The following is a 53,618-nucleotide window of genomic DNA, read 5'->3' on the forward strand; positions in this document are numbered from 1 at the left end:
ATGAAGCTGACGAACAGCACCACGCCGATGATCGGATGCAGCCACCGTGCGCTTTGCCCCCCGCCGAAAAGGCCGGTCAGGAAGTAGAGCGACGGGTGGAAGAACGCGAGGCCCGACAGCAAGAGCAGGATCAGCGAGATCGCCGTGACCCAGTGATTGGCCCGGATGAAGCCCCGGTAACGGCTGACCGTCACCGGGCGGGTCGATTCGATCCGGTCGCCCGGTTCGGAATAAACGGGACGCGCCATTCAGACAGCCCCCCTGTCATCCGAACCGCCGGAGCTGACCAGCTTCTCGGCCTCTTTCTCCTCGTGCTCGTCCACCTTGTTGGCGCGGGCGAAGATGCCGTGGATCGCGGCGCCGACGGCTGCCACGCCCATGACGGCCAGACCGGCGGTCTTGGTCACGCCCTTCCAGCCTTCGACCACCGGCGAGATGCGGGGATCGTCCGGCAGCTTTTCATAGATCGACGGCTTGTCGGCGTGATGCAGCACATAGAAGACATGCGTGCCGCCGACCCCCGCCGGATCATAGATCCCGGCGTTTTCATAGCCGCGCGACTTCAGATCCTCGACCCGTTCGTTGGCGTGCGCGATCATGTCTTCCTTGGTGCCGAAGACGATGGCCTGCGTGGGGCAAGCCTTGGCGCAGGCCGGACCCTGGCCCACGGCCACGCGGTCGGAACACAGGGTGCATTTATAGCTCTTGTGATCGACCTTGCTGATGCGCGGGATGTCGAAGGGGCAGCCGGTCACGCAGTATCCGCAACCGATGCAGTTCTCGTGGATGAAATCGACGATGCCGTTGGAATACTGCACGATGGCGCCGGGCGCCGGGCAGGCCTTGAGGCAGCCCGGATCCTCGCAATGCATGCAGCCGTCCTTGCGGATCAGCCATTCCAGGTTGTCGGTTTCCGGGTTCACCCATTCCGTGAAGCGCATCAGGGTGAACATGTTCGGCGTCAGGTCGTGGGGGTTTTCGTAAACCCCCACGTTGGTCTCGACCTCGGGCTTGGTGTCGTTCCACTCGATGCAGGCGGACTGGCAGGCCTTGCAGCCGATGCACTTGCTGACGTCGATCAGCTTGGCGACCTTTTCCAGTTGCCGCGTGGGCTGCGGCACGTTCGGCGTGGCCGAAATTCGGACCACGTCGGACGGCAGCAGGTTCGACGCGATCGGCTGAACCGGGGGGTTCGAGGCCGCGGTCTTGGGTTGGGGCGCGGTTTCGCTCATGCCACCGGCTCCTCTGCCGAAGGTTCGATATTGACCATGAAGGCCTTGAATTCAGGCGTTTCCACGTTGGCGTCGCCCACCTGGGACGTCAGGCTGTTCGGCCCGAAACCCTTCTTGGCGGCCCCCACGAAGCCCCAGTGCAGCGGAATGCCGATCACATGGACGGTCTTGCCGTCGATCTGCATCGGCCGCAGCCGCTTGGTCACCACAGCCTTGGCCCAGACCTCACCCCGCTTGGACCAGACGCGCACCCGTCCGCCGCGCGCGATGCCGCGCTCGGCCGCCAGTTCCTCGCTGATCTCCACGAAGAACTCGGGCTGCAACGCGGCGTTCACCGGGTTGTGCTTGGTCCAATAGTGGAAATGCTCGGTCAGGCGATAGGAGGTCGCCACGAAGGGGAATTCGGGATCCCCGATCTCGGCAAACTGGTCGGCGGTGCTTTCGAAGACCCGCGCCACCGGGTTGCCCCGCATCTTGGGGTTGAACACGTTGGCGATGGGGGCCTCGAACGGCTCCATATGGGTGGGGAAGGGACCGTCCCGCATCATGCCCCGGGTGAACAGGCGCGACGCACCTTCCGGGTTCATGATGAAGGGGCGGACCTCGCCCGGCTTGGCCGTGATCGGCATGTCGGGCACGTCATAGCCTTCCCATTTCTCGCCGGTCCATTCGATGATCTTGCGCGACGGATCCCACGGCTTGCCCTGCGGATCGCAAGAGGCCGCGTTGTACAGGATCCGGCGGTTCGCAGGCCATGCGAAGGCCCAGTTCAGGAAGGCGCCGGTGTCGTCGGGATCGGTGTTGTCCCGCCGCGCCATCATGTTCCCGGCCTCGGTCCAGCTGCCGGCATAGATCCAGCAGCCGCCCATGGTCGAGCCGTCGTCGCGGTAATGCCCGAAGCTGGACAGTTGCTGCCCGGCCTCGGCCACGACCTTGGTGGGATCGGCGGCGTCATAGACGGTTGCAAGGGCGCGGCCGTTCATCTCGCGCGCAAGCTCGTCTGCCTTGGGATCGTTCGGGTCGCGATAATCCCAGGTCAGGTTCAGGATCGGGTCGGGGAAGACCCCGCCTTCGTCCTGATAAAGCTTCTTCACGCGCAGGAAGATCTGCGCCATGATCCAGGTGTCGTGCTTGGCCTCGCCCGGCGGGGTCGCCCCCGGCCAGTGCCATTGCAGCCACCGCCCCGAGTTCACCAGGGCGCCTTCATCCTCGGCGAAGCAGGTGGTGGGCAGTTCCAGCACCTCGGTCTGGATCGCCGCGCTGTCCACGTCGTTGTGGATCCCGTGGTTCTGCCAGAAATGCGAGGTTTCCGTCGTCAGCGGGTCCATGACCACCAGCATCTTCAGCTTGGAAAACGCCTCGGTCATCTTGCCGCGGTTCGGGAAGGACAGGATCGGGTTGAAGCCCTGGCAGAAATACAGGTTCACCTTGCCGTTGTTCATCAGCTCGAACATGCGCATGCCGTCATAGGCTGGCACGTCGAGCTTCGGCAGATAGTGATAGGCCCAGTCGTTTTCCTGCGTGGCGGCATCGCCCCACATGGCCTTCATGAAGCTGACCATGAACTTGGGATAGTTCTGCCAATAGCTGATCTGGTTCGGCACGATCGGCTTGAAGCCGCGGGTGGACATGTAGGTCGCCCAGTCCGCTTCCTTTTCCGTCGGGATGTTGAGGTATCCCGGGATCAGGTTCGACATCAGACCGATATCGGTCAGGCCCTGGATGTTGGAATGGCCGCGCAGCGCGTTCATGCCCCCACCCCGGACGCCGATATTGCCCAGGATCAGCTGCAGCATCGCCATGCCGCGGATGTTCTGCGCACCCTTGGAATGCTGCGTCCAGCCAAGCGCATACATCGAGGTCATGGTCTTGGTCGGGGACGAGCATTCGCCGATCATCTCGGCGATGTGCAGGAACTTGTCCTTGGGCGTGCCGCAGACGCGTTCCACCATCTCGGGCGTGTAGGCGTCCACATGGGCTTTCAGCAGGTTCCAGACGCAGCGCGGGTCCTGCAGCGTGGGATCGGTCTGGACAAAGCCGTCCTCGCCCATCTTGTAGTCCCAGGACGACTTGTCATAGTCGCGCTTTTCCTCGTCATAGCCGGTGAAAAGCCCGTCGGACCAGCCGAACTCGTCCTTCACCAGGAAGGAGGCGTTGGTGTAGTTGCGGACGTAATCCCACTGAACCTTGTCGTTCTCGATCATCCAGCGGATCATGCCCATCAGGAACACGATGTCGCTGCCCGGACGGATCGGCGCATAATAATCCGACACGGAGGCCGTGCGGTTATAGCGCGGATCGACCACGATCAGCTTGGCGCCGCGATGGTGCTTGGCCTCGGTCACCCATTTGAAGCCGCAGGGATGCGCTTCGGCGGCATTGCCGCCCATGACAATGACGAGGTCGGTATTCTTGATGTCGGTCCAGGAGTTGGTCATCGCTCCACGGCCAAATGTCGGGCCCAAACTGGACACCGTGGGGCCGTGTCAGACGCGCGCCTGGTTATCGAATCCGACGATCCCCATGGACCGGACCGTCTTGTAGGTCAGCCATGCGGTTTCGTTTGTGGTTGCCGATGCCGCCAGGAAGCCGGTCGTCGTCCAGCGGTTGACCGGCACGCCGGCCTCGTTCGTCTGGATGAAGTTGGCGTCGCGGTCGTCCTTCATCGCGCGGGCGATCTTGTCCAGGGCCTCGTCCCAGGTGATGTCCTGGAATTCGCTGGCGCCGGCGGCGCGATAGCGCGGCTTGGTCAGGCGCGTCGGCGCCTTGACGAAATCCTTCAGCGCGGCGCCCTTGGGGCACAGCGTGCCGCGGTTCGTCGGGTGGTCCGCGTCGCCTTCGATATGCAGAAGCTCGGCGGTTTCGCCGGCTTTCACATCGCCCTTGGAATACATGATGATCCCGCAGGCGACCGAGCAATAGGGACAGGTGTTGCGTGTTTCCGTGGTCGTGGCCAGCTTGAAGGCGCGCACATGCGCCTGTTCCGCCGCCTCGGCCTCGCCGAAGCCCATTGCCCCGAGCGATGTCGCCGCAACCCCCGCACCCGCAAGCCGTAGGAAGCCGCGGCGCGAAAGGTCGATATTCATGAGACCCCTCCTGCTGCCTGTCATGAAATGAGATAGGTACATGACCACCTTTGCTTTTCAGGCAGGCAAAAGTCAAGGAGGGCAGGGTTGTGGACGCAGGATCGTGACCCCGCGGCAGGGTGCGGCAAGGTGCCGCATCCGCTGGTGCGCGGCGAGGGACTCGAACCCCCACGCCGAAGCGGTTGGACCTAAACCAACTGCGTCTACCAATTCCGCCAGCCGCGCACTGACGCACCCATAAGGCAGGACGGGCGACGCGGTCAACGGGTCATCGCGATGGCGATCTGCGCCGCAAGGCGGGCGTTGTTCAGGACCAGTTCGATGTTGGAGGCCAGCGAACGGCCATCGGTCAGTTCGAAGATGCGCTGCAGCAGGAAGGGCGTGACCTCCTTTGCGGCGATGTGCCGGTCCTGGGCTTCGGACAGGGCCTGTTCGATGAAGGGGCCGATCACGTCGGCGGTGATCTCGGATTCGCGGGGGATCGGGTTGGCGACAAGCTGGCCGCCCTTCAGGCCCAGGCGTGCGCGCATGGCGGCCGCGGCGGCGATCTGGTCCGCGCTGTCCATGCGCAGGGGCGCCTTGATGCCGCTGGACCGCGACCAGAAGGCGGGCAGTTCGTCCTGGCCAAAGGCGATCACGGGAACGCCCAGGGTTTCCAGCACCTCCCATGTCTTGGACAGGTCCAGGATCGCCTTGGCCCCGGCGGCCACGACCGTCACCGGGGTCTGCGCCAGTTCCTGCAGGTCGGCCGAGATGTCGAAGCTGCTTTCCGCCCCGCGATGCACGCCGCCGATGCCGCCGGTGGCAAAGACCCGGATGCCCGCCAGATGCGCGCAGATCATGGTGGCCGCGACCGTGGTGGCCCCCGTGCGGCCATTTGCCAGGCAGACGGCCAGGTCGGCGCGCGACAGCTTCATGGCCTGGTCCGAGGGCGTCTGTGCCAGGGCTTCCAGCGCATCGTCGGTCAGCCCGACATGGATTTGCCCGCCCATCACGGCGATGGTGGCGGGGGTCGCGCCGTTGTCGCGGATCACCTGTTCGACCTGTCGCGCCATTTCCAGGTTCTGGGGATAGGGCATCCCGTGGGTGATGATCGTCGATTCAAGCGCGACGACCGGGCGGCCCGCCGCAAGCGCGTCTTCGACTTCGGGCGAAAAGGTCAGGGGGGCACTCATGGAACGTCCTTTCCGGAAACATGCGCGGCGGCGGCATCCACCGCCTGGCGCAGGGCCGCGTCGCGCGGCTGGTGGTTCAGTTCGGCGGCAAGATGTGCCGCCAGGAAGCAGTCGCCCGCGCCGGTGACGCGGGCCACGGTGACAGGTGGCGGGGCGAAGGTCAGGGTGGGCGCGCCCGCCATGGCCTCGGCCACCGGGCGGGGTCCGTCCGTGACCAGCACGCGGGCCGCGCCGCGCGCCACCACGCCCTGCGCGGCGGTCGCGGCATCGGGGCAGGCACGCCCGGCCAGGATCTCGGCTTCCAGGCGGTTCAGGTAGAAGCAGCCGCGCCGGGCGGCGATCAGCGGTTCCAGCCGTTCGGCCTTGCCGGGGCTGGCGGGCACCACGCGCAGGTCGGCGGCGGCCAGGCGGGGGTCGCGGGCGATGGCGGCCAGCAGATCCTCGGTCAGGTTCCCGTCCAGGACGACCGGCGCGGTCCAGCCGGACAGCGCGCCGTCCAGGGCCGCCAGGATCGCGGTGCCCGCATCTTCAAGGCTGTGGACATCGGCGATGGCGGCGATCAGCCCCTCGCTGTCCTCGATGCCCATATAGGTGTCGGTGGGCAGGCCGGTGTCGCGGGCCAGATGATCGGTGACGACGCCCAGCCGCCGGGCTTCGGTCACCAGGACCTCGCCTTCCGGGTCGCGGCCGACGGCGGACAGCACGGCGGGGCGCAGGCCCCAGCGGGCCAGCGCGACCGCCACGTTCAGCGCCACCCCGCCGGGGATGTGGCGGATGCGGCCCGGCACATCGGCGCCCGGCGCCATGCGGCGCGGCGCGCGGCCGATCACGTCCCACAGCATCGCGCCGATGCACAGGATGTCGGGGCGCGCCGGATACTGGACCCGATCCTGGGCCTGATCCTGGGGGTCGGTCATTCGCGGGTCCAGCTTTGCATCTCGGCTTCCAGAAAGCGTTCGAAATCGTCCAGGTCAACAGGATCGAACTGCCCGAAGCCGCCCATCCAGACGGATGCCGCGCGCATCCCCTCGGGGTCCAGCTTGCACCAGGTGATCCGGCCCCGCCGCTCCTGCCGGATCAGGCCCGCCGCCGCAAGGACCGACAGGTGCTTGGAAATCGCGGCCAGACTCATGTCGAAGGGCGCCGCGACGTCGCTGACGGCCATGTCGTCCTCCAGCAGCATCGACAGCACCCGCCGCCGCGTGGGATCGGCCAGGGCCGCGAAGATCAGGTCCAGCGGGTCGGGCGAGGGGGTGTCCATGCCCATCTCATGGCGCGGAATGGCGGGAATGGTCAACTGCGCGGTTGAACGTTCTGCGGCCGGGGCAGGGGCCAAGGGCCGGTCCTTCGGCAGGCCGATCAAGCAAAACCTTTGTTTGCCAGATACTTGCATGATCAAGTCACTTGCTTGACTCGGGCGGCGATCCCCCCTAGACAGCGCCGCAACGAAGAACGGGGCATGACAGATGGCCGAAGACCCCCGGAGCGATGTGGACAGGGAAGCGGATGCCGCCCGTCTGCGCGACCTGGAAGACCGGCTGTCCCGCCTGACCCGGAAGCCAGAGGCGAACATGCCGATGGCGGGCTATGACAAGGCGCATGTCGCCTGGCGCATGGTCACCGAAATCGTCGCGGGCATCATGCTGGGCGCCGGGATCGGATACGGGTTGGATTACGTGTTCGGCACTTTGCCGGTCATGCTGATCCTGTTCATACTTCTCGGCTTCGTGGCCGGCATCAAGGTGATGATGCGCACGGCGGCCGAGCTTGGCAGCAATTCCGGCAAGCCGCCGGGGACCGACGAGAGGGATTGATCGTGGCGACCGAAGCGCATGGCGAGGCAACCGGCCTGTCTTTCCACCCGATGGACCAGTTCATCGTCCGCCCGCTGTTCGGCGACGGCCCGGTCCACTGGTACACGCCCAGCAACGTGACGCTGTGGCTGTTCGCCATCATCCTGGCCACGCTGGCGCTGCTGGTGCTGGGCACGCGCGGCCGCGGCATCGTGCCGACCCGCACCCAGTCGATCGCGGAACTGTCCTATGGCCTCGTGCACAAGATGGTCGGCGACATCGCGGGCAAGGACGGGCTGAAGTACTTTCCCTATATCATGACGCTGTTCATGTTCGTGTTGTTCGCGAACTTCCTGGGCCTGCTGCCCCTGGCCTTCACGGTCACCTCGCATATCGCGGTGACGGGCGTGCTGGCGCTGGCGGTGTTCCTGTCGGTGACGGCTATCGGCTTCATCAAGAACGGCGCGCATTTCCTGGACCTGTTCTGGGTCCGCTCGGCCCCCTTGGCGATCCGCCCGGTTCTGGCCGTGATCGAGGTGATCAGCTATTTCGTGCGCCCCGTCAGCCATTCCATCCGACTTGCAGGCAACATGATCGCCGGCCATGCCGTGATCAAGGTCTTTGCCGGTTTCGCAGCCATCGCAGCCGTGGCCCCGATTTCCATCATCGCGGTCGTGGGCATGTATGCCTTCGAAATCCTGGTGGCCTTCATCCAGGCCTATGTCTTCACCATCCTGACCTGCGTCTATCTGAAGGACGCGCTGCATCCGTCGCACTGACGCCGGACGCACAGGTCATCAACCCAATCCACCACTTCCAACCGCAAGGAGCATCATCATGGAAGGCAATATCGGAGAACTGGGCCAGTACATCGGCGTCGGCCTGACCGCCATCGGCATGGGCGGGGCCGCCATCGGTGTGGGCAACGTCGCCGGCAACTTCCTGTCGGGCGCGCTCCGCAACCCGTCGGCCGCCGCCGGCCAGACCGCCACGCTGTTCATCGGCATGGCCTTTGCCGAAGCCCTGGGGATCTTCTCGTTCCTCGTCGCGCTTCTGCTGATGTTCGCGGTCTGATCCTGCGCCATCCTTGCGGCGGGGTGGGGCTTCGGCTCCGCCCCTTCGTGACTGTCAGGGCCAAGGGGTAGGACATGATCAGCCTGTTGCAAGAGGCCGCCACCACCGCGGCCGAACATACCGAAAGCGTGGCGTCCTCCGTCGCGCATGGAGAGACCGAGACGACAACGGGCCTGCCCCAGTTGGATCTCTCGACCTTTGCGAACCAGATCTTCTGGCTGGTCGTCGCCATGGTCGTTCTTTACTGGGTCGTCGCCAAGATCGCGCTGCCGCGCATCGGCGCCGTCCTGTCGGACCGCCAGGGCGCCATGACCGGCGACCTGATGGCCGCCGAGGAATTCAAGCTGAAGGCCAAGGAAGCCGAGGCCGCCTATGATAAGGCGCTTGCCGATGCCCGGGCCGAGGCGAACAAGATCGTCGCCGCGAACCGTGCGGAAATCCAGAAGGAACTGGATGCCGCCATCGCCCATGCCGATGCCGAGATTTCGGCGCGCGGCGCGGAGTCGGAAAAGCGCATCCGCGAGATCCGCGATTCCGCCGATGTCGATGCGCGAGAGGTCGCCCGCGACGTTGCCGCCGAACTGGTGCGCAGCTTTGGCGGGACGGTCGATCAGGCCGCTGTCGATCAGGCTGTGGACAGCCGCATGAAAGGGGCCCTGCAATGAAGAAACTTGCCGTCATTGCCGCCACCGGGCTGAGCGCCGGACCGGCCTTTGCCGCGACGGGTCCGTTCTTCTCGCTGCGGAACACGGACTTCATCGTCCTGGTCTCATTCCTGGCCTTTGTCGGGGTGCTGCTTTACTTCAAGGTTCCCTCGCGGATCGGGGCGCTGCTGGACAGCCGCGCCGCCGGCATCCGCCGCGACCTGGACGAGGCCAAGCGCCTTCGCGAGGAAGCGCAGGAAATCTATGCCAGCTATGAACGCCGGCAGCGCGAAGTGGCGGGTCAGGCCGACCAGATCGTCGCCAATGCCAAGCGCGAGGCCGAGGCCCAGGCCGCCAAGGCCAAGGCCGACCTGAAATCCTCGATCGAACGGCGCCTGAAGGCGGCCGAGGATCAGATCGCCAGTGCCGAGGCCGATGCTGTGCGTGCCGTGCGCGACCGCGCGGTGCAGGCGGCGATCGCCGCGGCGTCCAGCCTGCTGGCGCAGCAGGTCGGCGCAGGACAGCGGTCCGCAGGGATCGACGAAGCCATCGACGACGTGGCGCGCCGGTTGAACTGAGATCGCAGGAACAGCAATTGCGAAAAACCCCCGGTCGAAAGACCGGGGGTTTTGCTTTGCCTGCGCGTTTCGTGCGGCTGACGGTCAGCGGGTCGGGCGGATCAGGATCTCGACCCGGCGGTTCTGCGCGCGGCCGGCGGCGGTGTCGTTGGAGGCGATGGGCTGGCTGAAGCCTGCCCCGCTGGCGATCAGGCGCTGCGGCGACACGCCCGCTGCGGACAGGATGCCCGCGACGGACTGGGCGCGGCGCTGCGACAGGTCGGCATTCAGCGCCGCGCTGCCGGTGTTGTCGGTGTGGCCCACGACCTCGACCCGGCTGTTGGGATACTGGTTCAGGTTGCGCGCGACGGCATAAAGGTCGTTCTGCGCGGCGCCCGACACGGCGGCCGAGCCGGTGGCGAACAGGATCCCTTCGGGCATTACGACCTGCAGGTAGGAGCCGCGGTTGATGACCTGGATGTTCGGGTTCGACAGCGACTGCTGCAGCGCCTGCGCCTGGCGGTCGAGGATGTTGCCCGCGACGGCCCCGGCGATGCCGCCGACGATCGCGCCGCGCGCCGCGTCGCGGCCTTCGTTGTTGCTGTCGTCGTCGCGGGTCGCGCCCAGGACGGCCCCCACGGCGGCGCCGGCAAGTGCGCCTTGCTGCGTGCGGCTCATGCCGCTGGTGCCCGTGCCGGTGCCGTCCATGGGGGCGCAGGCGCCAAGTGCCACAAGGCCCCCGGCGGCGAGGAGAGAGGTGACGCGAAGGTTCATGGGAGTTCCTTTCATGGTCTTGCGACGTGAACATGCGGCAAATTCGCATCTGCCGTCAAACGTGCGCGAAGCTGGCCCAGTTCCGGGCGAAAGGGAAGTCACGGCTGCGTGGAAGGCGTTGGAGTGGCGGAAAAACCCGCCCTTGCAGGCCGGGCTTGCATTGCTGTCCCGGGCCGGTCAAAAGCGTCGGGCCATGGTCCAGCCCCGCCGCCTTGCCCCTCCCTTGCCCTTTGCCCAGCAGGTCGCGATCTTTTCGCGCCTGGCAAGCGCCAATCCGCAGCCGGTGACCGAGCTGGAGTTTTCCAACCCCTTCACGCTGGTCGTGGCCGTCGCCTTGTCGGCCCAGGCGACCGATGTGGGCGTGAACAAGGCTACGCGCGGGCTGTTCGCCATCGCCGACACGCCGCAGAAGATGCTGGACCTGGGCCTTGAGGGCGTGACCGAGCATATCAAGACGATCGGCCTGTTCCGCCAGAAGGCCAAGAACGTCATCGCCCTGTCCCGCATCCTGGTCGAGGAATTCGGCGGCGAGGTTCCCGACAGCCGTGCCGCCCTGATGCGCCTGCCCGGCGTGGGGCGCAAGACCGCGAACGTGGTCCTGAACAGCGCCTTCGGCCATCCTGCGCAGGCGGTCGATACGCATATCTTCCGGGTGGGCAACCGCACCCGCATCGCCCCCGGCCGCGACGTGGACGAGGTCGAGCGCGCCATCGAGGACAACGTGCCCGCCCGCTTCCAGGACAATGCCCATCACTGGCTGATCCTGCATGGCCGATACATCTGCCAGGCCCGGCGCCCGCGTTGCGCGGTCTGCCCCATCTACGACCTGTGCCCATACGAGGAGAAGACCGCATGACCACCCCCTATGTGATCGGCATCGGCAATGCGGTGATGGACGTGATCTCGCCCGTGGCCGAGGACCGGCTGGCGGCGCTGGGGGTGCGGAAGGGCATCATGCAGCTGATCGAGCGCGAGCGGTCGGAATACCTGATGGCCGCGCAGGCGGACGATCACGGGCCGGGGCGCGCGCAGTCGAAGCTGGTGCCGGGCGGGTCGGTCGCCAACACGCTGGCGGGGATCGGGATGCTGGGGCTGCGGACGGCCTTTATCGGGCGGGTGGCGGACGATCCGCTGGGCCTGTCCTATGCCGAGCAGACCGAGGCGGCGGGGACGGTCTTCGTCAACCCGCCGGTCGCGGGCGAGCAGTTGCCGACATCGCGGAGCATCATCCTGGTCACGCCGGATGGCGAACGGTCGATGAACACCTATCTGGGGATTTCCGCCGAACTGGGGCCGGACGACGTGAATCCATCCGTTTTTCAAGGGGCTGGATGGCTGTTCCTTGAAGGATACCTGTTCGACAAGCCCAAGGGGAAGGAGGCGTTCCTGAAGGCCGCGAAGTCCTGCCACGAGGCGGGCGGGCAGGCGGGGATCGCGCTGTCGGACCCGTTCTGCGTGGACCGCCATCGCGAGGATTTCCGCCGCCTGGTGGCGGGGCCGATGGATTACGTCATCGGCAATGTCCATGAATGGACCTCGCTTTACCAGGTCACGGATCTGGAGGAGGCCCTGCGGCTGGCCCAGGCCGATTGCGGGACGGTGATCTGCACGCGGTCGGGCGAAGATGCGATCCTGATCCGCGACGGGGAACGGGTGAGCGCGCCGGTCCACCGCGTCGTGCCGGTGGATGCGACCGGGGCGGGGGACCAGTTCGCGGCGGGGCTGATCTATGGGCTGGCAACGGGTGCGCCGCTGGCGGTGGCGGGGCGGATGGGCTGCATCGCCGCGGCCGAGGCGATCGGGCATGTGGGGCCGCGGCCCGAGCGCGATCTGCGGGCGGATTTCAGGGCCGAGGGTCTGATCTGAGTTTGCGTCCCGCGAAAGCCGGGGGCGCTTCGCCCCCCGGACCCCCCGAGGATATTTGAGGTCCAATGCAAAGTGCCGCTGGTCGGCAGCCCCGGCGTTGCGCGGTTCTGCCGGCGCGTGTATCAGGTCTGCGACAGATTTGCAGTTTGAAGGACATTGCGGATGCGCAGGGTTGTTGTCACCGGATTGGGCATGGTCACGCCGCTGGCCTGCGGCGTCGAGGCGACATGGGAACGGCTGCTGGCCGGGCAGTCCGGCGCGGGGCCGATCACGCGCTTTGATTCCAAGGACGTGGTGACGAAATACGCCTGCGAGATCCCCTTCGGCGACGGCAGCGACGGCAGCTTCAACCCCGACGACTGGATGGAGCCGAAGGACCGGCGCAAGGTCGATGACTTCATCCTGTACGGCATGGCCGCGGCCGAGCAGGCGGTGAAGGATTCGGGCTGGGAGCCGCAGACCGAGGAGGACCGCGAGCGGACCGGCGTGATGATCGGATCGGGGATCGGCGGGCTGACCTCAATCGCGGAAACGGCGGTGCTGATCAAGGAACGCGGGCCGAAGCGGGTGTCGCCCTTCTTCATTCCCGGCGCGCTGATCAACCTGGTGTCGGGGCAGGTGTCGATCCGCTTCGGCTTCAAGGGGCCGAACCATGCGGTCGTGACCGCCTGTTCCACCGGGGCGCACGCCATCGGGGACGCGGCGCGGCTGATCATGCTGGGCGATGCCGACGTGATGGTCGCGGGCGGCGCCGAAAGCCCCATCAGCGAGATCGGCATCGCGGGCTTCAACGCCTGCAAGGCGCTGTCCACCAAGCGCGACAACGATCCGCAGTCGGCCAGCCGCCCCTATGACGTGGACCGGGACGGCTTTGTCATGGGCGAGGGCGCCGGCTGCCTGGTGCTGGAGGAATACGAACACGCCAAGGCGCGCGGGGCGAAGATTTACGCTGAAATTCTGGGCTATGGCCTGTCGGGCGATGCCTATCACATCACCGCGCCCAGCGAGGATGGCGATGGCGGCTTCCGCGCGATGCGCAACGCGCTGAAGAATGCGGGGCTGGAGCCTTCGGCGGTTGACTACATCAACGCGCATGGCACCAGCACCATGGCCGACACGATCGAGCTTGGCGCGGTGGAGCGCCTGCTGGGCGATCACGCGCCGAACGTGGTGATGTCGTCCACGAAGTCGAGCATCGGCCACCTGCTGGGCGCGGCGGGCGCTGTCGAGGCGATCTTCTGCGTGCTGGCGATCCGCGACGGGATTTGCCCGCCGACGATCAACCTGGACAACCCCGCGGTCGAGCCGAAGCTGGATCTGGCGGCCAATGCGGCCGTGCGGCGCAAGGTCGATGTGGCGCTGTCCAACAGCTTCGGCTTTGGCGGCACGAACGCCTCGCTGGTCCTGGGGGCGGTCCGGGGATGATCTGGCGCAACATCGCCTCGAACTTCCTGACGCTGCTGATCGTGCTGCTGATCGCCGCGGCCGCGGCGGTGGCCTGGGGCAAGCACCAGTTCAGCGGGCCGGGGCCAAGTGCTGTCGCGCAATGCGTGCAGGTGGCGCCGGGGGCAAGCCTGAACGCGGTCAGCCAGCAGCTTGTGGAACAGGGCGCGATCAGCAATTCCTATGTCTTCCGGGCCGGGACGGATTATCTGGACCGCGCGCGCGATCTGAAATTCGGCAGCTATCTGGTGCCGCCCCATGCCAGCATGGCGCAGATCGTCGATGTGATCACCACGGGCGGGCCCTCGACCTGCGGGACCGAGGTCGTGGTGCGGGTGGGCGTTCGGGAAAACACCGTGCTGTTGCGCGACATGAACCCGGACACCGGCGCCTTCGAGGAGATGGCGCGTTACAACCCCGCGACCGAGGAAGCCCCGCAGGCGATCCTGGCGGCTGCGGACAGGCCCGGGGCGCGGCTGCGCGTGACCATGGCCGAGGGCGTGACCAGCTGGCAGGTGGTCGAGGCGCTGAAGGCCGCGGCTTTCCTGACCGGCGAGGTCGAGGACATCCCGGCCGAGGGAAGCCTTGCCCCCGATACCTATGAGGTCGAGAAGGGCAGCGATCGGTCTGCCCTGCTGGCCGAAATGGCCCGGCGGCAGTCGGCCATCCTGGCGGCGGAATGGGAGGCGCGGCCCTTTGGCCTGCCCTATCGGACGCCCGAGGAGGCGCTGATCATGGCATCCATCGTGGAGAAGGAGACGGGGGTGCCCGAGGAACGACCCCAGGTGGCCAGCGTCTTCGTCAACCGGCTGGAGCAGGGGATGCGGCTGGAGACCGACCCCACGGTGATCTATGGCATCACGGGCGGGGAAGGGATTCTGGACCGAGGCCTGAGGCGGTCCGAACTGGCGGCAACGACGCCATACAACACCTATCGCGTGGATGGCCTGCCGCCCACCCCGATCGCCAATCCGGGCCGCGAGGCGATCCGGGCGGCGTTGAACCCCGACAGCACGGACTATCTGTTCTTCGTGGCGGACGGATCGGGCGGGCACGCGTTTTCGCGCACGCTTGAGGAACACAATGCCGCCGTGGCGCGCTGGCGCGAGATCGAGCGGCAGCGTGGCGCGGATGCGACCAGTCCCGTCCAGGGCGACGGCTGACACGGCCCAAGCCGTTCAAAGGGTTTGACAAAGCCCGCCCTGCGCCGCAGCATTGCGGTCAAGGGGCGGGCTTTTCCAATGGCGCGAACCGCGCCGGGCGCCGCCCTGGCAGGAGGATGCGCCATGAAACTGTCCGACATGTTCTCGACCCTGGCCGAAAATGCCCGCACCTATGAAAAGCGCGTGGCCGAATGGCAGGACGAGATGAACAGCCGCAACGACGAGATGATGGCCAGCGCCCGCAAGTGGCAGGAAACGGCCATGCAGCGCCAGGACGAGATGAACCGGCAGTTCCGGGGCTATTTCGAGGAAGCCGGCGAAAACGTCCGCAACCAGTGGCAGACGATGCAGACCGCCTGGGAGGAGCAGTTCCAGAAGATGCGCGAAAAGGGCGAGGAAATGCGTGCTGCCGCGATGAAGTCCGGGCATTTCCCCGAATGGGCCGAAGCCTACGCCGCGCAGATGGTGGGCTTTGCCCAGAAGATGCAGGACGAGGCCGCCAATGCCATCGCCGCCGCGACCGAGGCGAAGGGCAGCACGTCCAAGGGGACCAAGGACGTCTGACAGGCGAATCCCGCGCCCTGTCGGAGTGGTTTCCGGCAGGCGTTGCCCGGCAACATCCAAGGGTGTTGCGCAGGGTGTTGCAGGGGGTCAACCCTTTGTTCGGTTTTGCTAATTCCTGGTTGACCGTGCGCGCACCGGTTTAGCGATTGACTTACCGAACGCCCTGGGGTAGAACATTTACATGCTGGGAAAAGTGGGCAAGCGGCCGGGGGGCGACCTCTAGGGCCGCTTTTTCAGTTTTCGGCTCGTGCGGACAGGACACGAGGCGGGACAGTTTGCATGAACGATATGAAATGGCGCGGGGTCGTTGATCCCGAAGGACCGTTTGCGGCCGGGGCAAGCCCTGCCCGGACGGACGTGAAGCCTGGTGCGAGTGCTGCGCCGGAGGTGGACCCGAACGAGGCCATCGCCGTCGCAGAAGGGTTGTTCTGGTCGTATGTCAAGGATTTGAAACGTCACGAGGCCGCGTTGGAGGCCCGGCAAAGCGGGGCCGTCGATCCCGCCGAGCTGAAGGAAGCCATGCAAACCGCGAAGGTCGTCCGCGAGGCGGTCGGTCTTCTGATGGCGGAAAGGAACAGGGTTGACAAGCTACGCAAGGATATCGCCGGAGGGGTCGGGGGCGGAAGCCTTGACCTTGACCAGGCACGAGATGAGATCGGGCGCCGCCTGGCTTGCCTCCGCCGCGCCGGAGGACGTTGACGAATTCCTGGGCGGGCTGTCGGAAAACGCGCTGATGGCGCTGCCCTGGATGTTCGAGTTCTGGGCCCTGGATCATCAGTTGCCCCCCGAGGGCGACTGGAAGACCTGGGTGATCATGGGCGGGCGGGGCGCGGGCAAGACCCGCGCCGGGTCCGAATGGGTGCGGCGGATGGTCGAGGGTCCGACCGCCGCCGCACCGGGGCGCTGTCACCGCGTGGCGTTGGTGGGCGAAACCTTCGACCAGGTGCGCGAGGTGATGGTGTTCGGCGAAAGCGGGATCCTGGCCTGTTCGCCCCCCGACCGCCGCCCCGTCTGGGAAGCCGGGCGCAGGCGGCTGGTCTGGGCCAATGGCGCCACTGCCACGGTTTATTCCGCGCATGAGCCCGAGGCGCTGCGCGGGCCGCAATTCGACGCGGCCTGGGCGGATGAGCTTGCCAAGTGGAAGAAGTCCGAGGATGTCTGGGACATGCTGCAATTCGCGCTGCGCCTGGGGGATCATCCGCAACAGGTGGTCACCACGACGCCGCGCAACGTGGGGGTGCTGAAGCGGATCCTGGGCAATGCGTCCACGGTCACAACCCATGCGCCGACGGATGCGAACCGTGCCTATCTGGCGGAAAGCTTCCTGGCCGAGGTCGCGTCGCGCTATGGCGGGACGCGGCTGGGGCGGCAGGAACTGGATGGCGTGCTGCTGGACGATGTGGAAGGCGCGCTGTGGACCACGGCGATGCTGGAAGGCGCGCGGGTGGAACGCGCGCCGAAGCTGTCGCGTGTCGTCGTCGCCGTCGATCCGGCGGTGACGGCGGGCAAGGCCAGCGACGAATGCGGCATCGTGGTCGCGGGCGTCGTGGCCGAGGGCGAGCCGGGCAGCTGGACCGCCTATGTGCTGGAGGACGCGACGGTGAAGGGCGGGCCGCTGGATTGGGCGCGCGCCGCCATCGCCGCGATGGACCGCCATGGCGCCGAGCGTCTGGTGGCCGAGGTGAACCAGGGAGGCGACCTGGTGGAAAGCGTGATCCGGCAGGTGGATCCCCTGGTCCCGTTCCGTGCCTTGCGGGCAGGGCGGGGCAAGGGGCTGCGGGCCGAGCCTGTGGCGGCGCTTTACGAGCAGGGGCGGGTCAAGCACCTGCGCGGCCTGGGCGCGCTGGAGGACCAGATGTGCCAGATGACGGTGCGCGGCTTTGAAGGCCGGGGCAGCCCGGATCGGCTGGATGCGCTGGTCTGGGCGATCCACGAGTTGGTGATCGAGCCGGGGGCAAGCTGGCGGCGGCCGCAGATGCGGCGGTTGTGACAAGGCCGGGGGCGCTTCGCCCCCCGGACCCCCAGAGGATATTTGGACCAGGATGAAAGGGCTGCCGAAAGGCGGCCCTTTCTCGTTGGCATGGAGGCAAAGGATGGCGTTTCGGTTGTTTACGCGGGAGGAGAAGCAGGCTCCTCCGCCAGAAAGAAAGGCCAGTGCGACCGGCCGTGTCGTGGCCCTTGCCAGCGGTTCGGGCCGGGCAGTCTGGTCGTCGCGCGACACGGTCAGCCTGACGCGGGGTGGCTTTGTCGGCAACCCGGTGGGCTTTCGCTGCGTCAAGCTGATCGCAGAGGCGGCGGCGGCGGTGCCGCTGGTCTGCGAGGATCGCGAGCGGCGCTACGACATCCATCCGGTGCTGGATCTGCTGCGGCGCCCCAATCCGGGGCAGGGCCGGGCGGAACTGTTCGAGGCGCTGTTCGGGCAGATGCTGCTGTCGGGGAACGGTTACGTCGAGGCGGCGGGCCTGGGTGCCCAAGGGTTGCCCGAGGAGTTGCACGTCCTGCGGTCGGACCGGATGAGCATCGTGCCCGGCGCGGACGGCTGGCCCGTCGCCTATGATTATGCCGTCGGAGGGCGCAAGCACCGGTTCGACATGACGGGCAGTCCCGATCCGATCTGCCACATCAAGTCCTTCCACCCGCAGGACGACCATTACGGGTTGTCGCCCATGCAGGCGGCGGCGGTGGCGCTGGACGTTCACAACAGCGCATCGGCCTGGTCCAAGGCGCTGCTGGACAACGCGGCGCGACCCAGTGGGGCCATCGTCTACAAGGGGGTGGACGGGCAGGGGGTTCTGTCGCCCGAGCAATATGATCGCCTGGTCGGTGAGATCGAGACGAACCACCAGGGCGCGCGCAATGCGGGGCGTCCCATGCTGCTGGAAGGGGGTCTGGACTGGAAGCCCATGGGCTTCAGTCCCAGCGACATGGAGTTCCACGAAACCAAGCTATCAGCGGCGCGAGAGATCGCGCTGGCCTTCGGCGTGCCGCCGATGCTGCTGGGGATCCCCGGCGACGCGACCTATGCCAATTACGCCGAGGCGCACCGGGCCTTCTATCGCCTGACGGTGCTGCCGCTGGCCACGCGGGTCGCGGCATCGGTTGCCTGGTGGCTGTCCGAGCATCAGGGCGCCGAGGTCGATCTGCGCCCCGACCCCGACCGCATCCCCGCCCTGGCCGAGGAACGCGACCAGCAATGGGCGCGGATCGGGGCCGCCACCTTCCTGACCGATGCGGAAAAGCGGGCGCTTCTGGGCCTGCCGCCGCTGGCCGGGGCGTGACCCGATGGAAGGGTCGCGTTTCGTCAAGGACAGCTTCGGCTGGCATGACCAGCGGTTCGAGGCCCAGGAGAGGATCATGGCGCTGCAGTTCGGCACCATGGAGAAGCGGCTGGAGCGGATCGAGGCGCTGATCGAGGGGCTGGAGCGGCGGCTGTGGATGACCGTCTATGGCGTCGTGGCCGTGATCCTGACGCAGGCGGTGCAGGGAATTTTGGAATTCGCGCCGAAAGGAGGGTGACGGATGGTTCCGGGACTTGAGGTGAAATTCGCGGGCGGTGCGCCGGTTCTGTCCGACGGCCAGGTGATCGAGGGCTATGCCAGCCTGTTCGGCCTGACCGACCAGGGCGGCGACGCGGTGGCGCCCGGGGCGTTCCAGGCGTCGCTGGCGCGGCTGGCGGCCAAGGGCGACAAGGTGCGGATGCTGTGGCAGCACGACCCCGCCAAGCCCATTGGCGTCTGGGACGAGATCCGCGAAGACGAGAAGGGCCTGTGGGTCAAGGGCCGCCTTTTGCCCGAAGTGGCGCAGGCGCGCGAGGCCGCGGCGCTGATCCAGGCAGGGGCGATCGACGGGCTGTCCATCGGCTATCGTACGATCCGTGCGGAACGGGACAAGCAGGGCCGCCGCGTCCTGGCCGAGGTCGAGTTGTGGGAGGTGTCGCTTGTGACCTTCCCGATGCTGCCCGAGGCCAAGGTGGGCCGCAAGGAGGCGGACGACCTGCGAGAAGTGGCAGCGCTGTTCACGGCAGCGGCGGAAGCCTTGCGGGTTTGAGATTGCGGTGCGTGCGAGGCACGCACCCCAGGGGTTTGGGCCGCTGCGGCGGTCCGAAAACAGGGGCGGGTCGGCCCCGATCATCGCGATGAGGAGACAGACCATGACCGAGGTGAAAGCCGCGGAAGGTGGCGGCACGGCCGCCGACCTGAAGGGGGCCATGATGGGGTTCGTCAGCGAACTCAAGGGCTTTCGTGACGACATTCAGAAGAAATTCACTGCACAGGAAGAGCGTATGAACATGCTTGATCGCAAGACCGCCATCCGTGGCCGCACCCCTCTGTCCGCAACCGCCGAGGTCGAGGTGCCCCACCAGAAGGCGTTCCACGCCTATCTGCGCAGCGGCGACGATGACGGCCTGCGCGGTCTGGTCATCGAGGAAAAGGGCCTGACGGTCGCCAGCGACGGCGGCTTCCTGGCCGCCCCGCAAGTCGCCGAGACGGTCCAGAACGTGCTGCGTTCCGGCGCGTCGCTGCGCAGGCTGGCCAATGTCGTGGCCATCGAATCCGCCAGCTATGAAGTGCTGGTCGAGAAGAACGAGATGGGCGCGGGTTGGGCCACCGAGGCTGCCGCAGCCGAGACGGCGCCCGGCCAGATCGAGCGCATCTCGATCCCGCTGCACGAGCTGTCGGCCATGCCCAAGGCCAGCCAGCGTTTGCTGGACGACGCCGCCTTCGACGTCGAGGCATGGCTGGCCGAACGTATTGCCGACAAGTTCGCGCGGTCCGAAGCCGCTGCCTTCATCACTGGCGACGGGGTTGCGAAGCCGAAGGGTATCCTGACCTATCCGACCGCGCTGAACGCCGCAGCGGGCACCAACAAGATCGGCGTGGTCGAGACTGGCACCGCAGGCGGGTTCAACGCGGCTGCCCCGGCCGATGCGCTGATCGACCTGATCTATGCCCTGGGCGCGGAATACCGGGTCAATGCCAGCTTCGTCATGAACTCGAAAACGGCAGCGGTCATTCGCAAGATGAAGGATGCCGATGGCCGCTTCCTGTGGACGGATGCGCTGGCGGCCGGGCAGACGCCGCAACTGCTGGGCTATCCGGTCCTGATCAGCGAGGACATGCCCGACATCGGCATCGACGCGCTGGCCATTGCCTTTGGCGATTTCCGCGCCGCCTATACCATCGTCGAGCGTCCCGACCTGCGCGTCCTGCGCGATCCGTTCAGCGCCAAGCCCCATGTGCTGTTCTATGCGACCAAGCGCGTGGGCGGCGGCGTGACCGACTTCCGGGCCGTCAAGCTGCTGCAGTTCGCCTGATCCCGGATCGCGGGAACAGGTGAGGGAAAGACCGCGCACGGGTCGGTGGCCATCCTGGCTTTGCAACTGTCCGCGCGTGCTGATGGCTGGCGCGCGGGCGCGGTCTTTCCCGATCTGATGCGACGACAAGGCCCCCAGCGGGCCTTGTCCCGGTGGATGACGAGCGGACAGCAAGACGGGAGGTTCGCGAGATGATGCTGATCGAGGAAACGGCGCCGGCGGCCGAGGCGCTGCCTGTCGCGGCGCTGCGCGAGCATTTGCGGCTTGGAACGGGGTTCGAGATTGCGCAGGACAATGCCGAGGACATGGCCTTGGCAGGCTTTCTGCGTGCGGCGATCGCCACGATCGAGGCGCGCACGGGCAAGGTCCTGCTGACACGGCGCTTTCGGATGCAACTGGACGACTGGCGCGACCGGCTGGGGCAGACCCTTCCCCTGGCCCCTGTGATCTCGGTCGAAAGGATCGAGATCGATGACGGCATGGGCACCGTCACCGAGATTCCGGCAGATAATTGGCGGCTGCTGCCGCATGGGCAGCGCCCGATGATCCTGCCTGCCGGGGTGATCCTGCCGCATGTGCCGCGGAGGGGCTTGGTGAATGTGACCTTCTGGGCCGGCTTCGGCGAGACCTGGTCGCAGGTTCCCGCCGATCTGGCGCAGGCCGTGATCATGCTGGCGGCGCAGTATTACGAGGATAGGGGCCAATCGGGCGCAAAAGGTGCGATGCCATTCGGCGTCAGCGCCTTGATCGAACGCTGGAGGCAGGTTCGGACCCTGGCAGGACGCGGCAGCCGAGAGGCACGCCGATGAGCACGCCCAAGCTGAATGTGCGGTTGGCTTTGGAAGGATCTGCCCGGCAGGACGATGGAATGGGCGGCTATCGCACCGTCTGGCAGCCGGTCGGTTCGCTGTGGGCCGAGATGAAGTCGCAGGCGGGACGAGAGCGCGGGGCCGAGGTGGGTCCCGAAAGCGTCGTGTCCTGGCGGATCACCGTTCGGGGCGCCAGGGCCGGGGACCCGCGCCGTCCGGTCGCAGGCCAGCGGCTTCGGATGGGCCAGCGGATATTCGTCATCGAGGCCGTGGCGGAACGCGACCCGGCTGGCCAGTCTCTGACCTGTTTTGCCCGAGAGGAGAAGCAGACATGAGCTTTGCGGCAAGCATCGCCCTGCAAGGGGCGGTTTATCAGCACCTGCGCGCAGATCCCGCCCTGAACGACATGGTCGGAGACGCGATCTTCGACGCGATGCCGGTCGAGGCGCCTGCGGGTGTCTTTGTCTCGCTTGGCCCAGAAGATGTGGTGGATGCCGGCGACATGACTGCGGCGGGATCGCGGCACGACTTTGTCGTGTCCGTGCTTTCGGGTGCCGGGCAGGGCGGGGGTTTCGCCGCGGTCAAGGCGGCCGCCGCCGCTGTGGCCGAGGCGCTGGACCAGGCGCCCCTGACGCTGAGCAAGGGGCGGCTGACCGCCCTGTGGTTCCTGCGCGCCAAGGCGCGGCGGGTGGAAAACGGTGCCGCGCGGCGGGTCGATCTGACCTTTCGCGCGCGGATAGATCTTGGCTGAGGAGATAAGCCATGGCGGCACAGAATGGACGTGATCTGCTGATCAAGATGGACATGACGGGTGACGGCGCGTTCGAGACCATTGCAGGTCTTCGCGCCTCTCGCCTGTCTTTCAATGCCGAGACGATCGATGTGACCAGTCTGGAAAGCGAAGGCGGCTGGCGCGAGTTGCTGGGCGGGGCGGGCGTGCGCAACGCGTCGATTTCCGGGTCGGGCGTGTTTCGCGACGCCAACACCGATGGGCGTGCACGCCAGATCTTCTTCGACGGAGAGGTGCCCCGCTTCCAGGTCGTGATCCCCGATTTCGGCACGGTCGAAGGGCCATTCCAGATTACGGCGCTGGAATATGCCGGAAGCTACAACGGCGAGGCCACCTATGAGGTGACGATGGCATCCGCTGGCGCGCTGACCTTCGTGGCGCTGTGATGGCGAATCCGTTGCGCGGAGAGGTCGAGGTGGTGCTGGACGGCACCGCCCATGCCGCCCGGCTGACGCTGGGCGCGTTGGCTGAACTGGAGCACGAGCTGGGCGCCGACAGCCTGATGGCGATTGCCGGGCGGTTCGAGCAGGGCCGTTTCAGCAGCCGCGACGTGCTGGCCGTGCTGGTGGCGGGTCTGCGCGGAGGCGGCTGGCGCGGGACCGCGGCGGATCTGCTGACAGTCGAGATCGGCGGCGGGCCGGTCGCAGCCGGCCGGGCGGCCGCCGAGCTTCTGGCGCGGGCGTTCCGGACCCTTTCATGAGTGGGGGCTTGGACTGGCCCGGTCTGATGAGGGCCGGCATCCGAGGGTTGGGGCTGCGCCCTGACCAGTTCTGGGCACTCACGCCCGCCGAACTGGCGCTGATGCTGGGGATCGAGGCGGGATCGCCCGCCATGACGCGGGACAGGCTGGCGGAACTGGCCGCGCGCTATCCCGATCGGCCAAGGGAAACATCTGGATAAGGGCAAGGATCTATGGCCAACAAGGACGGGTTCAGTTCAACGCTGGATCAACTGGATGAAGGGTTCAGCCAGACCAGCCGCATGACCGCCGCCTTCGAGGCGGAGCTTGACCGCTTGCGGCAGTCCGTGACCGTGACCGCGCGCGAAGTAGGGTCGCTGAGTTCGGGGATCGAGGGCGGGCTGCGCCGGGCTTTCGATGGCCTGATCTTTGACGGTGAGAAGCTGACGGACGCGCTGAAGGGCATCGGGCGGTCGATTGCGGACACCGTCTTCTCAATGGCGATGAAGCCGGTCGAGAATGCCCTGGCCGGTTCCCTCGCGCAAGGCATTGGTGGAATGCTGTCGGGCGCAACGCCTTTCGCCAATGGCGGGGCCTTTGTCCAAGGCCGGGTGATGCCCTTTGCCAAGGGCGGGGTCGTCAGCCAGCCGACGCATTTTCCCATGCGTGGGGCAACCGGCCTGATGGGCGAAGCGGGGCCCGAGGCGATCATGCCCCTGCGGCGGGGTGCCGATGGCAGGCTTGGCGTCGCGGCCGCCGGAGGCGGCTCGCGTCCCATGAATGTCACGGTGAACGTGACCACCCCCGACGTGGCGGGTTTCCAGCGCAGCCAGTCGCAGATTGCCGCACAGCTTGGCCGCGTGCTTGCGCGCGGCGAACGCAACAGCTGAGACAGGGACCAAGATGGCATTTCACGAGGTAAGATTTCCGGCCAACCTGTCGTTCGGCTCCATTGGCGGGCCCGAGCGTCGGACCGAGATCGTGGCACTGGCCAGCGGGTTCGAGGAACGCAACACCCCCTGGGCACATGCACGCCGCCGCTATGACGCGGGGATGGGTCTGCGGTCCCTGGACGACTTGTCTGCCTTGGTCGCGTTCTTCGAGGCTCGGGCGGGTCAGTTGCACGGCTTTCGATGGAAGGATTGGTCGGATTACAAAAGCTGCCTTCCTTCGCAGGCGCCGTCCTTCGACGATCAGAAAATCGCATCAGGGGATGGGATGACGACGGTCTTTCAGTTGACCAAGACCTATTCCTCGGGTCCAGGCCGCTATGCAAGGCCGATCACCAAGCCGGTGAAGGATACGGTGAAGGCAGGGATCGGCGGAAACGAAGTGTTCCCGGGCACGCATTATGTCGTCGATCATGAGACGGGCCTGATCGCCTTCGCCGATCCACCGGAACCGGGAGCCGCTGTAACCGCGGGTTTCGAGTTCGACGTGCCGGTGCGATTCGATACGGATCGGATCGCCGTGTCCGTCGCGTCCTTTCAGGCGGGCGAAATGCCCGCCATTCCGGTGATCGAGGTGCGGGTATGACGACGACCACGATCGCGCGCGCCTGGATGGTGCAGCGTGCCGACGGGATGGTCCTGGGGTTTACCGATCACGATGCAGGGCTGAAGTTCGACGGCATCCAGTTCCGCCCGGACCACGGCATGTCGGCGCGTGCCCTGGTGCAAGCGACGGGCCTTTCGGTTGACAACTCCGAAGCTGAAGGCGCGCTGTCCGACGACGCCATCACGGAAAAGGACGTACTGGCAGGACGATGGGACGGCGCGGTCGTCAAGATGTGGGAGGTGGATTGGACAAACGTATCTGCCCGGCGGCTGGTCTTCGCAGGCAGCCTGGGAGAGATCGTGCGATCCCAAGGCGCCTTTCGCGCGGAACTGCGCGGTTTGTCCGAACCTTTGAACGCCGCGCGCGGACGGGTGTTTCATCCACGCTGTTCGGCACGCCTTGGGGACGGGCGCTGCAGGCTGAGCCTGACCAACGAAACCTTCATGATCGAGGCTTCAATCGCCGACATCAGGGACGGGCATATCCTGCGTTTTGCAGGGTTTCCAGCCTATGAAGCAGGGTGGTTCGAGCGGGGCAGCCTTCTGGTTCTGACAGGCAAGGCAGAGGGACTTCGGGGCACGATCAAGAACGACACGGCCTTTTCGAACGGCGTCCGAGAGATCGAACTGTGGCAGGGTCTGGGTATTGCGCCGGTTGCAGGGGATCGGGTCCGAGTGACGGCAGGCTGCGACAAGAGAGCAGTGACATGCCGCCAGAAATTCAACAATTTTATGAACTTTCGCGGCTTTCCTCATCTTCCTTCGGAAGATTGGATCATGGCTCCGCAGGCGGGTCGATGACCATGTCAGACGATATCGTGAGAATGGCGCGGGCCTGGATCGGTACGCCCTATCAGCATCAGGCGAGTGTCAAGGGCGTCGCTTGCGACTGTCTGGGCCTGATCCGGGGCATATGGCGTGAACGTCATGGGACCGAACCAGAGACACCCCCACCCTATACCGCCGATTGGGGTGAGGGCGGCGGGCAAGAGGTTCTGATGACCGCCGCGTTGTGCCATTTGATGCCGATTGATCGCCAAACGCCGATGGAGCCCGGAGAGGTCTTGCTGTTCCGAATGCGTCCAGGTGCGGTTGCCAAGCATCTGGGCATCCTGTCCGCTGCCGGCCAGGCGCCGCGCTTCATACATGCCTATAACGCGCATGGTGTCATCGACAGTCCGTTGACGACGCCCTGGCAAAGCCGGATCGCTGCCCGGTTCCACTTTCCCTGAACTCCAGACTTAGGAGGCCATCATGGCGACCATCATGCTGTCCGCCGTAGGAGCGTCGATTGGCGGAAGCTTCGGCGGTGCGGTTCTTGGCCTGTCGGGCGCCGTCATTGGCCGCGCAGTCGGCGCGACGGTCGGCCGGGTCATCGATCAGCGGTTGCTGGGCAACGGATCTAAGGCGGTCGAAACCGGCCGCATCGACCGGTTGCGCCTTCAGACAGCAGGCGAGGGTGCCCCAATTCCGCGGATTTGGGGGCAGATGCGTTTGCCTGGCCATGTCATCTGGGCTTCGCCCCTGGAGGAGATTGCGCGATCCGAGGAGGCGGGCGGCGGCAAGGGTGCGCCGAAGTCGAAGGTCACCCAGATCAGTTATCGCCTGTCAGTCGCGCTTGCGCTGTGCGAGGGACGTATTCTGGGGGTCGGGCGGGTCTGGGCGGATGGCGAGGAGATTTCGCCTGACGATCTGAACATGCGCGTTTACAACGGCGATGAAACCCAACAACCTGACCCGGCGATTGCCGCGCATGAGGGCGATATGGCGCCTGCCTATCGCGGGCTTGCCTATGTCGTGCTGGAGGATTTGACCCTGGAGGCCTGGGGCAATCGGATGCCTCAGCTAAGCTTCGAGGTGACGTCGCCTGCACAGGACGGCAGCGGATTGTGTCGCGATGTGAAGGCTGTCGCGCTGATTCCCGGGACGGGAGAGTACTCTCTGGCGACGACTCCGGTCCATCAGGATCTGGGCCTGGGCGAACTGCGTTCGATGAACGTCAACACGCCGATGGGCGGCACTGATTTCACCGTTTCGATGAACATTCTTGGCCGAGAGTTGCCAAACGTCGGATCGGTATCGGTGGTCGTATCCTGGTTCGGCAGCGACCTGCGCATCGGCCAGTGCACGGTGCAGCCCAAGGTAGAGCAGCGTGAGATCGATGGCGACGAACTTCCTTGGCGGGTTGCGGGAATTGGCCGCAATGCTGCAGTGCCGGTGGCCCGGGTCAACGACCGGCCCATCTATGGCGGAACGCCCGCGGACCAGGCCGTGATCGAAGGATTGCGGGCCATTGCAGCGTCGGGACGGAAGGCGGTCTTCTATCCCTTCATCCTGATGGAGCAGATCGCCGGCAACAAGCTTGCCGATCCCTATGGCGCCGACGAACAGCCGGTCATGCCGTGGCGGGGCCGGATCACGACATCCATAGCTCCGGGTCGGCCGGGATCGGTTGATGGCACGTCCGCTGCCGTTGCCGAAGTAGAGGCGTTCTTCGGCAAGGCTGCCGTCGATGATTTTTCGCGCGACGGCGACAGGGTGAACTATGGCGGTCCCGAGGAATGGTCGTATCGCCGCTTCATCCTGCACTATGCGCATCTCTGCGCGGCAGCAGGAGGCATCGACGCATTCCTGATCGGTTCCGAGATGATCGGAATGACGCAGATCCGTGGGCCGGGAAACAGCTATCCGGCAGTGCAGCAACTGTGCCGTCTGGCCCAAGATGTAAGGAGGATCCTGGGTCCTTCGGTCAAGATCGGTTATGCTGCCGACTGGTCGGAGTACTTCGGCCACCATCCGGGCGGGGGAGAGCTGTTCTTCCACCTGGATCCCCTGTGGGCGCATCCCGACATCGATTTCATCGGCATCGACAACTATATGCCCCTGTCGGACTGGCGCGATGGCGAAGATCACCTGGATGCCTCATGGGGACATGTCGGAAATCCAGCATACCTCGAGGCCAATGTCTGCGGGGGCGAGGGCTACGACTGGTATTATGCCAGCGATGCCGACCGTGACGCGCAGCGGCGCACGCCGATCACCGATGGCGCCTATGACGAGGCCTGGGTCTGGAAGTACAAGGACCTCGCAAGCTGGTGGCAGAACCTGCATTATGATCGGCCGAACGGGGTGCGGTCGCGACAGGCGACAGGATGGGTGCCCGGATCGAAGCCGATCTGGTTCACCGAATACGGCTGTGCGGCGCTTGACAAGGCCACCAACCAGCCAAACAAGTTCCTGGACGCCATGAGTTCGGAAAGCACGCTGCCCTTCTACTCCAGCGGGCAGCGTGATGATGCGATCCAGGCGGCGTACATCCAGGCAGTCGCGTCCTATTGGTCTAAACCGGCCAACAATCCTGCCATGGAGGATGGGCGGCGGATGGTCGATCTGGACCGGGCGCATGTCTGGTGCTGGGATGCGCGGCCATACCCGGCCTTTCCTGGTCGTACGGATCTCTGGTCCGATGGTCCTGCCTGGCAGCGTGGACATTGGCTGAACGGGCGTGCCGGATCGATCATGCTGTCCACGGTCATCGGCGATATCTGCCGTGAGGCGGGCGTGGCGAACTTTGACGTCAGCACCGTCACCGGGGTCGTGCGCGGCTTTCATGTGAACGGGGGCGAGACATCGCGGGCGGCGTTGCAGCCCATCTTGCTTGCGCATGGGCTGGACACAGTTGAACGCGACGGGAGCCTGCGGTTCGTACCGCGCGACGGTCAGGTGACGCGGCATCTGGGTCACGAGCATCTTGCCATTGGGGACGAGGTCAATGGCTTCGAGACGACCCGGCAGGCACAGGTGGAACTGTCGGGCCGTTTGCGGCTGACCCATGTCGAGGCGGGTGGAAGCTATACGACCGCCACGACCGAGGTCAGCTTGGCGGATGCCGATGGCAACTCGGTCAGCGACAGCGAATTCGCCATGTCTCTGACGCGCGCCGAAGGCCGGGCCATCGCCGAGCGGTGGCTGGCAGAGGCGGTCGTTTCGCGGGACACGGCGCGCTTCGCTCTGCCCCCGTCGGCCGCCGACCTGGGACCAGGCGACGTGATCCGCATGGATGATGGCCGGGGTGAGCCGAAGCGCTGGCGCATTGATCGGGTGGAACGGGCAGGAGCCATCACAGTGGACGCCGTCCGGGTCGAACCTGGGGTGTATCGTCCGGCCGTCACGAACGAAGACGACAGGATTGCCACACGCTATAGTCCGCCACTGCCGGTATGGTCGTTGTTCTTGGATCTGCCGTTGCTGAAGGGCGATGAGCAACCGCACGCGCCTTATCTTGCGGCAACGGCGAAGCCATGGCCGGGATCGGTCGTGGCCTATTCTTCGATCGAGAGCGAAGGCGGGTTCGAACTGAACACGACGTTGAGCCGACGTGCCTTCATCGGGCGGACGGAAACGCCACTTGTTCGGGCGCGTCCGGGCGTGATCGACCGCAGTGCGCCCTTGCTGGTCAGGCTGAAGGACGCGTCGCTGAGATCGGTCGGAGAAAAGGCGCTGCTTGCAGGGGCGAACGCCCTGGCGATCGGTGACGGATCGATGGAGAACTGGGAAGTCATCCAATTCTCCAAGGCTGTTCCGGTTGACAAGGACCTGTGGGCGATCAGCGACAGGCTGCGCGGCCAGGCGGGAACCGATGGCATCATGCCGGAAGTCTGGCCGAAAGGCAGTGTTGTCGTATTGCTGGATGGGGCGGCGCAACAGGTGGCATTGCCACCTTCGGCCCGCGGGCAGGAACGGTTCTGGCGCATCGGGCCGGCCCGAAGAGCTTTCGACGATCCCAGTTATCGCACCCGTGCGACACAGGCGCGGGGGATCGGCCTGCGGCCCTATGCCCCTTGCCACTTGCGTGCCCAAGGCCGGACGCTGGGATGGGTCCGTCGCAGCCGCGTCGATGGCGACGGTTGGGATGGCGCCGACATTCCATTGGGTGAAGTTAGCGAACGCTATCGTGTCCGCATCCTGCAAGACGGTCGTGTGCTGCATGAAGCGGATGTGAACGCACCGGAATACACCGTGCCCGAGCAAGTCTGGAACAACGCGCAGCAGGGTGGCCCCTTTGTCGTCGCTGTTGCGCAATTGTCCGATCAGTTCGGCCCCGGCCCCTTTGTCAGGAGGACTTTCAATGACGAATGAAACCACGCGTTTCCAGTTGCCGCTGCTGCAACCCGCCCAGGCCCAGAAGCATGTGACGGTCAACGAAGCCTTGATGCGTCTGGATGGCCTGACCAACGCCGTCTTGGAAAGCACCTCGGTCCTGACCCCCCCAGAAGCCGTGATCGACGGGCAGTGCTGGGCCGTCCCGCAAGGGGCCACCGGCCCATGGGCCGGGCAGACTGGGCGGATTGCGGTTGGCACCAATGGTGGTTGGGTCTTCATGGCCCCCTCGCGAGGGATGCGTGCCTTTGTGGCCGACCAAGGGGCCGAGGCGATCTTTGACGGCCAAGGGTGGTTTGTAGGCGGCGCAACCTTTGGCAGGCTGGGTTCCGGTCTGGCCGTCCGCATGTCCGAGAAGGAGGTGACTGTTGGTGCGGGTGCATCCTTCGACACGGGCCTTGTCATTCCGGCAGGTGCGATGGTGATCGGCGCCGCCGCCAGAGTTGTCCAGCCCCTGACCGGCAGCTTGCAGACCTGGCGTCTTGGCACGGCGGATTCGAACAACCGCTTTGGCCAGGGCCTTGGAAAAGGGGCGGGTTCATGGGCGCGCGGAATGCTTGGCGCGCCCATGACCTATTACATCAGTGCCAACCTGCTAATGACTGGCGAAGGCGGGTCGTTCACCGGCGGGAAGGTCAGGCTGGCCGTTCACTGGATGGAACTGCGGTTGCCGGACTGAGAGCCGTTCTTTCCCTTGGTCGCTGTTCACGTTAAGAAGGGTCAGTATTCGCCCGGATCAGTGACATGAACATGCAAAGCAGCACCAAGAAGAACCTGGGCCTGGATCGCGATGCGATCTGGGCGCAACTGCGGGACGAGGCGCGAGCAGCGGTTCGGGACGAGCCCCTGCTTGGCTCATTGATCCATGCGGGTTTGCTGCATCACAACAGCCTTGAGGCTGCGCTGGCTTATCGGTTCTCGCTCAAGCTGGCCAGCGGCGAGATGAGCGAACAGATCCTGCGAGAGATCGCGGACCAGGCCTATCGTTCCTCGCCCGAACTGGGTGATGCGGCGCGTGCGGATCTGCTGGCTGTTTACGATCGTGATCCCGCCACGCATCGGTTGTTGCAGCCCATCCTGTTCTTCAAGGGGTTCCAGGCGTTGCAAGCCTATCGCATGGCGCATTGGCTGTGGCAGACGGGTCGGATCGACATGGCCTATTTCGTGCAGATGCGCTGCTCGGAATGCTTTGGCGTGGACATTCACCCTGCTGCCGTCATCGGCACGGGCGTGATGATCGACCATGCCCATTCGATTGTCATCGGTGAAACGGCGACGGTCGGCAACGACGTGTCGATGCTGCACTCCGTCACGCTTGGCGGCACCGGCAAGGAAGATGGCGACCGTCATCCGAAGATCGGCGACGGAGTGATGATCGGGGCAGGCGCCAAGGTCCTGGGCAACATCCGTGTTGGTCATCATTCGCGTATTGCCGCAGGTTCGGTGGTCTTGCACGAGGTGCCGTGCTGCAAGACGGTCGCCGGTGTTCCGGCGCGCGTCATTGGCGATGCGGGATGCCCTGAACCATCGCAGAGCATGAATCAGCTGTTGGGTCTGGGCGAGGATTATCTTTGAGACCAGGCGACGGCGCCGCTGCCGCGCAGGTCTGCCAGCGTGATGTTTTCCTTGCGCAGTCGCATATCCAGAGCCTCGGCCATTTGCGTGACCAGGGAAAACCCCTGGTAGATCAGGGCGGAATAGATCTGGATCGCAGTTGCACCTGCCCGGATCTTCTCCCAAGCGTCATCGACTGATGAGATTCCGCCCACCCCGATGATCGGAATTGCGCCACCCGTGGCGCGATAGAGTTTTGCCAGAACCACAGTCGAACGTTCGAACAACGGGCGTCCCGACAATCCCCCCGCCTGCCCGGACTGGGGGCTGGCAAGACCATCGCGTGACAAGGTGGTATTGGTGGCTATGATGCCATTGACGCCGCTTTCCATGGCGACGGTTGCGATGTCGGCAATTTCCCCATCCGCCAGGTCAGGGGCGATCTTCAGAAAGATCGGCCGTCGCAATGACAGCCTGTCTCGCGCCTCCAGCACTCCCTGCAGCAGGGCAGAAAGCGCCGCAGCCCCTTGAAGATCGCGCAGCTTTTCGGTGTTGGGCGAGGAAACATTCACCGTCAGGAAGTCTGCCGACGCGCCGGCGATATTGACCACGGCTGCAAAGTCGGCGGCGCGGTCTGCGCTGTCCTTGTTCGCCCCGATGTTCAGGCCGACGGGTATGCCCCGGGGTCTTGCAGCCAGACGCAGGGCGATGGCCTGCGCTCCTTCATTGTTGAAGCCGAAGCGGTTTATGATGGCCTGATCCTTCGTCAGGCGGAAGAGGCGCGGCTTGGGGTTGCCCGGCTGCGGACGCGGCGTGGCGGCGCCCAGTTCGATAAAGCCGAACCCCGCCCGCATCAGGGGGCCAACAGCCTTCGCGTTCTTGTCATAGCCAGCCGCCAGTCCGATGGGATTTGGCAAATCCAGACCCGCCAGGCTGGTCCGCAACCGATCGGACGTGACAGGCGATCCGGTCAGGGGGACCAGACCTGCCGACAAGGCCATGATCGACAGGTCGTGCGCACGTTCTGGATCCAGCCGATGCAGGGCCGCCAAACCAAGTTTTTCCACCAACGTCATTCCAGTGGTCCCGTCTGGTGGCCATCCTTGCTGCGCGAGATGACCCGTGACCACGCGATGTCCCCCATTTTCAGGGGGCGATAAAGATGCGGGAACAGATCGCCCCCGCGCGACGGCTCCCATCGCAGATCGTCCCCGAAGGTTGCCACATCGCAAGCCAGAAGAAGCAGGTCCCCTTCATCCGCGAAATGCCTTTTCAGGGTGGTTTCAAGCTGGGCCGCAGTCGAGAAATGCACGAATCCGTCAGCCAGATCGACCGGTGCCCCCTTCGAGGTGCCCGCTGCCTGAAGATCGGCCCATTCGGCAGGCCGCAATACCTTGTAGATCATCATGGGCGCATTTGCCGCCTGACCCCGCCCCTGGTCAAGCGGGGACATCCGCGTGTTTGACCCTTTCTGCAGGCTGGGCCAATCTTCCTTCGATCCGATCCAATGGGAACGAAAGGAATCACCGATGTCATTCCGCCTTCTGTCCGCCGTCTCGGCTGCGGCGCTTTTCGCGGGCGCGGCCCAGGCCGAAACGGTGCTGCATATCCTGCATACCAACGACCTTCACAGCCGCATCGAAGCGATCAACGAATACGACAGCACCTGCGACGCGGAAACCGCTGCGGCCGGGGAATGTTTCGGTGGCGTCGCGCGGGTTGCGGCCAAGGTCAAGGAACTGCGCGACAGGATCACGGCCGAAGGCGGCAATGTCATCGTGCTTGATGCGGGCGATCAGTATCAAGGCTCGCTGTTCTACATGACCTACAAGGGCAAGGATGTCGCCGAATTCATGACTGCCATTGGCTATGACGCGATGGCGGTCGGCAACCATGAATTCGACGATGGCCCGGAAGGACTTGCGGTCCTGGCGGATGGGGTGGAATTTCCGGTCGTGTCCGGCAACCTCGACCTGTCGCAGTCCAACGTGCTGAAGGGCAAGGTCGAGAATGTCGTGACCCTGGACATCGGCGGGGAAAAGATCGGCATCGTTTCCGCCTTGGCCATGGATACGCCGGAAACTGCATCCCCCGGTCCCAGCGTGATCTTCCAGGACGACATTGAAAGCCTCAAGGCCGATGTGCAGGAACTGACGGACCAGGGCGTGAACAAGATCATTGCCCTGACCCATGTCGGCTATCTGCGCGATCAGGATTTCGCCAGGCAGGTGCCCGGTCTTGATGCCATCATCGGCGGCCATTCGCATACCCTTCTGGGCGACATGGAAGGGGCCGAGGGCCCGTATCCGACCATGGTCGCCGGTCCTGACGGGACCGAGGTTCCGATTGCAACTGCCTATGCTTATTCGAAATATCTTGGGCACCTGACCCTGACCTTCGACGATGACGGTGCCCTGACCAAGGCCGAAGGGCAGCCGATCCTTCTGGACAATTCCGTCCCCCAGGACGAGGCCGTCGCCGCGCGCGTCAAGGAAATGGCTGCGCCCATCGAAGAACTGCGCCAGCAGGTCGTGGCAGAAACCGCAGCGCCCATCGACGGAGACCGCACCAGTTGCCGCGTCAGGGAATGCGAGATGGGCAACCTGGTGGCCGACGCGATGGTGGACCGGGTGAAGGACCAAGGGATCACCCTTGCCATCGCCAATGGCGGCGGATTGCGGGCCTCGATCGACCAGGGACCCGTTACCATGGGCGAGGTTTACACCGTCCTGCCGTTCCAGAACACGCTGGCGACGTTCCAGTTGACAGGGGCGGATGTGGTCGCCGCGCTGGAGAATGGTGCCAGCCAATACGAGGAGGGCGCCGGGCGGTTCGCACAGGTTTCTGGGCTGAAATACACCGTCGATCCCGCAGCCGAGCCGGGAAGCCGGATCAGCGACGTGATGGTGATGGCGGATGGCGAATGGAAACCCATCGACCCAGCCGCGACCTATGGCGTCGTGTCGAATAACTACATGCGGTCGGGTGGCGACGGATATGACGTCTTCGCGACAAACGCGCAGAACGCCTATGACTTCGGCCCTGATCTGGCGCAGGTCGTCGCCGATTACCTGGCTGCGCAGGATGGCGCCTATCAGCCGGCCATGGATGGCCGCATCACCGTAAAATAAGACAGACTGCCCCCGGCCTACGGGGGCGTTCTTCCTTACAGCGGTTCGACCAGATGCCTGCGGCCCAGGTTTCGGCGCTGGCGCTCGGCAAGCTGCCGCGCTTCATGCCCGGACAGCAGTCGGCGGGCAGGATGGAGCGATCTCTTCTGCGCCAGTTCGGGAAACAGGGTCAGGATTTCTCGGCGGGCGGCGTCGCTGACGGTGTTCATCGCCTGCGGTCCCGTGAAAAGGCTCTCGGACCAGGCGCCGTTCGACATGACAATCTCGTGCCGATCAAACAGAAGGTGGAAATAGGTCACGCCTTGCACCGGGATGGTCACCTCGATCCCCGGAAGGCCGACCAGATGCTTGGCCGCCACCAATATCTCGGCATCCTTGAACAACCGGTGGGCGATGCGGGACCGGACCAGCATCCTGTGCTGCGGCGAAACGGTCAGGTCGCGGTCAGGGCAACCGGCCCCAAGCGCCCCGGCACGGATCAGGATGGGGCGCAGGTTGGGCCGGGCTTCCAGACCTTCTGCCGTCACATGCGATCCGCCCTGCCAGCGCAAGGGTTGAAGGCCCCGATCCTGGGTCAGGACCATGTCGCCGGGGCTCAGCGTCTCGACGGTTTGCGAACCTTCCGCCGTGGCGATCAGCGTGCCTTGTGCAAAACATGTCACTGCGGCGGGCGGCGCATAGGCGACCGCGTCGTTGCTGCGCCCGATAGTGTGAAGCTCCTTGTAGGTATAGGATCGGGCAAGGCTGAAGGTCGGGAAACTGCCGTCCGGTTTTGCAACAGGCATCAACAGCACCGAATAGCGCCCACCCAACTCTGGACCGGTCGCACCTGGAACAACCTGCCTGGGAAACAGCGCGCGGAACTCGTCGCGTGTGCCGTCGGGATTGACCGTCGTGCTGCGGATGATTGACGCAAGATGGAACGAGATCTGCGTTCCTGCCGGGGTCGGCTGCGCATCATTGCCGAAGATCACCGCAGTTGTCAGCGTCTGACCGGTCGGGTCGGGATTATAGCGGCCGCTCTGAAAACTGTTGTCATCGTCGCTGATGGTAATCGACGACAAGGTTGCGCCAGGAAGCCCGATGACACCCGAAATATTCGACCAAGGAGCCTGCTCTTCGCCGCCGGACGCTTTTGTCGTGATCGGTTGACTGACGGTCAATACTGTAAACTGATAGTCCATTCACCAATGCCCCGCCGGCTTGTCCGCCTGGGGCGCCGGACACGCAGCCGTCCGCACTGGCATATCGTCCGATGGTTAATGAACTGTTAACGGCTGCTGCCGCCGTCAGGGATTCCAGCGCAAGAAATTCGCGATCAGCCTCAGCCCGACGGCTTGGGATTTCTCGGGATGAAACTGCGTGCCCACGATATTGTCGCGCCCGACGACGGCCGTGACCGGCCCGCCGTAATCGACATGCGCCAGCAGATGCGCGGGATCGGCGACCTTGAACTGCCAGCTGTGGACGAAATATGCGTGATCGCCGGTTCCGATCCCCTCCAGAACCGGATGGGGACAGTCGATCACCAGATCGTTCCAGCCCATATGCGGCACCTTCAGGCCGGGGGCGGCGATCGCGTCGATCTGCCCGCCGATCCAGTCCAGGCCGGGCGTTTCGCGGTATTCGTGACCCGTGGTGGCCAGCATCTGCATGCCCACGCAGATGCCCATGAAGGGCACGCCGCGGCCCAGAACCGCCTCGCGCAGGGCCTCGGCCATGCCGTCCACTTCGCCCAGGGCCGTGCGGCAGGCGGGGAATGCCCCGTCGCCCGGCAGCACGATCCTGTCGGCGCGGGCGGCCACCTGCGGATCCGCCGTCACGACGATCTCGGCCCCCGCGTCGCGGCCCATCAACTGAAAGGCCTTTTCGGCCGAATGCAGGTTCCCGCTGTCATAGTCGATCAGTGCCACCCGCATCACAGCGCCCCCTTGGTCGAGGGCAGAACGCCCGCCATGCGCGGATCGGGTTCGATCGCCTCGCGCAGCGCGCGGGCCACGGCCTTGAAGGCCGCTTCGGCGATGTGATGGCTGTTGATGCCGTGGATGCGGTCCACATGCAGCGTGATCCCGCCATGGGTGGACAGGGCCTGGAAGAATTCGCGCACAAGCTGGGTGTCGAAGCTGCCGATCTTCTCGGTCGGGAAATCGACGTTCCAGACCAGGAAGGGCCGCGCCGACAGATCCAGCGCCGCGCGCACCAACGAATCGTCCATCGCCAGCAGGAAGCTGCCATAGCGGCGGATGCCCTTCTTGTCGCCAAGCGCGCGGACCAGGGCCTGGCCGATGGCGATGCCCGTGTCCTCGACCGTGTGGTGGTCGTCCACATGCAGGTCGCCCTTGGCGCGGATCGTCAGGTCGATCAGCGAATGGCGCGACAACTGGTCCAGCATGTGATCGAAAAAGCCAACCCCCGTCTGGTTGTCATAGACCCCCGTGCCGTCAAGGTTCAACGCGACCTCGATCTGCGTCTCGGCGGTGGTGCGGGTGATGGTGGCTTCGCGCATGGGCATGTCCTTTCGTCGGCTTGCCTTATAGGGTGCGGGGCGCGGCGCGCCAAGCGGGCAGGCTTGTCATGGGCGGGTCGGGATGCCAAAAACAAGGAACGCCATGAAAGGACCGCCGATGAGCGATATCTCTGTCAGCGAACGCCGTCTCAGCGCGGCCCTGGATCGGATCGGCCAGTTCCTGGACCGAAGCGGATCCGTTTCCGCCGGGCAGGGGGCCGATCTGCAGGCGGAACTGGACGCGGCCCAGGCGCAGATCGCCGCGCTGACCGGGCAACTGAACCAGCGGCAGGCGGATGCGCAGGCCGGTGATCTGGCGGAACAGGCCGCGCGGCTGGCTGCGGCCAATGACGACCTGGCTGCGGCGAACCGTGCCCTGGTCCAGGCGATCGCCAAGGAAAGCGATGCGGTCGAGGCGGTCAGCGTCGCCCTGGAGGCCGAGATCGAGGCGCTGCGCGCCGCCCGCGCCGCCGAGGCCGCCCAGCTTGGCGCCTTGATGGCCGAGGTCGAGCGGCTTCTGGCGGAAGACGGCGCCAAGCCGGACGCCACGCCCGAAATCGCCGGGGACGCGGGCGGGGTTCCCGAAGACGATTTGCAGGGGGGGGGCAGATAATGGCCGAGGTCGAATTCACCATCGGGCACAAGGAATACCGTGTCGCCGCCCAGGACGGAGAGGAGCGCCTGCTGCAGCGGGCCGCCGGACTTCTGGACGCCGAAGCGCAGCATATCCTGTCGCAGGCGGGCCGGACGCCAGAACCGCGCCTACTGCTTCTGGCGGGGCTGATGCTGGCGGACCGGCTGGCGACGATGGAGGAGCGTGCCGAAAAGGCCGAGCGTCATCTGAACCGCCTGCAAGCCAATCCCACGCGGGTCGAGGTGCCGGTCATTCCGGCGGATCTGAAGGAAGCCATGGCCGAACTGGCGGCCCGCGCGGAATCCTTGGCCGACCGGCTCGAGGAACAGGCCGGGCGTTAACCCGGTCTTAACATCCCGCATGGCAGAAAGGCGCCATGCGTGCCTTGGTCCTTTTGCTTCTGCTTTGCGCCTGCGCGACACCCTCGCCGCGGATGATGGGGTCGGTCCGCCATGACATCCGCCTGCAAGGCATGGATTTCGCCGTCTTTCACAAGGACGACCGGGCCGAGGTCGTGCGGCTGGATTTCGTCGCGCGGCCATCCGTCGCCATCATCCGCCCCCTGATGGAACAGGCGGCGCAGCAGGCGACGGGATGCACGGTCATCCCTTTCAGTGGAACAAGCGTGGTGTCCCGCGATACGGGTGTCGCTTCCTTCGATCTGGATTGCTGGGGAACGCTCAGCCCTGGCCCAGGAAGGTGATCAGGATCTGTGCCACCGCCTCGGGCGCGTCGGCATGAAGCCAATGGCCCGCGCCCTTGACGCGCACGACCCGCGCCTGCGGGAAATGCGCGCGCAACGCAGCCTGGCCGGGGTCGGTCACATAATCCGACCGTTCGCCCGCGATTTCCAGGACAGGTCCCTCGAAGCTGCCCTGCGGAAGGTCGTCCGGCCAGCCGGTCAGCGCATCCATCTGGTCGCGCAAGGCCTTCAGGTTCAGTCGCCACGCCTTCGGATCGGATTTCAGGTCCAGCGATTGCAGCAGGAAGGCCCGCACGCCGGGATCGTCGATCTGCCGGGCAAGGGCGGCGTCGGCGGCGCTGCGGCGGTCCACAGCCTCAGGGTCCAGCGACTCCATCGCGTCGATCAGATGCGACTGCGAATGACCATAGGCGACTGGCGCGATGTCCATGACGACCAGCTTGCGGACCCGTTCGGGCCGGGTCAGCGCCAGCACCATGGATGCCTTGCCACCCATCGAATGCCCCACCAGATCGACACGTCCCCCCAGATCCGCGATCAGCCGCGCCAGATCGTCGGCAAGCGCGGGATAGCTGTGGTCGGGGTCGTGAAAGCTGTCGCCGTGGTTGCGCATGTCCACCGTGACGACACGCCGCGCATCGGCCAGCCGGCGGGCCAAGGCGCCCAGGTTGCGGCCCTGCCCGAACAGGCCGTGGACCATCAGGATGGGCAAGCCGCCATCCGTGCCCATGATCGAGTGATTCAGCATCATGCAGCGACCCTAGATCGTCTGGCGCCCCCCCGCCAGAGCGTCTAGACTGCCGCCATGACCCGCAATGCAACCGGCCCCGACGATATCCGCGACATGGCAGACGAGGTGTCGCGCCTGATCGCCGCCCGTTTCGGCGGTGCCCGGCGGGGCGAACGCCCGCCCTTGTCGGTGATGCTGCGCCGCCGTGGCGGCGCGCTGCCGCGCCGGTTGCGGAAGCAGGCGCTGGCCCTTGCCCAGGCCGACGAGATGTCCGCCCAGCCGAAGATCGCCCGGCAACTGGATCTGGCGGGCCTGTCGCGCATCCATCAGGCCCTGGTCCTGCATCTGCAGCCGCTTGGCGAATTGTCCCGGTGGCAGGGACGGGCGATCGGCTTCGCCGCCTCGGTGGCGCTGGGCCTGCTGGTTCTTGCGTCGGTGGTGATCTGGATCCTGCTGTGGCGCGGGTATCTTTGACCGTTGCATTCCCTGCAAGGCAGGTTTAGCGCCATCACACTTGTATTTGCTGCATTCAGCAAGATGCTGAGGCATCTCCCACAGGAACGCGCGCATGACTGAACACGGCAATCTTCGCTATGCCATTCTGGCATTGGCCCTTGGCGCCTTTGCCATCGGCACATCAGAATTCGCGGCCATGGGGCTGCTGCCGTATTTCGCGGGCGATCTTGGCATTTCCGAGCCGCAGGCGGGACATGTGATCAGCGCCTATGCCCTGGGCGTGGTGATCGGCGCGCCGCTGACGTCCATCATCGGGGCGCGACTGCCGCGCAGGCGGTATCTGGCCGCGTTGATGGCCTTCTATGGGGTGATGAACATCGCCGCCGCCGTCCTGCCGGGGCTGGCCGTGCTGACCGGGATGCGCTTTCTGGCGGGCCTGCCGCATGGCGGTTTCCTGGGCGTGGCGATGCTGTACGCCGCCGATGCCCTGCCGCGCGAACATCGGGCGCGGGGCGCGGCGCAGGTCATCATGGGGCTGACCGTCGCCAATATCGTCGGCGTTCCGCTGGCCGGCTGGCTGGGCCAGAGCATCGGCTGGCGTTGGGGTTTCGCGCTGCCGGGCTTCATCGCGCTGCTGTCGGCCTGGCTGATCCTGAAGGTCGCCCCCCGCGTCGGCGGCAATCCCAATGCCCGACCCTGGGACGAGCTTCAGGCCCTGCGCAACCCCCGCGTCCTGTGGCTGCTGGCCGTGGGCGCGATCGGCTTCGGCGGGTTCTTCGCCGTCTATGCCTTCCTGACCGCCGCGATGATCGCCACGACCGATGCGCCGGCCTATGCGATCCCGCTGGCGCTGGGCGTCTTTGGCGTCGGCGGCACGCTGGGCACCTGGGTCGCGGGGCGCCTGACCGAACGCCTGGGCCAGGTCCGCGCGGCCTATATCAGCCTGGCCGCCATGGCCGCGACGCAGGGCTTTGCGTCCTTTGTGGTCGGCAACTGGCAGATGATGGTTCTGTCGTCCTTCCTGCTCGCGGCGGGGGCGGGGCTGGTGATCCCCCTGCAGACTCGGCTGATGGATGTCGCGGGCCGGGCGCAGAACATGGCCGCCGCCATGAACCATGCCGCCTTCAACGCGGCTAATGCGCTGGGGCCGTTCCTGGCGGGCCTTGCGCTGGCGGCGGGCTGGGGCTGGGCCTCCAGCGGCTATGTGGGCATCGCGCTTACGGCTGCGGGGGCGGTGGTGCTGACGCTGGCAGTCTGGCATGATCGGGCAAGCGGGGCGGTGGCAGACTGCGCATGATCACTTGGCGCGAAGTCGAGGCGAATTCCCGCCGCCAGGTCACGAACAGCACGACGGCCGTCCCCAGCATCAGCACCCAGGGACCGGCCAGCCATCCCAGCGATCCCAGCGCGAAATAGACGCTGCGCAGCCCTGCGTTGAAGCTGCGCGCGGCGGTGATGTTCAGATCCGCCGCCTGCATGGCGCGGTCGCGCGTCATCGGGTCCAGCGGGTCGTTCGGAACCGCCGCCATCATGATCGCGCAATATCCGAACAGCCGATGCGCCCAGACGAACTTCAGGAAGGCGTTGACGACGAAGAACATCGTCACCAGCAGCTTCAGTTCCCACAGGATGTCGCCGCCTTCCAGGGCAAGTTCCCGGGCCAGGCCCTGCAACTGGTCGGTATTGCCGATCAGCGCCAGGATCCCGCCCGTGGCGATCATGCAGGCGGATGCGAAGAAGGCCGTTCCTTCGCGCAGGCTGGCCAGGATGTTGCCGTCGAAGATGCGCGGGTCGCGGGTGATGAAATGCACCATCCATTCGCGCCGGAACCGCGTCATCAGCACCGACACGGAAGGCTTGCCCGCAGGGGGCCTTTCGGTGAACCAGCCGATGCCGAACCAGACGGCGAACAGCAGGACGATGGCCGACAGGTCGGCGGCAGAGATGGAGGCGGGCAGCGACAAGAGCAGATCCATGGCCCGTTCTAGCCCCGTTCACAGCTGGTTGAAAAGGCCGGGGTAGAGGTCTTGACAGGGCCTTTCCTGCTCCTAAATCGACATTACCGGCGGCCAGATGGCGCCGGTTCATGGCCTGCCCGGTGATCGGGGGGCACAGACTATTGCATCGCTTGTGAAGGATGTGACCATGCGCAACTTTGACCTGACCCCTCTCTATCGTGCCTCGGTCGGCTTCGACCGTCTGGCCGACGTGATGGACCGCGCCCTGTCGGCTGACGTGTCCGCGCCGACCTATCCGCCCTACAATATCGAGAAGACCGGCGAGGATGCCTATCGCATCTCCATCGCCGTGGCCGGCTTTGCCGCCGACGACCTGAATGTCGAGGTTCGTGACGGCGCCGTGATCGTGTCGGCCCGCAAGGCCGAGGAAGACGACGGCCGCACCTATCTGCACCGCGGCATCGCGACCCGCGCGTTCGAACGCAAGTTCACCCTTGCCGATCACGTGCGCGTCGATGGCGCCAGCCATGTGGACGGGATGCTGCATATCGACCTGGTCCGCGAGATCCCCGAGGCCCTGAAGCCCCGCCGGATCGAGATCGCGAAATCCGCCCCCAAGGTCGAGCATCTGGACGCCTGAGGCACCCGGACGGCTTCCGCTCCGTGAAGCCCGAATGCCCGTCGGTTCACCCCGGCGGGCATTTTGCTGTGGTAGGCCCGGAGGGACTCGAACCCCCAACCAAGGCGTTATGAGCGCCCTGCTCTAACCATTGAGCTACAGGCCCGGCCGTCCGTCCCGGTTAATCGCAGGGCGGCATTGGGTCAAGCACCGATCACCGTTGCCCCGGTTGGCGGCTTCCGTTATCGGGTGCGCAGCATTCAGCCGGGGGCCGCCATGACCAAGAACGGGATCAGCTATCGCGATGCGGGCGTCGATATCGACGCGGGCAATGCGCTTGTCGAACGCATCAAGCCCGCCGCCGCCGCGACCGCGCGTCCCGGCGTGATGGATGCGCTGGGCGGCTTTGGCGCGCTGTTCGACCCGCGCGCGGCGGGTTACGACGATCCGGTTCTGGTCGCGGCCACGGATGGCGTGGGCACCAAGCTGCGCATCGCCATCGACACCGGGCATCTGGACGGCATCGGCCAGGATCTGGTCGCGATGTGCGTGAACGATCTGGTCTGCCAGGGCGCGGAGCCCTTGTTCTTCCTGGATTATTTCGCCACCGGCAAGCTGTCGGTCGATGAGGGCGCGCGCGTCGTCGAAAGCATCGCGCGCGGCTGCAAGGCGGCCGGTTGCGCCCTGATCGGCGGCGAGACGGCCGAGATGCCGGGCATGTATCACGATGGCGATTTCGACCTGGCGGGCTTTGCCGTGGGCGCCATGCAGCGCGGCACGGCCTTGCCTGCGGGCGTGGTCGAAGGCGACGTGCTGCTGGGCCTTGCATCCGACGGGGTTCATTCCAACGGCTATTCGCTGGTCCGCAAGGTAGCCGAACGCGCGGGCCTTGGCTGGAACGCGGCCTCGCCCTTTGGCGAGGGCGATCTGGGCACATCCCTGCTGACCCCCACGCGGCTTTACGTCAAGCCCGCCCTCGCCGCGATCCGCGCGGGCGGCGTCCATGCTCTGGCCCATGTCACCGGCGGCGGCATCACCGAGAACCTGCCCCGCGTCCTGCCGAAAGACCTGGGTGCGGATATCGACCTGTCGTCCTGGACCCTGCCGCCGGTTTTCCGCTGGCTGGCTGAGGCGGGCGGGATCGAGGGCGCCGAGATGCTCAAGACCTTCAACAGCGGCATCGGCATGATCCTGTCGGTCGCGGCCGACCGGGCCGATGCGCTGTCCGACCTGCTGGCGGGACAGGGCGAGACGGTCCACCGCCTGGGCCGCGTCACGGCGGGGCAGGGCGTGCGCTACAGCGGAACGCTTGCGTGAAGCGCGTCGCCATCCTGATTTCGGGCGGCGGTTCGAACATGCTCCGCCTGGTTCAGGACATGCAGGGGGGCGATCATCCGGCGCAGCCGGTGCTGGTCGCCTCGAACGATCCCGACGCCGCCGGCCTGGCAAAGGCCGCAGCCCTTGGCGTGCCCACCGCCGCCGTGGATCACCGCGCCTATCCGGGCGACCGCGCCGCCTTTGAAGCCGCGCTGCTGGAACCGCTGCTGGACGCGCGGCCCGACATCATCTGCCTTGCGGGCTTCATGCGCATCCTGACGCCCGGCTTCATCGACCGCTTCGAAGGCCGGATGATCAACATCCATCCTTCTCTGTTGCCCAAATACCCCGGCCTCCATACCCACAAGCGCGCCATCGAAGCAGGCGATGCCGAGGCAGGCGCAACGGTTCACGAAGTCACGACCGACCTGGATTCAGGCCCGATCCTGGGCCAGGCGCGCGTCCCGATCAAGCCGGGCGACACGCCCGAGACCCTGGCCGCGCGCGTCCTGGAACGCGAACACCAGCTTTACCCGCTGATCCTGCGCCGCTTCGCCGCGGGCGCCCGCGAACGCTTCGACATCTAGCCCCAAAGCGCGGTCAGGGCGGCCACGGGATCCTCGGCCGTCCAGATCTCGGGTCCGATGGCGATGAAGTCGCTGACCGGGGACAGTTGTTCCAGCAGTTCGCGGGTGATCGCGCCTTCGGCAACGACCGGAACCTCGATCATCTCGGACCACCACTGGAACAGTTCCAGTTCGACCGGCTCGCCCCGATACAGCGCGGACTGCCCCACCGGGCCGAAGCTGACGTAATCCGCCCCGGCCTCGCCCGCGTTCATGCCCTCGTGGCGCGAATTGCCGCAGAAGCAGCCGACGATGGCATCCGCGCCCAGCTCCTTGCGGGCATAGCGCACGGCCTTCGCGCCGTCGGTCAGATGCACCCCGTCCAGGCCGTGCCGCTGGGCCAGGGCCACATGATCGTCAATCACCACCGCCACGTCGCGGGCGTGTGCGATTTCGCGCGCAAGATCGGCAAGGCGGCCCAGTTCGTCCTCCTCGGCCCCGGCACGGATCCGCAGGCATGCCACGGGAAAGGCATCCATGACCGCCGCCAGTTGCGGTCCCAGGGTCGATGCTTGCGCGCCTGCGGGCGTCATCAGGTAAAGCTGCGGGGCGTCGGGGGTGGCGTCAGACATGGCGGAACTCCTTTATGTCGCAGATAGCGCAGCTTGCCGCCCGCCGCCAGACGGACTATCTGCCCCCCATGCACAGCGAACGCCTGCCCGTCATCATCCTGGTCCGCCCGCAGATGGGCGAGAATATCGGCGCCGCCGCCCGCGCCATGCTGAATTTCGGCCTGACCGAGATGCGTCTGGTCGATCCCCGCGACGGCTGGCCCAACCCCCGCGCCGTCGCCATGGCGTCGGGCGCGGCAGGGCAGGTGCTGGACCGCGCCCGCATCTATCCGACCCTGGCCGAGGCGATGGAGGGCATCGACTTCGCCTTCGCCACGACCGCGCGGGGCCGCGAACTCTCGAAGCCCGTACATACCCCGGCCACCGCGATGGAGATGGCGCGCAACCATCCCGGCCGCTGCGCCATCATCTTCGGCCCGGAACGCACGGGGCTTGAAAACGACGACGTGGCGCGCGCCAATGCCATCGTGACGGTGCCGGTGAACCCCGATTTCCCGTCGCTGAACCTGGCCCAGGCCGTGCTGCTGATGGGCTATGAATACGGGCGCGACATCCTGCCCGCCGAACCCTCGCCCCACCATGCCCGGCCCGAGGCGATTGCCCTGGCCGACCGGCTGGAGATCGAGAAGCTGGGCGATCACTTCGAGGAAAGGCTGACCGAGGCGGGCTTCTTCTTTCCCGACACCAAGGCCGCGTCCATGCGGCTCAACCTGCGCAACATGTGGGCGCGGCTGGCGCTGACCCGCGGCGACGTGCGCATCCTGCACGGGATGCTGCGGCAGTTGACCCGGCGCTGACCCACCCCTACTGTCCGCCTGAAGGAGCAAGCGATGGCCAAGCGCCCCGTTTTCGAGGAAGTTTCGGACCCCACCGCCACCAGCCGCCCCGTCACCACGACCGGCATGATCGACGCGGCCCCGCGCGGCGCACGGCGCGCGATCCGCCTCTGGCTGATGATCCTGTTCGTGATGGTGCTGTCGATGATCGTGCTTGGCGGCGCCACGCGGCTGACCGGATCGGGCCTGTCCATCACCGAATGGGCGCCCGTCACCGGCACCATCCCGCCCCTGAACGAGGCGGACTGGCAGGCGGAATTCGAGGCCTACAAGCAGATCCCCCAGTATTCCCAGGTCAACCCGGACATGGATCTGGCAGGCTTCAAGGAAATCTATCTTTGGGAATGGGCGCATCGCCTGCTGGGCCGGCTGATCGGGCTGGTCTGGGCGGCGGGCTTCGTCTTCTTCCTGGCGACCCGGCGCATTCCCACTGGCTGGGCGCCGCGCCTGCTAGGCCTGGGCGCGCTTGGCGGGCTGCAGGGGGCCATCGGTTGGTGGATGGTCAGTTCCGGCCTGGTCGAGGGGATGACCCGCGTGGCGTCCTATCGGCTGGCGACGCATCTGGGCCTGGCCTTCGTGATCCTGGGCCTGATCACCTGGTATGTCCTGCTGCTGGGCCGGTCCGAGGCCGATCTACTGCGCGCCCGCCGCGCGGGGGAACCCAAGCTGTTTTCCATGTCCACGGGCCTGATGCACCTGGCCTTCGTGCAGATCCTGATCGGCGCGCTTGTCGCGGGCATCGACGCTGGCCGCACCTATACCGGATGGCCCACCATGGGCGGCGAATGGATCCCCGCGCTGATCTGGGATCCGGCGCTTGGCTGGCGCAACTTCTTTGAAAATCCCGCCCTTGTGCAATTCGTCCACCGCATGGCAGGCTATCTTCTGGCGATCTTCGCGGTCGTGGTCTGGCTGCGCGCGCGGCGTTCGCCCCATCCGGTGACGCGGGGCGCCTTCACGGCGATGATCGTGGCGGTGGCGGTGCAGGTGGGCCTGGGGATCATGAACGTGATCCATGCCTCGCCCCTGGGACTGGCGCTGACGCACCAGCTGGGCGCGGTCGTCCTGTTCGCGCTGATCATCCGGGCGCGCCACCATGCGCGCTTTCCGCACGAAACCTCGGTCAGGGGGACCATCCGATGACGGCCATCAACGACCTGCTTGCCTTCCAGCGCCAGACCGAGGCGCTGTCCTCCATCGCCGAACGGCTTGGCTGGGACCAGGAAACCGTGATGCCGCGCGGCGCGGTCGAGCAGCGGGCCGAGGAGATGGCCGCGATCGAGGCCGTGCTGCACGAACGCCGCACCGATCCGCGCATCGGCGAATGGCTGGACGTGGCCGAACCCCGGACCGAGGCCGAGGCCCGGTCGGTCGAACTGATCGCGCGCGATTTCAGCCGCGCCAACCGCATCCCCGCCAAGCTGGCGCAGGAACTGGCGCGCCTGACATCCCTGTCCCAGGGCATCTGGGCCGAGGCACGCGCCAAGGACGCGCCCGAGGATTTCCTGCCCACGCTGGACCAGGTCCTGGTCCTGAAGCAGGACGAGGCCGCCGCCCTGGCCGATGGCGGCGATCCCTATGACGCGCTCTTGGACGATTACGAACAGGGCATGACGGGGGCCGAGATCGCGGCCCTGTTCGACACCATGCGCCCGCGTCTGGTTGCGCTACGCGAGGATGTGCTGGGCGCCGAAAGGCAGCCCCAGCCGCTGGCGGGCCATTTCCCCCAGGAAACCCAGATCCGGCTGGCCCGCATCTGCGCCACGGCCTTCGGCTATGACTGGTCGCGCGGGCGGATGGACATCGCCGTCCATCCCTTCAGCAGCGGCCGCTGGCAGGACAGCCGCATCACGACGCGGGTGGTGGAAACCGATCCCTTCAACTGCATCTATTCCACCATCCACGAGGTCGGCCATTCCTCCTATGAACTGGGCATCGACGACGACTATGCCTTCACGCCGCTGGGCCGGGGCGTGTCGATGGGCGTCCACGAAAGCCAGAGCCGCATCTATGAAAACCAGATGGGCCGGGGCCGCGCCTTCGCGGGATGGCTGTTCAACCGCATGTCGGACGCCTTCGACGGGCTGAACATCACCGACGCGGATGCCTTCTATGCCACCGTGAACCGCGTCACCCCCGGCTTCATCCGCACCGAGGCCGACGAGGTGCAATACAACCTGCACATCATGATGCGCTTCGACCTGGAACGCGACCTGATCGCGGGCAAGCTGTCCACCGACGATCTGGTCGAGGCCTGGAACGACCGCTTCCTGCGCGATTTCGGCGTGGTGGTGGACCGGCCTGCGAATGGCGTCTTGCAGGACGTGCATTGGGCGGTGGGCCTGTTCGGATATTTCCCGACCTATGCCCTGGGCAATGTCTTTGCGGGCTGCCTGAACCAGGCGATGCGCGATGCCGTGCCGGATCTGGATGCCTCGCTCGCCGCGGGCGATGCCGCGCCTGCGGTCGAGTGGCTGCGCGAGAACGTGCAGCGCCATGGCGGGCTGAAGCGCCCGCGCGCGCTGATCGAGGAGGCGACGGGCGGGGATGTCTCGCCCGAGCCGCTGCTCTCCTATCTGGAGGCGAAGTTCGGCCAGATCTACGGGCTGTGACGGAAAAGGCCGGGCGATCCGCCCGGCCTTTCGCTTATCTGTTGGGCCACAAGGGGGCGTGGCGGTTCACGTCCTTGNTCCGCCCGCATAGCAGGCCTGCGGGCAGAAGGCGCGCAGCCACATGTAGTCGCCCGGCCCCACCTCGACCCAGTCGCGGTTCAGGCGATAGACGGCCTTGCCCTCCAGCACGAACAGGCCGTGTTCCATCACATGCGTCTCGGCAAAGGGGATCGAGCCGCCCGGCTTGAAGGTCACCACGGTGATGTGCATGTCGTGGCGCAGGTCGGCCGGGTCCATGAAGCGGGTGGTGCCCCAGGCCCCGTCGGTGTCGGGCATCATCGAAGGCGCGATGTCCTGTTCCTGGGCGACGATCGGGTCGGGCCGGTCCACACCGTGGCTGGGCTGCCAGCGCTTGCGCCACCAGTGAAAGCCGGTGTTGCCGGGGGTGGTGTTTCTGACCGACCAGGCCGCGCCGGGGGGCACATAGGCAAAGCCGCCGGGGGTCAGCAGATGCTCGGCCCCGTCGATGGTCACCGACATGGAGCCGCCGGTGACGAACAGCGCGTGCTGGATCTCGGGGTCGTCGTCGGGGTGGTCGGACCCGCCGCCCTCGGCCAGTTCGACGATGTACTGGCTGAAGGTCTCGGCGAAGCCCGACAAGGGCCGGGCGATCATCCACATCCGCATCCCCGTCCAGCCGGGCAGGTAGGAGGTGACGATGTCGCGCATCACGGTGCGGGGGATGACCGCATAGGCCTCGGTGAAGACGGCCGTGTCGGTGGTCATGCCGGTCTGCGGCGGCAGCCCCGCCACCGGGCCGGCATAAGGCGTGGGCTGCACCGCCGCGCGCGGCACAGGCGCCACGTCGCCAGTCGGCGCACCCGCGGGGGGGAGGTCTGGGGTCATGTCGGTCATTTCAGGGCCTCTTTCAGGCGAAGCTCGCCGATGCGGGTGACCTGGCGTTCGGCCTCGGCGCGCTCGGTCGCGGTGTCATTGTCGATGCGGGCCTGCATGGCGGCCATGATGCCCAGCTTGTCGTGGTCGCGCACGGCGATGATGAAGGGAAAGCCGTGCTTGGCGACATAGGCGTCATTGAGGCGCGTGAAGGTCGCGCGTTCGTCATCCGTCAGGCTGTCCAGCCCCGCGCTGGCCTGTTCGGCGGTGCTGTCCGCCGTCAGCCGCTTGGCCTGCGCCAGCTTGCCCGCCAGATCCGGGTGGGCGATCAGCACGCCAAGGCGTTCCTCGTCCGATGCAGAACGGAAGACCTGCGCCATGCGCGCCGCCAGACCCGCCGCGCTGTCATGGACCGCGCCCATTTCCCCGTCCCAGACCCGTTCGGCGATGAAGGGCGAATGTTCATAGATGCCGCCGAATTTCGCGACGAAATCCTCGCGCGACATTTCCGACGGACGCTGGCGCGGCTGGAAGGGATGCACCTCGGCCCAATGCCGCGCGATGTCAAGGCGCGAGGCGAACCAGACGCCTTCGTGGCTGCGCGCATGGTCCAGGAACCGCTGGACCGCCATCGCGCGGCCCGGACGCCCGGCCAGGCGGCAATGCAGGCCGATCGACATCATCTTGGGCGCGCCCGCCGCGCCTTCGGCGTAAAGCATGTCGAAGCTGTCGCGCAGATAGTCGAAGAAATCCGTGCCGGTCCCGAAGCCCTGGCCCGACGAAAAGCGCATGTCGTTGGCGTCCATCGTATAGGGGACCATCAACTGCGGCTTGCCGTTGTGGACATGCCAATAGGGCAGTTCGTCCGCGATGGTGTCGGCCAGGTATTCGAAGCCGCCTTCCTCGCAGCCCAGCGCCACCGTGTTCATCGAACAGCGGCCCTGATAGAAGCCGCGCGGGCGTTCCCCGGTGACGCGGGTGTGCAGTTCGACCGCCTGGGCGATGTGCTGGGCCTCGACCTCTCGCGGGATGTCGCGATAGTCGATCCATTTCAACCCGTGGGTCGCGATCTCCCACCCGGCGGCCTTCATGGCGGCCACCTGTTCGGGGCTGCGTTCCAGCGCGGTCGCCACGCCATAGACCGTCACGGGAATGTCGCGCAGCATCCGGTGCAGGCGCCAGAAGCCCGACCGCGCGCCATAGTCATAGATCGATTCCATGTTCCAGTGCCGCTTGCCCGGCCAGGGCTGGGCGCCGATGATCTCTGACAGGAAGGCCTCGGATGCCGCGTCGCCATGCTCGATGCTGTTTTCGCCGCCTTCCTCGTAGTTGAGGACGATCTGCACCGCGATTCTGGCGCCGCCGGGCCACTGGGGATCGGGGGTGGTTTCGCCATATCCTCGCAAGTCGCGGCTGTAGCGCATCGGACGTCCTTTCTGTGGCAGCTTGACCACAGCAAATCGCGTCGCGGCCTGCACGGCAAGCGGGCAGGGATGGAATTCTGTATCAACGAATCGGAAAAGATCGCCCGCGGTTTCAAATAGCCATTGAAAGACTTGCGGGATGGGGATGATTGTTCCGCCGATCAAGGCCCCCATAAGCTGCGCCAGAATTGCGGCCGGAGGAGCCGCGCGGGAGGGAATCCATGGAACGCTACTTCAAGCTGTCGCAGCACGGCAGCACCGTCAGGACCGAGGTGATCGCTGGCATCACCACATTCCTGACGATGGCCTATATCATCTTCGTCAACCCATCGATCCTGTCAACGACGGGCATGGACAGCAATGCGGTCTTTGTCGCCACCTGCCTGGCTGCGGCCATCGGATCGGCCGTGATGGGGCTGTGGGCCAACTGGCCCATCGGCATGGCGCCCGGCATGGGGCTGAACGCCTTCTTCGCCTTTACCGTCGTCGGCGCGATGGGCTTCACCTGGCAGCAGGCGCTTGGGGCGGTCTTCATCAGCGGCCTGATCTTCCTGTTCCTGTCGGCCACGGGGATCCGGCGCTGGCTGGTGGCGGGGATCCCCGTGTCGATGCGCAGCGGGGTCGCCGCGGGGATCGGGATGTTCCTGGGGATCATCGCCCTGCAATCGTCGGGGATCGTGGTGGACAGCCCAGCGACGCTGGTCACGCTGGGTGACCTGACCAACCCGGGCACGCTGCTGACCATCGCGGGCTTCTTCATCATCGTGGCGCTGGATGCGATGCGGGTGACGGGCGCGATCCTGATCGGCATCCTGGTCATCACCGTGGCCGCGATCCTGCTGGGCGTCAGCCAGTTCGGCGGCATCATGTCCATGCCCCCGTCCATCGCGCCGACGTTGCTGCAACTGGATGTCTGGGGTGCGATCGGCTTTGGCATCTTCCACGTCATCCTGGTCATGGTCCTGGTCGAGGTCTTCGACGCCACCGGCACCTTGATCGGGGTCGCCAAGCGCGCGGGCCTGCTGAAGGAAGGCCCGGCCCATACCAATCCCGGCCTGTCGCGCGCGTTGATGGCGGATTCGACCGCGATCACCGTGGGGTCGATGCTGGGGACCAGCTCGACCACGGCCTATGTCGAAAGCGCGTCCGGCGTCCAGGCGGGGGGCCGGACGGGCCTGACCGCGCTTGTGGTGGCGGTGCTGTTCCTGCTGGCGATGTTCTTCGCGCCGCTGGCCGGATCTGTGCCCGCCTATGCCACGGCGCCCGCGCTTCTGTATGTCGCGACGCTGATGGTGCGCGAACTGGCCGAGCTTGACTGGGAGGACGTGACCGAAGCCGCCCCCGCCGTCCTGACCGCGCTGATCATGCCGCTGACCTATTCCATCGCCAACGGCCTGGCCTTCGGCTTCATCAGCTATGCCGTGATCAAGCTGCTGACGGGCAAGGTGTCCCAGGTCCATGCCGCGACCTGGATCGTGGCGGCGCTGTTCGTGATCAAGTTCGCCTTCTTCGGCGGCCACTGATCCGCACGAACAACCCCTGACCACAGGCCTCGCAGGCAACTGCGAGGCCTTTTTGCCTATCCACCCATCGCCTGGCTCAGTTCCGCCGCGGCAGAGGTCACGACCGCGCCCAGCGTCTTGACATGCTCGTTCCCGATCCGGTGCGTGGGGCCGCTGACGCTGACGCCGGCAATCGCCTCTCCGGTCAGGTCGAAGACCGGGGCGGCGATGCAGCGCATCCCGCGCGTCCGTTCCTCGTCATCGAAGGAAAAGCCACGCGCGCGGATCCGCGCCATGTCCTCGGTCAGGGCCTCGGGCGTGGTCAGCGTCCTTTCGGTGAAGCGGGTCAGCCCGGGACCGTCCAGATAGGCGCGCAGCGTCTCGGGCCGGCCATAGGCCAGCAGCGCCTTGCCGATGCCCGACGCGTGCAGGGGCGACCGGGTGCCGGGCGGAAAGAAGGCGCGGATGGTTTCATGGGTTTCCGCCTGGCTGACGAACAGCACCGCATCGCCGTTCAGGATGCCCAGGTTCGCCGTTTCCCCCGTATGCTTCATCAGCGCCTGCAGGATGGGGCGCGCACGTTCGACGATCCCCGACCTGCGCATGAAGGCCGATCCCAGCCGGAAGGTCGCGGCGCCGATGTTCCAGGCCTGCGTGGCAGGATCGCTTTCCACCATGCCGCGCGCGGCCAGCGAATGAAGCAGCCGATGAACGGTCGAAGGTGGCTGGCCGATGCGGTCCGCGACCTCGGACAGGGTCAGGCCGGGATGCGTGGCCAGCAGGTCCAGCATGTCCAGGGCGCGATCCAGCACCTGCACGGTGCCGCCCTGGTCCTTGGCGCTGCGGGGGCGACCCCGGCGACGGGTGGGTTCAGACATTTTCGCCCTTTTCTAAAGAATACATTGCCAAAACCGCGAAAATCCAGCGCGCCATCTGAAAAATGGCAAGCGCATGGTCTTTCACGCTATTTCGGCTTTTAACGCCAAAATGGAAAACATTTCCAGAAAAATTGTGGCATCTGGCCGCAAGTGGTATTCTGCGCTTATCAGAGGAGGAACAGCCATGACCAGCCAGAATCCCGTGTTCATTCCCGGCCCAACCAACATCCCCGAAGTGCTGCGCAAGGCCGTGGACATGCCCACGATCGACCATCGCAGCCCGGTCTTCGGACGCATCCTGCATCCGGCGCTGGAAGGGGTGAAGAAGGTGCTGAAGACCACCCAGGGACAGGTCTTCGTCTTCCCCTCGACCGGGACGGGCGGGTGGGAAACCGCGATCACCAACACGCTGTCGCCCGGCGACAAGGTCCTGGCCACGCGCAACGGCATGTTCAGCCACCGCTGGATCGACATGTGCCAGCGCCACGGTCTGGACGTGCAGGTCGTCACCCAGGAATGGGGCGAGGGCATACCGGCCGACCGGTTCGAGGAGATCCTGACCGCCGACAAGGGCCACCAGATCAAGGTCGTCTTGGCGACGCATAACGAAACCGCCACCGGCGTGCGCAGCGACATCGCCGCCGTCCGCCGTGCCCTGGACAACGCAGGCCATCCGGCGCTGCTGTTCGTGGACGGCGTTTCCTCCATCGGGTGCTATGATTTCCGCATGGACGAATGGGGCGTCGATATCGCCGTGACCGGCAGCCAGAAGGGCTTCATGCTGCCCCCCGGCCTTGCCATCGTGGGCTTCTCGCCAAAGGCGATGGCGGCGGTCGAGACCGCGAAACTGCCGCGCACCTTCTTCGACATCCGCGACATGGCGAAAAGCTATGCCAACAACGGCTATCCCTACACGCCGCCGGTCGGGCTGCTGAACGGCCTGAACGTCGCCTGCGACATGCTGCTGGACGAGGGGCTCGAGAACGT

At 66.0% G+C, this 53,618-nt stretch carries 61 protein-coding genes, 2 tRNA genes and 1 pseudogene (2 of these 64 cut by a window edge); 43 read left to right on the forward strand and 21 right to left on the reverse strand.

The genetic code is table 11. The annotated features are described in order from the left end of the window. The 8 genes from IEX25_RS10975 to IEX25_RS11005 form a co-directional block, all read right to left on the reverse strand. Positions 1–248: the 5' end (the start) of a formate dehydrogenase subunit gamma gene (locus IEX25_RS10975; RefSeq protein WP_103171634.1), read on the reverse strand. It extends 439 nt beyond the left edge of the window; only the first 248 of its 687 coding nucleotides appear in the window; its start codon is at positions 246–248; its stop codon lies beyond the left edge, outside the window. Continuing rightward, the gene (gene fdxH, locus IEX25_RS10980) at positions 249–1,232 is read right to left on the reverse strand and encodes a formate dehydrogenase subunit beta (protein ID WP_103171635.1); all 984 of its coding nucleotides are present in this window, start codon (positions 1,230–1,232) and stop codon (positions 249–251) included. Next, complete coding sequence (gene fdnG / locus IEX25_RS10985) at positions 1,229–3,706, reverse strand: formate dehydrogenase-N subunit alpha (protein WP_205049000.1); 2,478 nt, start codon at positions 3,704–3,706, stop codon at positions 1,229–1,231. Before fdnG ends, fdxH begins: the two co-directional genes overlap by 4 nt. Before the next feature lie 12 nt (positions 3,707–3,718). Beyond that, positions 3,719–4,318 carry a twin-arginine translocation signal domain-containing protein gene (locus tag IEX25_RS20685; protein ID WP_205049001.1) on the reverse strand — a complete coding sequence of 200 codons (600 nt, stop codon included), beginning with the start codon at positions 4,316–4,318 and terminating at the stop codon, positions 3,719–3,721. A gap of 142 nt (positions 4,319–4,460) precedes the next feature. Next, positions 4,461–4,543: transfer RNA gene (locus IEX25_RS10990), tRNA-Leu, on the reverse strand. 35 nt (positions 4,544–4,578) lie between these two features. Next, positions 4,579–5,493 carry a pseudouridine-5'-phosphate glycosidase gene (locus IEX25_RS10995; protein ID WP_103171637.1) on the reverse strand — a complete coding sequence of 305 codons (915 nt, stop codon included), beginning with the start codon at positions 5,491–5,493 and terminating at the stop codon, positions 4,579–4,581. Continuing rightward, positions 5,490–6,410, reverse strand: coding sequence for a PfkB family carbohydrate kinase (locus tag IEX25_RS11000; protein ID WP_103171638.1), 921 nt, complete (start codon positions 6,408–6,410; stop codon positions 5,490–5,492). The genes IEX25_RS10995 and IEX25_RS11000 overlap by 4 nt, the downstream gene beginning before the upstream one ends. Next, entirely contained in the window at positions 6,407–6,754 is a 348-nt protein-coding gene (locus tag IEX25_RS11005) for an ArsR/SmtB family transcription factor (protein WP_103171700.1), read from the reverse strand. Before IEX25_RS11005 ends, IEX25_RS11000 begins: the two co-directional genes overlap by 4 nt. A 205-nt stretch (positions 6,755–6,959) precedes the next feature. On the opposite strand from IEX25_RS11005, the gene IEX25_RS11010 reads away from it, so the two are divergent. From IEX25_RS11010 to IEX25_RS11030, 5 genes are all read left to right on the forward strand, one after another. Next, positions 6,960–7,307: an AtpZ/AtpI family protein gene (locus tag IEX25_RS11010; RefSeq protein ID WP_188715146.1), complete on the forward strand. Its 348-nt coding sequence runs from the start codon at positions 6,960–6,962 to the stop codon at positions 7,305–7,307. Positions 7,308–7,309: 2 nt separating this feature from the next. Then, entirely contained in the window at positions 7,310–8,065 is a 756-nt protein-coding gene (locus IEX25_RS11015; RefSeq protein ID WP_103171701.1) for a F0F1 ATP synthase subunit A, read from the forward strand. A gap of 58 nt (positions 8,066–8,123) precedes the next feature. Further along, positions 8,124–8,360 carry a F0F1 ATP synthase subunit C gene (locus IEX25_RS11020; protein ID WP_089343169.1) on the forward strand — a complete coding sequence of 79 codons (237 nt, stop codon included), beginning with the start codon at positions 8,124–8,126 and terminating at the stop codon, positions 8,358–8,360. Positions 8,361–8,434: 74 nt separating this feature from the next. Beyond that, positions 8,435–9,025 carry a F0F1 ATP synthase subunit B' gene (locus IEX25_RS11025; protein WP_103171639.1) on the forward strand — a complete coding sequence of 197 codons (591 nt, stop codon included), beginning with the start codon at positions 8,435–8,437 and terminating at the stop codon, positions 9,023–9,025. Continuing rightward, positions 9,022–9,582: a F0F1 ATP synthase subunit B gene (locus IEX25_RS11030; protein ID WP_103171640.1), complete on the forward strand. Its 561-nt coding sequence runs from the start codon at positions 9,022–9,024 to the stop codon at positions 9,580–9,582. Before IEX25_RS11025 ends, IEX25_RS11030 begins: the two co-directional genes overlap by 4 nt. Before the next feature lie 84 nt (positions 9,583–9,666). Here IEX25_RS11030 and IEX25_RS11035 read toward each other — a convergent pair whose 3' ends face one another. Further along, the gene (locus IEX25_RS11035) at positions 9,667–10,335 is read right to left on the reverse strand and encodes a YiaD family glycine zipper/OmpA-like lipoprotein (protein WP_103171641.1); all 669 of its coding nucleotides are present in this window, start codon (positions 10,333–10,335) and stop codon (positions 9,667–9,669) included. 193 nt (positions 10,336–10,528) lie between these two features. Here IEX25_RS11035 and nth point away from each other — a divergent pair, with 193 nt between their 5' ends. From nth to cysE, 24 genes are all read left to right on the forward strand, one after another. Further along, positions 10,529–11,191: an endonuclease III gene (gene nth, locus IEX25_RS11040; RefSeq protein WP_103171642.1), complete on the forward strand. Its 663-nt coding sequence runs from the start codon at positions 10,529–10,531 to the stop codon at positions 11,189–11,191. Next, on the forward strand, positions 11,188–12,201 hold the full coding sequence (locus IEX25_RS11045) for an adenosine kinase (protein WP_188715147.1): 1,014 nt from the start codon (positions 11,188–11,190) through the stop codon (positions 12,199–12,201). The genes nth and IEX25_RS11045 overlap by 4 nt, the downstream gene beginning before the upstream one ends. Before the next feature lie 162 nt (positions 12,202–12,363). Continuing rightward, positions 12,364–13,626 (forward strand): beta-ketoacyl-ACP synthase II, encoded by a 1,263-nt coding sequence (gene fabF, locus IEX25_RS11050; protein ID WP_103171644.1) that lies wholly within the window; start codon positions 12,364–12,366, stop codon positions 13,624–13,626. Beyond that, positions 13,623–14,807 (forward strand): endolytic transglycosylase MltG, encoded by a 1,185-nt coding sequence (gene mltG, locus IEX25_RS11055; RefSeq protein ID WP_103171645.1) that lies wholly within the window; start codon positions 13,623–13,625, stop codon positions 14,805–14,807. Before fabF ends, mltG begins: the two co-directional genes overlap by 4 nt. A gap of 123 nt (positions 14,808–14,930) precedes the next feature. Continuing rightward, entirely contained in the window at positions 14,931–15,371 is a 441-nt protein-coding gene (locus IEX25_RS11060) for a hypothetical protein (RefSeq protein ID WP_103171646.1), read from the forward strand. A 279-nt stretch (positions 15,372–15,650) separates the two neighbouring features. Further along, the gene (locus IEX25_RS11065; RefSeq protein ID WP_229665141.1) at positions 15,651–16,070 is read left to right on the forward strand and encodes a permease; all 420 of its coding nucleotides are present in this window, start codon (positions 15,651–15,653) and stop codon (positions 16,068–16,070) included. Next, positions 16,021–17,361: a DNA-packaging protein gene (locus IEX25_RS11070; RefSeq protein WP_103171647.1), complete on the forward strand. Its 1,341-nt coding sequence runs from the start codon at positions 16,021–16,023 to the stop codon at positions 17,359–17,361. The genes IEX25_RS11065 and IEX25_RS11070 overlap by 50 nt, the downstream gene beginning before the upstream one ends. Before the next feature lie 103 nt (positions 17,362–17,464). After that, positions 17,465–18,649: a phage portal protein gene (locus IEX25_RS11075; RefSeq protein WP_188715149.1), complete on the forward strand. Its 1,185-nt coding sequence runs from the start codon at positions 17,465–17,467 to the stop codon at positions 18,647–18,649. A gap of 4 nt (positions 18,650–18,653) precedes the next feature. After that, complete coding sequence (locus tag IEX25_RS11080; protein WP_103171704.1) at positions 18,654–18,887, forward strand: GTA head formation protein, RCAP_rcc01685 family; 234 nt, start codon at positions 18,654–18,656, stop codon at positions 18,885–18,887. Positions 18,888–18,890: 3 nt separating this feature from the next. Then, positions 18,891–19,418, forward strand: a complete 528-nt coding sequence (locus tag IEX25_RS11085) for an HK97 family phage prohead protease (protein WP_103171649.1) — start codon at positions 18,891–18,893, stop codon at positions 19,416–19,418. Between the two features lie 103 nt (positions 19,419–19,521). Next, positions 19,522–20,685 carry a phage major capsid protein gene (locus IEX25_RS11090; RefSeq protein WP_188715151.1) on the forward strand — a complete coding sequence of 388 codons (1,164 nt, stop codon included), beginning with the start codon at positions 19,522–19,524 and terminating at the stop codon, positions 20,683–20,685. Positions 20,686–20,876: 191 nt separating this feature from the next. Then, positions 20,877–21,494: a head-tail connector protein gene (locus IEX25_RS11095; RefSeq protein WP_103171651.1), complete on the forward strand. Its 618-nt coding sequence runs from the start codon at positions 20,877–20,879 to the stop codon at positions 21,492–21,494. Continuing rightward, positions 21,491–21,829: a head-tail adaptor protein gene (locus tag IEX25_RS11100; protein ID WP_103171652.1), complete on the forward strand. Its 339-nt coding sequence runs from the start codon at positions 21,491–21,493 to the stop codon at positions 21,827–21,829. Before IEX25_RS11095 ends, IEX25_RS11100 begins: the two co-directional genes overlap by 4 nt. Beyond that, positions 21,826–22,245, forward strand: a complete 420-nt coding sequence (locus IEX25_RS11105; RefSeq protein WP_103171653.1) for a DUF3168 domain-containing protein — start codon at positions 21,826–21,828, stop codon at positions 22,243–22,245. Before IEX25_RS11100 ends, IEX25_RS11105 begins: the two co-directional genes overlap by 4 nt. An 11-nt stretch (positions 22,246–22,256) precedes the next feature. Further along, the gene (locus IEX25_RS11110; RefSeq protein WP_103171654.1) at positions 22,257–22,670 is read left to right on the forward strand and encodes a phage major tail protein, TP901-1 family; all 414 of its coding nucleotides are present in this window, start codon (positions 22,257–22,259) and stop codon (positions 22,668–22,670) included. After that, positions 22,670–22,984 (forward strand): gene transfer agent family protein, encoded by a 315-nt coding sequence (locus IEX25_RS11115; protein ID WP_103171655.1) that lies wholly within the window; start codon positions 22,670–22,672, stop codon positions 22,982–22,984. The genes IEX25_RS11110 and IEX25_RS11115 overlap by 1 nt, the downstream gene beginning before the upstream one ends. Continuing rightward, positions 22,981–23,184 carry a rcc01693 family protein gene (locus IEX25_RS11120; protein ID WP_103171656.1) on the forward strand — a complete coding sequence of 68 codons (204 nt, stop codon included), beginning with the start codon at positions 22,981–22,983 and terminating at the stop codon, positions 23,182–23,184. The genes IEX25_RS11115 and IEX25_RS11120 overlap by 4 nt, the downstream gene beginning before the upstream one ends. Positions 23,185–23,196: 12 nt before the next feature. Then, positions 23,197–23,853, forward strand: coding sequence for an RcGTA-type gene transfer agent tail tape measure protein (locus tag IEX25_RS11125; protein WP_103171657.1), 657 nt, complete (start codon positions 23,197–23,199; stop codon positions 23,851–23,853). 13 nt (positions 23,854–23,866) lie between these two features. Further along, entirely contained in the window at positions 23,867–24,499 is a 633-nt protein-coding gene (locus IEX25_RS11130; RefSeq protein WP_103171658.1) for a DUF2460 domain-containing protein, read from the forward strand. Beyond that, a complete protein-coding gene (locus IEX25_RS11135; protein ID WP_103171659.1) occupies positions 24,496–25,320 on the forward strand; it encodes a phage/gene transfer agent baseplate hub protein in 825 nt (274 codons plus the stop codon). The genes IEX25_RS11130 and IEX25_RS11135 overlap by 4 nt, the downstream gene beginning before the upstream one ends. Before the next feature lie 2 nt (positions 25,321–25,322). Beyond that, on the forward strand, positions 25,323–25,751 hold the full coding sequence (locus IEX25_RS11140; RefSeq protein WP_103171705.1) for a C40 family peptidase: 429 nt from the start codon (positions 25,323–25,325) through the stop codon (positions 25,749–25,751). 22 nt (positions 25,752–25,773) lie between these two features. After that, positions 25,774–29,658 (forward strand): baseplate multidomain protein megatron, encoded by a 3,885-nt coding sequence (locus IEX25_RS11145; RefSeq protein ID WP_188715153.1) that lies wholly within the window; start codon positions 25,774–25,776, stop codon positions 29,656–29,658. Further along, positions 29,648–30,358 carry a DUF2793 domain-containing protein gene (locus tag IEX25_RS11150; protein WP_188715155.1) on the forward strand — a complete coding sequence of 237 codons (711 nt, stop codon included), beginning with the start codon at positions 29,648–29,650 and terminating at the stop codon, positions 30,356–30,358. The genes IEX25_RS11145 and IEX25_RS11150 overlap by 11 nt, the downstream gene beginning before the upstream one ends. A 65-nt stretch (positions 30,359–30,423) precedes the next feature. Next, the gene (gene cysE, locus IEX25_RS11155) at positions 30,424–31,254 is read left to right on the forward strand and encodes a serine O-acetyltransferase (protein ID WP_103171662.1); all 831 of its coding nucleotides are present in this window, start codon (positions 30,424–30,426) and stop codon (positions 31,252–31,254) included. On the opposite strand, the gene IEX25_RS11160 is transcribed toward cysE, so the two are convergent. Both IEX25_RS11160 and IEX25_RS11165 read right to left on the reverse strand, forming a co-directional pair. Then, positions 31,245–32,309: a quinone-dependent dihydroorotate dehydrogenase gene (locus IEX25_RS11160; RefSeq protein ID WP_103171663.1), complete on the reverse strand. Its 1,065-nt coding sequence runs from the start codon at positions 32,307–32,309 to the stop codon at positions 31,245–31,247. The genes cysE and IEX25_RS11160 overlap by 10 nt on opposite strands. Continuing rightward, positions 32,306–32,641 (reverse strand): DUF952 domain-containing protein, encoded by a 336-nt coding sequence (locus tag IEX25_RS11165; RefSeq protein ID WP_188715157.1) that lies wholly within the window; start codon positions 32,639–32,641, stop codon positions 32,306–32,308. Before IEX25_RS11165 ends, IEX25_RS11160 begins: the two co-directional genes overlap by 4 nt. 121 nt (positions 32,642–32,762) lie before the next feature. Between IEX25_RS11165 and IEX25_RS11170 the strand changes: the two genes are divergently transcribed. Next, positions 32,763–34,364: a bifunctional metallophosphatase/5'-nucleotidase gene (locus tag IEX25_RS11170; protein ID WP_188715158.1), complete on the forward strand. Its 1,602-nt coding sequence runs from the start codon at positions 32,763–32,765 to the stop codon at positions 34,362–34,364. Between the two features lie 35 nt (positions 34,365–34,399). Here IEX25_RS11170 and IEX25_RS11175 read toward each other — a convergent pair whose 3' ends face one another. The 3 genes from IEX25_RS11175 to hisB form a co-directional block, all read right to left on the reverse strand. After that, positions 34,400–35,428 carry a Hint domain-containing protein gene (locus IEX25_RS11175; protein ID WP_229665142.1) on the reverse strand — a complete coding sequence of 343 codons (1,029 nt, stop codon included), beginning with the start codon at positions 35,426–35,428 and terminating at the stop codon, positions 34,400–34,402. 225 nt (positions 35,429–35,653) lie between these two features. Then, positions 35,654–36,283 (reverse strand): imidazole glycerol phosphate synthase subunit HisH, encoded by a 630-nt coding sequence (gene hisH / locus IEX25_RS11180; protein WP_103171665.1) that lies wholly within the window; start codon positions 36,281–36,283, stop codon positions 35,654–35,656. Then, positions 36,283–36,870 (reverse strand): imidazoleglycerol-phosphate dehydratase HisB, encoded by a 588-nt coding sequence (hisB, locus tag IEX25_RS11185; protein ID WP_103171666.1) that lies wholly within the window; start codon positions 36,868–36,870, stop codon positions 36,283–36,285. The genes hisH and hisB overlap by 1 nt, the downstream gene beginning before the upstream one ends. Positions 36,871–36,988: 118 nt before the next feature. Here hisB and IEX25_RS11190 point away from each other — a divergent pair, with 118 nt between their 5' ends. The 3 genes from IEX25_RS11190 to IEX25_RS11200 are packed head-to-tail and all read left to right on the forward strand — an operon-like array spanning position 36,989 to position 38,207. Continuing rightward, entirely contained in the window at positions 36,989–37,483 is a 495-nt protein-coding gene (locus IEX25_RS11190) for a hypothetical protein (protein WP_103171667.1), read from the forward strand. Next, entirely contained in the window at positions 37,483–37,845 is a 363-nt protein-coding gene (locus IEX25_RS11195) for a cell division protein ZapA (protein ID WP_103171668.1), read from the forward strand. Before IEX25_RS11190 ends, IEX25_RS11195 begins: the two co-directional genes overlap by 1 nt. Positions 37,846–37,880: 35 nt before the next feature. Next, positions 37,881–38,207, forward strand: coding sequence for a hypothetical protein (locus IEX25_RS11200; protein WP_103171669.1), 327 nt, complete (start codon positions 37,881–37,883; stop codon positions 38,205–38,207). Here IEX25_RS11200 and IEX25_RS11205 read toward each other — a convergent pair. Continuing rightward, positions 38,185–38,958, reverse strand: coding sequence for an alpha/beta fold hydrolase (locus IEX25_RS11205; RefSeq protein ID WP_103171670.1), 774 nt, complete (start codon positions 38,956–38,958; stop codon positions 38,185–38,187). The two genes, IEX25_RS11200 and IEX25_RS11205, sit on opposite strands and share 23 nt — an antisense overlap. A 54-nt stretch (positions 38,959–39,012) precedes the next feature. Between IEX25_RS11205 and IEX25_RS11210 the strand changes: the two genes are divergently transcribed. Further along, positions 39,013–39,411: a hypothetical protein gene (locus IEX25_RS11210; protein ID WP_103171671.1), complete on the forward strand. Its 399-nt coding sequence runs from the start codon at positions 39,013–39,015 to the stop codon at positions 39,409–39,411. A 94-nt stretch (positions 39,412–39,505) separates the two neighbouring features. Further along, positions 39,506–40,690 (forward strand): MFS transporter, encoded by a 1,185-nt coding sequence (locus IEX25_RS11215; RefSeq protein ID WP_103171672.1) that lies wholly within the window; start codon positions 39,506–39,508, stop codon positions 40,688–40,690. Here the strand turns inward: IEX25_RS11215 and IEX25_RS11220 are convergent. Further along, positions 40,611–41,369 (reverse strand): DUF599 domain-containing protein, encoded by a 759-nt coding sequence (locus IEX25_RS11220; protein ID WP_103171673.1) that lies wholly within the window; start codon positions 41,367–41,369, stop codon positions 40,611–40,613. The two genes, IEX25_RS11215 and IEX25_RS11220, sit on opposite strands and share 80 nt — an antisense overlap. A gap of 169 nt (positions 41,370–41,538) precedes the next feature. Here IEX25_RS11220 and IEX25_RS11225 point away from each other — a divergent pair, with 169 nt between their 5' ends. Continuing rightward, positions 41,539–41,991 (forward strand): Hsp20 family protein, encoded by a 453-nt coding sequence (locus IEX25_RS11225; protein ID WP_103171674.1) that lies wholly within the window; start codon positions 41,539–41,541, stop codon positions 41,989–41,991. Between the two features lie 69 nt (positions 41,992–42,060). Here IEX25_RS11225 and IEX25_RS11230 read toward each other — a convergent pair. After that, positions 42,061–42,136, reverse strand: a tRNA-Ile gene (locus IEX25_RS11230). 110 nt (positions 42,137–42,246) lie between these two features. Between IEX25_RS11230 and purM the strand changes: the two genes are divergently transcribed. Next, complete coding sequence (gene purM / locus IEX25_RS11235) at positions 42,247–43,287, forward strand: phosphoribosylformylglycinamidine cyclo-ligase (RefSeq protein ID WP_103171708.1); 1,041 nt, start codon at positions 42,247–42,249, stop codon at positions 43,285–43,287. After that, a complete protein-coding gene (gene purN / locus IEX25_RS11240) occupies positions 43,284–43,874 on the forward strand; it encodes a phosphoribosylglycinamide formyltransferase (protein ID WP_103171675.1) in 591 nt (196 codons plus the stop codon). The genes purM and purN overlap by 4 nt, the downstream gene beginning before the upstream one ends. Here purN and IEX25_RS11245 read toward each other — a convergent pair. Next, the gene (locus IEX25_RS11245) at positions 43,871–44,485 is read right to left on the reverse strand and encodes a thiamine phosphate synthase (RefSeq protein ID WP_103171676.1); all 615 of its coding nucleotides are present in this window, start codon (positions 44,483–44,485) and stop codon (positions 43,871–43,873) included. The two genes, purN and IEX25_RS11245, sit on opposite strands and share 4 nt — an antisense overlap. A gap of 68 nt (positions 44,486–44,553) precedes the next feature. Between IEX25_RS11245 and IEX25_RS11250 the strand changes: the two genes are divergently transcribed. Genes IEX25_RS11250 through IEX25_RS11260 form a run of 3 tightly spaced genes read left to right on the forward strand, consistent with a single transcriptional unit; the run spans position 44,554 to position 47,933 of the window. Continuing rightward, on the forward strand, positions 44,554–45,282 hold the full coding sequence (locus tag IEX25_RS11250) for an RNA methyltransferase (RefSeq protein WP_188715178.1): 729 nt from the start codon (positions 44,554–44,556) through the stop codon (positions 45,280–45,282). 33 nt (positions 45,283–45,315) lie between these two features. Beyond that, on the forward strand, positions 45,316–46,464 hold the full coding sequence (gene ctaA / locus IEX25_RS11255; protein ID WP_103171677.1) for a heme A synthase: 1,149 nt from the start codon (positions 45,316–45,318) through the stop codon (positions 46,462–46,464). Further along, complete coding sequence (locus IEX25_RS11260; protein WP_188715160.1) at positions 46,461–47,933, forward strand: carboxypeptidase M32; 1,473 nt, start codon at positions 46,461–46,463, stop codon at positions 47,931–47,933. Before ctaA ends, IEX25_RS11260 begins: the two co-directional genes overlap by 4 nt. A 34-nt stretch (positions 47,934–47,967) precedes the next feature. On the opposite strand, the pseudogene IEX25_RS11265 reads toward IEX25_RS11260, so the two are convergent. Together IEX25_RS11265 and puuE are read right to left on the reverse strand one after the other, a co-directional pair. Next, a pseudogene (locus IEX25_RS11265) lies at positions 47,968–48,719 on the reverse strand (bifunctional allantoicase/(S)-ureidoglycine aminohydrolase). A 125-nt stretch (positions 48,720–48,844) separates the two neighbouring features. Then, positions 48,845–50,251: an allantoinase PuuE gene (gene puuE, locus IEX25_RS11270; RefSeq protein ID WP_103175032.1), complete on the reverse strand. Its 1,407-nt coding sequence runs from the start codon at positions 50,249–50,251 to the stop codon at positions 48,845–48,847. A 221-nt stretch (positions 50,252–50,472) separates the two neighbouring features. On the opposite strand from puuE, the gene IEX25_RS11275 reads away from it, so the two are divergent. After that, positions 50,473–51,774, forward strand: a complete 1,302-nt coding sequence (locus IEX25_RS11275; RefSeq protein ID WP_103175031.1) for an NCS2 family permease — start codon at positions 50,473–50,475, stop codon at positions 51,772–51,774. 56 nt (positions 51,775–51,830) lie between these two features. On the opposite strand, the gene bhcR is transcribed toward IEX25_RS11275, so the two are convergent. Next, positions 51,831–52,631, reverse strand: coding sequence for an HTH-type transcriptional regulator BhcR (bhcR, locus tag IEX25_RS11280; RefSeq protein ID WP_103175030.1), 801 nt, complete (start codon positions 52,629–52,631; stop codon positions 51,831–51,833). A gap of 184 nt (positions 52,632–52,815) precedes the next feature. On the opposite strand from bhcR, the gene bhcA reads away from it, so the two are divergent. Further along, on the forward strand, positions 52,816–53,618 hold the 5' portion of the coding sequence (bhcA, locus tag IEX25_RS11285; RefSeq protein ID WP_103175029.1) for an L-aspartate--glyoxylate aminotransferase BhcA. Its footprint extends 385 nt past the window's final position; the window shows 803 of its 1,188 coding nt (coding positions 1–803); the start codon lies at positions 52,816–52,818; the stop codon falls past the right edge of the window.

The organism is Paracoccus acridae, from assembly GCF_014642735.1.
Taxonomy (GTDB): domain Bacteria; phylum Pseudomonadota; class Alphaproteobacteria; order Rhodobacterales; family Rhodobacteraceae; genus Paracoccus; species Paracoccus acridae.

Bases quoted from the DNA above. Each gene is read 5' to 3' on its own strand.
- IEX25_RS11110 (WP_103171654.1), top strand. From the start codon at position 22,257: ATGGCGGCACAGAATGGACGTGATCTGCTGATCAAGATGGACATGACG.
- puuE (WP_103175032.1), bottom strand. From the start codon at position 50,251: ATGCGCTACAGCCGCGACTTGCGAGGATATGGCGAAACCACCCCCGAT.
- IEX25_RS11190 (WP_103171667.1), top strand. From the start codon at position 36,989: ATGAGCGATATCTCTGTCAGCGAACGCCGTCTCAGCGCGGCCCTGGAT.
- IEX25_RS11245 (WP_103171676.1), bottom strand. From the start codon at position 44,485: ATGTCTGACGCCACCCCCGACGCCCCGCAGCTTTACCTGATGACGCCC.
- IEX25_RS11225 (WP_103171674.1), top strand. From the start codon at position 41,539: ATGCGCAACTTTGACCTGACCCCTCTCTATCGTGCCTCGGTCGGCTTC.
- ctaA (WP_103171677.1), top strand. From the start codon at position 45,316: ATGGCCAAGCGCCCCGTTTTCGAGGAAGTTTCGGACCCCACCGCCACC.
- IEX25_RS11250 (WP_188715178.1), top strand. From the start codon at position 44,554: ATGCACAGCGAACGCCTGCCCGTCATCATCCTGGTCCGCCCGCAGATG.
- IEX25_RS11065 (WP_229665141.1), top strand. From the start codon at position 15,651: ATGAACGATATGAAATGGCGCGGGGTCGTTGATCCCGAAGGACCGTTT.
- IEX25_RS11060 (WP_103171646.1), top strand. From the start codon at position 14,931: ATGAAACTGTCCGACATGTTCTCGACCCTGGCCGAAAATGCCCGCACC.
- mltG (WP_103171645.1), top strand. From the start codon at position 13,623: ATGATCTGGCGCAACATCGCCTCGAACTTCCTGACGCTGCTGATCGTG.
- IEX25_RS11165 (WP_188715157.1), bottom strand. From the start codon at position 32,641: ATGATGATCTACAAGGTATTGCGGCCTGCCGAATGGGCCGATCTTCAG.
- IEX25_RS11035 (WP_103171641.1), bottom strand. From the start codon at position 10,335: ATGAACCTTCGCGTCACCTCTCTCCTCGCCGCCGGGGGCCTTGTGGCA.
- IEX25_RS11090 (WP_188715151.1), top strand. From the start codon at position 19,522: ATGACCGAGGTGAAAGCCGCGGAAGGTGGCGGCACGGCCGCCGACCTG.
- fdxH (WP_103171635.1), bottom strand. From the start codon at position 1,232: ATGAGCGAAACCGCGCCCCAACCCAAGACCGCGGCCTCGAACCCCCCG.
- IEX25_RS11020 (WP_089343169.1), top strand. From the start codon at position 8,124: ATGGAAGGCAATATCGGAGAACTGGGCCAGTACATCGGCGTCGGCCTG.
- IEX25_RS11135 (WP_103171659.1), top strand. From the start codon at position 24,496: ATGACGACGACCACGATCGCGCGCGCCTGGATGGTGCAGCGTGCCGAC.
- IEX25_RS11105 (WP_103171653.1), top strand. From the start codon at position 21,826: ATGAGCTTTGCGGCAAGCATCGCCCTGCAAGGGGCGGTTTATCAGCAC.
- IEX25_RS11150 (WP_188715155.1), top strand. From the start codon at position 29,648: ATGACGAATGAAACCACGCGTTTCCAGTTGCCGCTGCTGCAACCCGCC.
- IEX25_RS11030 (WP_103171640.1), top strand. From the start codon at position 9,022: ATGAAGAAACTTGCCGTCATTGCCGCCACCGGGCTGAGCGCCGGACCG.
- IEX25_RS10995 (WP_103171637.1), bottom strand. From the start codon at position 5,493: ATGAGTGCCCCCCTGACCTTTTCGCCCGAAGTCGAAGACGCGCTTGCG.
- IEX25_RS11205 (WP_103171670.1), bottom strand. From the start codon at position 38,958: ATGATGCTGAATCACTCGATCATGGGCACGGATGGCGGCTTGCCCATC.
- IEX25_RS11195 (WP_103171668.1), top strand. From the start codon at position 37,483: ATGGCCGAGGTCGAATTCACCATCGGGCACAAGGAATACCGTGTCGCC.
- IEX25_RS11070 (WP_103171647.1), top strand. From the start codon at position 16,021: ATGAGATCGGGCGCCGCCTGGCTTGCCTCCGCCGCGCCGGAGGACGTT.
- IEX25_RS11210 (WP_103171671.1), top strand. From the start codon at position 39,013: ATGACCCGCAATGCAACCGGCCCCGACGATATCCGCGACATGGCAGAC.
- fabF (WP_103171644.1), top strand. From the start codon at position 12,364: ATGCGCAGGGTTGTTGTCACCGGATTGGGCATGGTCACGCCGCTGGCC.
- IEX25_RS11145 (WP_188715153.1), top strand. From the start codon at position 25,774: ATGGCGACCATCATGCTGTCCGCCGTAGGAGCGTCGATTGGCGGAAGC.
- bhcR (WP_103175030.1), bottom strand. From the start codon at position 52,631: ATGTCTGAACCCACCCGTCGCCGGGGTCGCCCCCGCAGCGCCAAGGAC.
- IEX25_RS11125 (WP_103171657.1), top strand. From the start codon at position 23,197: ATGGCCAACAAGGACGGGTTCAGTTCAACGCTGGATCAACTGGATGAA.
- IEX25_RS20685 (WP_205049001.1), bottom strand. From the start codon at position 4,318: ATGAATATCGACCTTTCGCGCCGCGGCTTCCTACGGCTTGCGGGTGCG.
- purM (WP_103171708.1), top strand. From the start codon at position 42,247: ATGACCAAGAACGGGATCAGCTATCGCGATGCGGGCGTCGATATCGAC.
- IEX25_RS11085 (WP_103171649.1), top strand. From the start codon at position 18,891: ATGGTTCCGGGACTTGAGGTGAAATTCGCGGGCGGTGCGCCGGTTCTG.
- cysE (WP_103171662.1), top strand. From the start codon at position 30,424: ATGAACATGCAAAGCAGCACCAAGAAGAACCTGGGCCTGGATCGCGAT.
- IEX25_RS11140 (WP_103171705.1), top strand. From the start codon at position 25,323: ATGTCAGACGATATCGTGAGAATGGCGCGGGCCTGGATCGGTACGCCC.
- IEX25_RS11120 (WP_103171656.1), top strand. From the start codon at position 22,981: ATGAGTGGGGGCTTGGACTGGCCCGGTCTGATGAGGGCCGGCATCCGA.
- IEX25_RS11000 (WP_103171638.1), bottom strand. From the start codon at position 6,410: ATGACCGACCCCCAGGATCAGGCCCAGGATCGGGTCCAGTATCCGGCG.
- IEX25_RS11170 (WP_188715158.1), top strand. From the start codon at position 32,763: ATGTCATTCCGCCTTCTGTCCGCCGTCTCGGCTGCGGCGCTTTTCGCG.
- IEX25_RS11130 (WP_103171658.1), top strand. From the start codon at position 23,867: ATGGCATTTCACGAGGTAAGATTTCCGGCCAACCTGTCGTTCGGCTCC.
- hisH (WP_103171665.1), bottom strand. From the start codon at position 36,283: ATGCGGGTGGCACTGATCGACTATGACAGCGGGAACCTGCATTCGGCC.
- IEX25_RS11045 (WP_188715147.1), top strand. From the start codon at position 11,188: ATGACCACCCCCTATGTGATCGGCATCGGCAATGCGGTGATGGACGTG.
- IEX25_RS11005 (WP_103171700.1), bottom strand. From the start codon at position 6,754: ATGGACACCCCCTCGCCCGACCCGCTGGACCTGATCTTCGCGGCCCTG.
- nth (WP_103171642.1), top strand. From the start codon at position 10,529: ATGGTCCAGCCCCGCCGCCTTGCCCCTCCCTTGCCCTTTGCCCAGCAG.
- IEX25_RS11025 (WP_103171639.1), top strand. From the start codon at position 8,435: ATGATCAGCCTGTTGCAAGAGGCCGCCACCACCGCGGCCGAACATACC.
- IEX25_RS11160 (WP_103171663.1), bottom strand. From the start codon at position 32,309: ATGACGTTGGTGGAAAAACTTGGTTTGGCGGCCCTGCATCGGCTGGAT.
- IEX25_RS11220 (WP_103171673.1), bottom strand. From the start codon at position 41,369: ATGGATCTGCTCTTGTCGCTGCCCGCCTCCATCTCTGCCGCCGACCTG.
- hisB (WP_103171666.1), bottom strand. From the start codon at position 36,870: ATGCGCGAAGCCACCATCACCCGCACCACCGCCGAGACGCAGATCGAG.
- IEX25_RS11215 (WP_103171672.1), top strand. From the start codon at position 39,506: ATGACTGAACACGGCAATCTTCGCTATGCCATTCTGGCATTGGCCCTT.
- IEX25_RS11080 (WP_103171704.1), top strand. From the start codon at position 18,654: ATGGAAGGGTCGCGTTTCGTCAAGGACAGCTTCGGCTGGCATGACCAG.
- IEX25_RS11260 (WP_188715160.1), top strand. From the start codon at position 46,461: ATGACGGCCATCAACGACCTGCTTGCCTTCCAGCGCCAGACCGAGGCG.
- IEX25_RS11100 (WP_103171652.1), top strand. From the start codon at position 21,491: ATGAGCACGCCCAAGCTGAATGTGCGGTTGGCTTTGGAAGGATCTGCC.
- IEX25_RS11075 (WP_188715149.1), top strand. From the start codon at position 17,465: ATGGCGTTTCGGTTGTTTACGCGGGAGGAGAAGCAGGCTCCTCCGCCA.
- IEX25_RS11115 (WP_103171655.1), top strand. From the start codon at position 22,670: ATGGCGAATCCGTTGCGCGGAGAGGTCGAGGTGGTGCTGGACGGCACC.
- IEX25_RS11200 (WP_103171669.1), top strand. From the start codon at position 37,881: ATGCGTGCCTTGGTCCTTTTGCTTCTGCTTTGCGCCTGCGCGACACCC.
- IEX25_RS11095 (WP_103171651.1), top strand. From the start codon at position 20,877: ATGATGCTGATCGAGGAAACGGCGCCGGCGGCCGAGGCGCTGCCTGTC.
- IEX25_RS11275 (WP_103175031.1), top strand. From the start codon at position 50,473: ATGGAACGCTACTTCAAGCTGTCGCAGCACGGCAGCACCGTCAGGACC.
- IEX25_RS11010 (WP_188715146.1), top strand. From the start codon at position 6,960: ATGGCCGAAGACCCCCGGAGCGATGTGGACAGGGAAGCGGATGCCGCC.